This window comes from Umezawaea sp. NPDC059074 (assembly GCF_042738955.1).
Lineage (GTDB): Bacteria > Actinomycetota > Actinomycetes > Mycobacteriales > Pseudonocardiaceae > Umezawaea.
The window spans coordinates 1-57671 of record NZ_JBHYHC010000026.1; the positions used below are offsets into that span (position 1 = coordinate 1).

The window sequence follows — 57671 nt, forward strand, 5'->3', positions numbered from 1 at the left end:
GGGGGGGCGTGCGCCGCGACGTCGGCGGGTTTGGTCCGGGCCCCGGGCGCGCCCGGCTCGTCGGCCCGCGACCGCAGCGACAGCCCGCCGAGCAGGCACCACTCCCCCGGCAGGCGCATGCCCGCCAGGTAGCTCGACCACAGCAGGCCCAGCACCGTCCCACGCCCCAGCGCGGCCGTGGCGTGCGGGAACCGGTGCTCCAGGGCGGGCAGGCCGCCGGGCCCGTACTCGCCGGAGACGCCGACGCCGGGGGCGAGGTCGGCGGTGGTCCTCGACTCGGCGGCGGCGAGCGGGGCGACCGCCGTCGGGCACAGGTCGGCCACCGGGCCCGTGCTCCACCACGCCGACAGGCAGACCCGGCTCCCGTCGAGCACCCGGAGCGCCTCGGCCTCGAGTTCCACGCGGTAGTCGACCCCCGGCCGCACCGGACCGCGGAACTCGACGTCCAGGACGGCGACGCCCGACCACCGCGGGCGCGCTTCATCCAGCGCGGCGATCAGCGCGAGCACGCCGTGCGCGACGATCCCGCCGAACGGCGTGGCACGGGCGTGCTCGGCCGACCCGTGCAGCGGATTGGCGTCCCCGCTGACCTGCGCGAACAGTTCGACATCGGCTCCCGACAGCAGCACGTGAATTCTCCTTGCCATCCGACGGCGCGACAGTGCACTCCAATGCGTACTCCTGGCCGAACCGCACCGGCAATGGTTGCGGTCGCCACACGTCCTCCCTAGACTTGAATTCATCCACCGCAGCGCGTCTATTCGCGCAATTCGATTCCCGATTCACGTGAATGTGTCCGTGTCCGGTCGACATGAGGGTGCACAGGTGACGGACGAGAGAATTCAGGCAGTTTCCGACGAACGGGCCGAGAGCACGGTGATCGAGGCGTTCCGCCACGTGCTGGGTGTGCCGGAGGTCGACCGCGACGCGCCGTTCGGGGCGCTGGGCGGCGACTCGCTGCGCGCGGTCCGCGTGCTGTCGCGGGTGTGGCGTGAACTGGGCGTGGAACTGCCCGTGCACGCCCTGCGCGACACGACCACCGCCGCCGAGGTCGCCGCTGCGGTGCGCGAGCAAGGCCGGGCGACGTGACCGCCGGGATCGTGGTGGCGGCGACGTTCACCGCCGACGGGATCGTCGCGCGGGCGGCGCTGCTGGCCGCGCCGCTCGGGCGCGAGGTCACGGCCGCGCCGTACGGGCAGGTGGTGGAGCCGTTGCTCGACCCCGCGGGTCCGCTGCTGGGCAACACCGGGGTGAACGCCCTGCTGCTGCGCGTGGAGGACCTCGGCGACGACCTGCTCGCGGAAGTGCTGTCCGCGCTGGGCTCCGCGTCCGGTCGCGGCACCGCGACCTGGCTGGTCGCCACCACTCCCCCTTCCCCGCGCGCCGTGGCCGACCCGGCGACCCGAGACCGGGTCGCCGCCGCGACCGAACGCGTCGCCGCCGCCGTGTCGGCGCTCCCCAGCGTGCACGCGGTGCCGGTGGACGACCTCGCCGAGCACTACGGCGTGCCGGAGGTCCACGACGAGTACGCGGAGCGGGTCGCGCACCTGCCCTACACCGACGAGTTCTCCGACGCGCTGGCCGACCGCGTGGTGCGCTTGGCGGCGGCGACCTGGCGCAAGCCGCGCAAGGTCGTCGTCCTCGACTGCGACAACACGCTGTGGACCGGCGTGTGCGGCGAGGACGGCCCGCTCGGGGTCGAGGTCGACGCGGGGCACCGGCGCGTGCAGGAGTTCCTGCTCGACCAGCGGTCGCGGGGCAAGCTGCTGTGCCTGTGCAGCCGCAACGAGGACGCCGACGTGCGCGCCGTGTTCGAGCAGAACCCCGGAATGGGGTTGTCGCTGCGGGACGTCACCGCGCGCCGCGTGGGCTGGGGCGCGAAGCCAGACCTCCTGCTGGAGCTGTCCGCCGAGCTGGGTCTGGCACCCGACTCGTTCGTGTTCGTGGACGACGACCCGGTGGAGTGTGCGTCGGTGCGCGCCCGACTGCCTGAAGTCGCGGTGGTCGAGGTTGACCGGGACGGCGCGCGGGCGTGGCGGCAACTGCTAGCCGAGCCCGCATTCGACCAGTTGGCCGTGACCGAAGAGGATCGGCTGCGCTCGGACTGGTACGCGGCGGAGGGCGAGCGCCGCGCGCTTCGACAATCCACTGTGGACTACGAGGACTTCCTGGCGCGCTGTGGGATCGAGGTCTCGCTCGAACCGATCGACGACCGCTCGCTGGAACGTGCGGCGCAGTTGACCTTCCGGACGACCCAGTTCACCACGACCGGCGCCGTGCGCACCGCGCCCGAACTGCGAGCGTTCCTCGACGGGGGCGGGCTTGGCCGGGTGGTGCGCGTCCGCGACGCCTTCGGCGACTACGGCGTAGTCGGCTTGGCGCTCGCCGAAGCCAAGGGCGACGTGCTGAACGTGCCGGTGTTCCTGATGAGCTGCCGGATGCTCAACCGCCGCGTGGAAACCGACGTGCTCGCGCGCCTGTGCGACGAAGCGCGGGCGGCGGGCTGTGCCACCGTCCGCCTGCGACACCGGCCCACCCGCCGCAACGCGCCCGCGCGCCGGTTCCTGGAACAGGTTTCGGGGGTACCAATCGGCCCCGAGGACCCGCCCGGCTCGGTCGACGTCGCCCCGGCGGCTTGGCCCTCCATCCCGGTCCGCTCTCCGTGACCGCTCCTGACACCACGACCAACGAGGGGAATCCCGCGTGCCGCACTCCCAGCGCCTGACCAGGTCCGCCAAGTGGAGAAGATGGGGGGCCGTCATAGCGGTGAGCGTCCTGACCGCCGCCGTGCCGCTCGCGCCGAGCGCGGCCATGGCGAATGGGTCGCCGCGGCCCGCCGACTGGCCCAGCGCCGGGCAGAACAACCACAACACCCGACACTCCGCGTCCGAGCGGGAGATCAGCCCGCGCAACGTCAACCTCCTCAGTCCTAAGTGGACATTTACCACCGAGGGCGACGTGTCGGCCACGCCCACCGTCGTCGACGGCACCGTCTACGTGCCAGACTGGGGCGGCAAGCTCTGGGCGGTCGACGCGCGCAGCGGAGAAAAGGTCTGGGGCCGCAACATCGGCGAGTACACAGGGGTGCCGGGGGACGTGTCCCGCACCAGCCCGGCGTACTGGAACGGTGACCTGTTCTTCGGCACCAACCTGCTCACCGCGGACACCCGCAAGGGCGCACAGATCGCGTCGGTGAACGCGCGCACGGGCGACCGCAACTGGGTGGCCGTGGTCGACGACGACCCGACCGCCATCATCACCGGGGCGCCGACGGTCGACGACGGCGTGCTGTACGTGGGCGTGTCGTCCAAGGCGTCGATCATCGCGGAGCCGATGACGTTCCGCGGCTCGGTCGTAGCGCTCGATGCGGCCACCGGCCGCCTGCTGTGGCGGACGCATACCGTGCCCGAGGGCTACACCGGCGGAGCGGTGTGGGGCAGCCAACCGGTGGTCGACCGCAAGCGCGGCCTGGTCTACGTGGGCACGGGGCAGAACTACTCGGTGCCCGCGGGCGTGTGCGAGCAGCCCAAGCAGACCGACTGCTCGCCGCCGTCACCCGACGACCACTTCGACAGCGTCCTGGGCTTGGACCTGCGCACCGGCGCGCTGCGCTGGGCCACGCACACGCTGACCGCCGACACATGGACGATCTTCCAGCCCGACCGCGGCCCGGACTTCGACTTTGGCGCGGGCCCGAACCTGTATACGACCGTGCGCGACGGGCGGCACGTCGACCTGCTGGGCATCGGCCAGAAGAGCGGCGTCTACTGGGCGCTGAACCCAACCACCGGCGAGGTCGTCTGGCGCACGCAAGCCGGGCCAGGCGGCCCGCTCGGCGGCATCCAATGGGGCACGTCGACCGACGGCAGGCAAATCTACGCGGGGATTGGCAACGGCGACCACGTGCCGTGGACCCTGACAGCCGCCGACGGCAGCACCTCCACCACGACCGGCGGCGGGTTCGTCGCGCTCGACGCGGCCACCGGAAAGATCGCGTGGCAGGTGGCCGACCCACAATCGCACACCGGTAACTGGTTAGATGACGCGTTCGTCAGCAGCGCCAACGGCGTGGTGTTCGGCGGGTCGTCCGCACCGACCGGCCCGAACATGTACGCGTTCGACGCCATAACTGGTCGACTGCGGTGGAGCTTCGCAAGCGGCGGCTCGGTATTTAGTGGCGCGGCCGTCGTCAACGGCACTGTGTACTGGGGTTCGGGTTACTACTACGCGAACGTCTGCCCTAACGGCTGCCCCGGCCACAACAACAAACTCTATGCTTTCAGCGTAGGCGGGAGATGATGAGTATATGACAGGCTAGTGCGGTTTGCAGGCGACCAGTCCATAAGTCCAGCGCTCGCGGCGGGCTCAGCGGCGGCGGTCAACTCGCTACTCGCGGCCTTGTCCAGGCAACCAATCATCCAAGACTCCAAGCTGACGCCTGCATGATTCGCCGCGCGCATCCACCGGTCGACCTGCCTGCGATCGACCTTCAACGGCTGCACCACCGGGCCAACGTCCACAGGTTTACCGCTCTGACGCGTGCACTGCACCTGTGTGCGCAACTCGTTGCGCGACCACCCTGCTCTCTCGGCAGCGGCAAGCAGGCGGTCTTGCTCGCACGGGGCTAACGACGCTACTTCAGCGTGGTGCTGGAAGCTCAGATTCTCCCGACGCCGCTCAATCGGAAACCGGCGTGCTACCCAGGCGTAGTTACGCACAGTCTGGTATTCAAGCCCAACAGCTTTGGCGGCTTCCCGATACTGGTCGGCGTACCTGACTTGCCCGCAAGCTAGCCAATCACCGGTAAACCATGCAGACGAATTGGCGATCCTAGCCACCTTCTGCCCCGCCCGAATCCACGCTGAGTACGATAAGTTGTCCGGAAAGTGCAATCCGACATTAGTGGCGATTACCTTCCCAGTGAAGGTAATCGCATGTTCTTGAGAACCCCTAACACCAACCGCACTGCGTGCAACAGTGCTTCGTCTAGCACGCGTCATCAGCTTGCGACCCCCTCATGAGTAAGTGTCATCACCTTGCTGCCACATCACCCATCCTAAGTTCAGCCCATAAATCAGCTACCACCAGTCGGATGAGGCGGACAACAGATGCCTGCCAAAATCATGACACCGCGCAACATCGTAATCAAAACGAGACAAGCGCGCATGTTTAAACCGCACTATTGCGGACATTGCCGAAGGAACTCAATCAGGAAACGATGCCGGCAAATTCCACGAAATCCGCAGCCGCCGAGCCAGCCCTATCCTCTCAAACGACTTACACCGTAAACCTTTTAATAGCCACTCGAATGGTTAAGTAGGATTCCTCTATCCGCCGGGAACATGATCGACGCCTCGGTCACTGCGGCGCTCTGGCATGCCCCGCTTGCCGCCTTATCGCGATCGAAATCCATCCAGCGCCTAACCCCCTACGCCACACTGCCGACCAAGAAGGCTAAACCGACCTATGAGAGGCCGTACTCGAGCCACGCCACAACGCACGATTGCGGCCAACTCGACTCGAGATCAGTCGAATATCCTGTCATCAGTGTAAGTGCTCCTATGAGAATTAGTGGAGTCGTCGGTAGCAGATCAGGGCGCAGGCCAGGCTCAGGAAGGTCTCGTGGATGTCGGCTCGTCGTTCTCAGCGGATTCGGAGGCGGCGGAACTGGTGCAGCCAGGAGTTGCTGCGTTCCACGGCCCAGCGGATGGCGCCCAGGCTGGATCCGTGGCCTGTGCCTTGTCAGGCCGGATCAAGATGATCCCGAGTCACCGCAACGCTGCGCGGTAGCGCGACTGTCGTGGGCGAGGTCGCCGAATACCGTCTCGGGGCGTTGGCGGGGGCGACCACGCTTGTCTCGAATCGGTGGGATCGCGTGCACCAGCGACAGGAGTCGGGTGACATCAGCGGTGTTGCAGCCGGTCAGGATAACGGCCGACGGTATGCCGCCGCCATCGGTGATCAGGTGGTGTTTCAAGCCCGCGGGTGTGCGGTCGACCGGGGCTCGGCCCGGTGCACGGCCCCCTTTTAACGCCCGCGCGTTCGCTCGGATCGGTGGAACGGGGGACTAGCCGCTAAGCGAGCACCGCCAACTCCACTCGGCGGAGAACCCACCGCGCCAGCCACCGAACTCGTCGCCCACCAACACCAGGTCGTCAGCGTAGAGCTCGTTCTCTCTGATCCAGTCAACATCGTCCAAGAGCAGCGACTCCAGGGTGATCCGGCTCGGCCATCGAGAGCGCATGGAACGGGCTGCCCGAGGATCAACACTCGCGATCATTGCGGCTAACCCGAACCACGGTCGAGACAGGGAATTAGAACAGCGAGACCTTGGCCGACATGCTCGGGGCCCGCCAGCACCAGCTGGATGATGCTCGTGACTGCCTTTCGCCCACGCCCAAAGGCGAAATCACCAAAGAGCAAGCTTTACAGTATTCTAGATATCCAATCGAAAGTCTTCAATCTTCTGCTGCATTAACAACTCAGACTTATCACCTTCCGACCGATTGGTTAACATTTGAACAAGATCAGAGTCGTCCAGGACGAGGATCATCTTGTCGTGCATCATCCACTGCTCGCGCCGCACATACAGAGCCGACTTATCTCCTCCTGTGCGAGTTACGATTATTCCGAACAGACCCGTGCCGTGACGGGACAAGTAATTTGCCATTTGAAGAACTTGATTCTTGCTCACATTACCAGCGAAGTTCTTCGCGTCAATGACGATATGATCCGCCCGGTACGCCTGGCGCAGATGGTACCAAAAACCTTCCGTACTGTAATTCGGCATGATTATGTCACGCCGGTTGATCTTGGCTGCATTCGAGACCTCCCATCTGCCCCTGGTGAGCGGAGGACTGAAGAGATGGTCCAGGATGTCGAGACAGACTCGCTGGTAAGGATTCCAGTGGCTGCGACCGGCCGGAATCTGCTGTAGCCTGGTCACGAGTTCCTGCTCAGCGCTTTGCAGGATGTCAAGCTTCCTCCCGTCGCTCTCAACCTGGCCTTCACGGCTGAGGTCGACGTGCCCCAAGATCTCCTGCACGCGTGCACCCAGACCGACACGCTCGGCTGACTCAGCTATCCAGTACCGGTCGTATCCCCTCACCCCTTGATCGGCGAGATAGCTCAAGCTCGGACGCGATAACACACCTGGGGTGGCAAGCGCCAGTTGTGGACGGCGCCGAAAGTGCTTCATATACTCCTCGCCGTACCGACGAAGCTGTTCGACAGCTTCCTGAAGCCGAGTATGAGTTTGCGGCGGGTTGTTCTTGACCTCAATCAGCAGGTCAGGGGTGCCGCGACGCTCATCACCACGAACCAACAGGTCGACGCTTCGGCGCGTGCTGGTGCGAAACTCAGCGATCACCACCGAGCCACTCGCCTCGAATACTTCGACCAGGAAGTTGATGAGCTCGGACTCGGTGACCAGTGGACTGTAGCGCGACCCCATGGTGGCTTGACTCCCTGACCGCTGTAGAACCTTGATGTGTGGAGCCGAACGCTACCAACGAAACTTTGTCGACATCGGGTCCTTGAACACAATCGTGTTCGAGGTACGGACACTGTGCAACCGGTGTGCACGGAAGCTGCCGATTTCGCATCGACGGCAGTCCGGCAGCGTCGTCCCTGATCCGTAAGCTGTGCCGGTGGAGACCAAGCAAGTACGCGCAGGCAAGGGCACGATCCTCAGCCCCGTGGTCGAGCGCGCGAGCGCGGTCGACATCCTGGCAGAGCTGATCTGGAACGCGCTCGATGCAGAAGCGACGAACGTCGAAACGACCGTCCTCGTCGACGGCATCGACACCCCTGTCGAGATCATCATCAGCGACAACGGGCATGGAATGCCCCACGCTGACGTGCACGACCTCTTCTTGACGCACAGCGAGTCGTGGAAGCAGGCGAAGAGGTTCTCTCCGAACATCAACCGGCCGCTGCACGGGCAACTCGGTCGCGGGCGCTTCCTCGCCTACGCCGTCGCCGACCGCGTCGAGTGGAGATCAGTATCCGAGGACAGCGGCTCGTTCAGCGAGACTGTCATCCAGGGATACCGCCGAGCACCACATGAATTCTCGTTCGACGGCCCGTTCCCGAGCGACGGACCCACCGGGACCACCGTCCGCTTGCACGCGCGGCAAACATCGCGTGTCGTGAGCATCGCCGAGGGCGACATCCATCTTCCGCTCACTGCGAGACTGGCCTCTTCTCTGTTCGCCTTGCCCGAGGTGACGGTGCTTCATCTCGGGCGACGAATCGATCCACAGGCACATGTCAACCAGACGGTCGAGCTCGAGCTCGATGTGGATCTGGCAGCTCAGTCGGGCATGGGGACAGCTCGGCTCCAGGTGGTCGAGTGGGCCACGGACATGAAGTCCAAGACGATGTACCTTTGCGATGACCGTGGCGCTGTGGTCACCGAGTACAAGCCAGCCCGTTTGCCGCCCGCACCAATACACTGGACCGCCTATCTCCGATGGGAGGGGTTTCGCGATCCCGAGTTGATGCGGCCCGCGGATCTTCTAGTACCCGAGATGCGGCATGGCGAATTGCTCGGGGCGGCACAACACGCGTTGGCTGGCTACCTCAACGGCAGACTGGACGAGCAAAAGGGCCGCATCCTCGCCGAGTGGAAGGCCGAGGGTGTCTACCCGTACCTCGGCGAGGCTCGCAGCGCCGCAGAAGAGGTAGAGCGGGAGATTTTCGACGTCGTCGCAGTGGTTGCCAGCCCTGCCATTGGGCGGGACCACAAGCAGAAGAAGCTGTCGCTCCGGCTCCTCCAGGAAATGACGCGCGCCAAACCCACGCGTACCAACCGCGCATTGAACGCGATCCTTGACCTGTCAGACGAAGAGCAGGAGGTGCTGATCGATCTCTTGGAGCGCACCGAGCTCTCTTCGATCGTCCGTGCAGCGCAGACGATCGCCGACCGGTCCGACTTCCTGCACGGCCTTCGAGGGCTCCTGTACTCCGACGAAACCAAGTCCGCTTTCCGCGAGGTCGATCAACTTCACCCTATGCTCGTCAGCGAGCCCTGGGTTTTCGGTGATGAGTGGAGCTTGGCACTGTCCGAGTCAGGGCTCACACGAGTCGTGCAGACGATCGTCGGCGACGACGACGTCGCATTCGCGTCCAGTCCCGTACTCCTGCCGTCAGGTCGTCGTGGCCGAGTGGACATGGTCTTCTCCCGCCACCTGCCCGAAAGCGAACGCACTCGCCACCTGGTGGTCGAGCTCAAGCGCCCTATGACGCTTACGATGACCGAGTTCGGCCAGATCAACAACTACGCCGCCGCCATCACTGAGCACCCCGAGGTGCAGGGAACACCTCACGACTGGGACTTCTGGCTCGTAGGCACCGCGATCGACAAAGCAGTGCGCAACCTGCACAGCGACCCCTCAAGGCCAGGCCTCACCACCAACAACCCTCACTACAGGATCTGGGTCACTACCTGGGGACAACTGCTCGACCAAGCCGAGCGCCGCGTGCAAGCCATCCGCGCGGCCCTCGAGCTGGTATCGACCGAGGAAACGAGTCGCGCCTACCTGCAGCGCCGACACTCACAGTTCATCCCACCCGAGGCTGGCAGCTGACCACGCTCACGTCTGCGTGAAGGAGCTGGTAGCCCCGGCCAAACGAGCCTCACCGCCTGACCGGAGGTCTGGCGAAGCAGGCCGTGCGCTTCGTCGGTGCTCAACGAGTCAGCACGCCCACCTTCCGGGCACGTATCCAGAAAATGTCGTACCTCCGGGGTACAACTACCTGGACGGAAGGGGCGATGGGGATGCACGAGAACGACGAGGTACCGGTACCCAACCCGAACGGTTGCCGCTGGTGCGGTGTGGACCGGGACGAGCATCTCCAACGCTGGGCTCCGACCGTGCGATGGCACCAGTGGGCCGAGCCCACCGCGGCGCAACGCAAAGAACGGATGCTCGCGCGAAGGGCTCGGCGCGACCGATCGGCCGAAGACCTGTTAGCCGGCTAGTGACCGCAACTCGGCGAAGACGTCCCGGAGTTCCTCCGGCACGTCCTCCCGCCGGTCGAGTCGGATGACGAGCTCCCACAGCATCTCCGGCTTGCCCGACGGATGCTGCTCGCAGTGCTCCTTGAGCATGTACTCGAGCCCGGCGCTGAACTTCTTCTGCCCGCGATGAGCGGCGAAGTGTTCGGGCGTCCAACCACCGTCTCGGGGCCATGCCTCGTTCGCGGTCCTCGCCCAGGTTTCGTCGTCGAACATCTCCTCGAGTTCGTCGGCATTCGACTTTTCGCCCAACATCTTGGACACCTTGTCCTTGTCCTGGCCGAAGTGCCGGGTCAGGTTGCTCTTCTTGAAGATCTTGTTCTTGCGCTCGCTGTCCGCGTCGATCACCAGCATCACGCTGCGCCCGTGCTTGTGCAGGTACCTGGCAAGGTTCAGCGCACCGTCGTTGCCCCCGCACCCCCACAACGCGATACCGGCGGCCTGCAATGACATGCCCTCGGAGAGGGTGAACAGGATCGGAAACGCCAACTGCTCGGTTTCACCCTCGACAGCGAGGAAGCACCGTTCGTGGAGCAGCACGGAGTTGCGCAACCCGACCGCGGCGGCGATCGCGCCGAGGTGGCGGTCGAACTCCGAGTGCTCGGCATTGCCCAGGCGCTGCACGACCGTTCGGCGCGCCTCGTCCAGCTTGAGCAGCACGACATCGCGGATGTCCACGCCGTCGATGAGGTTCATGGAGTGCGTGGCGACGACGACACTGATGTGCTCCGCCGCGCCCTGCCTCCGGATGATCCCCATGACCTCGCGCTGGAAGTGGTAGTCCAGGTGCGTGTCCGGTTCGTCGTAGGCCACGATGACCTGCACCGGGGGTCCTACCTCCGGGTCGACCTCGTCGCCAGCCGGTTCGACCAGCAGTGAACTGGTCCCCTCCCACACCGCCATCGACACACGCCGAGCACTGCCCCGCCCGGAATGGTCGAGCCGGACCTGTTCGCCGGACGCCCGCTCCAGCCGCAACGAGGTCGACCTCAAGGTCGGCGTGAAGCTCACATCGGCCTCGACGGTGACCGTGGCGATGTCGCCGCAGACCTCGACGATGTGGTCGGCCAGCGGCTTGGCCTGAATGCTCAGCCAGTCCTGCGCGTTGCCCTCCAACTCGCGAACGCGCCCTTGGACGGCCTCTTCAGCCACGTAGTCCTTGAACCGAACCGCCAGCACGGACCGGATCGCCGCATCGGGGTTCAAGGAATGCCCCTCGAACTCCGCGATGCGCGGGAGCCGGTCGACCAACGTCGGAGGCATCCCGCTCCAGCCTTCGCCGCTGGAGTGCTCCCGGCCGTATTCGACCAACTTGGCCAGCAGAACCGGCTTCGTCGGCTTCGGAATCCGGATTCCGAACTGGGTGGCCAGATCCTTGAGCTCGGGCACCAGCTTTCCGCTGAGATCCCGGAGCTCTTCGTCATCGGGCACCGGTCCCCAGACCTCGTAGCGTGGCAAGAGGTCCGCCTCGGCGCAGCGCCGAATCCGCACTTCTGCGGGAAGTCCGAACTTCTCCTGCTCCCAAGCATCAACGCGGAAGTCGCCGATGACCTCGGTGATCGCGCAACGGCCACCGGACTCACTGGCGAGGTAAGACCTGTCGTCCTCGGTCAAGGTATGCGAGCCGAGAAGGAATCCCAGCGCACTCAAGGCTGCGGTCTTACCACCGTCGTTGGGACCGGCGAGGATCGTCGGACTGCTGATCGGGATGTCCGCGATGTCGGCGAGCGAACGAAACCCGCGCACGGAGTACTTCTCAAGGTGCACTAGCCAACCATTCAGGGCAGATTGTCGTGCAGGTCGTTCCCCGACCCATCGCCCGAGCCCCGCGACCTCCGGGCGATGGTGCATCAGACCATACGAGCCGAGAGCGGCCGGTTGAAACCCGACACGCCGGACTGTCATCGCCGCACGCGGCAGCGTGGCCATCGACGAGTCTTCCCTGTTCCGATTCATGACGAGGCATCCACTGACACGGATTGTTTTCAGCAAACACTGAAACAACAGATCTTACAGAAACTGTTTGTATGAGTTGCCCGGTCCGTTTAAACGTGGCGGACGCCCAATCGGCTGACCTGTGGTTCGCCAACTAGGAACAGAAGGCCCAGTCCTGGGTTATCCAGGCCAAGGTTGGAGGGATCGACGGTCACTTCGACGCTTGCAGCGGATCCAGACAGATTGCAGGACTGCTTGGGCTGGCAAGCCCCTGCTTAGCGCAGACGACGTTCGGGGCGTCGCCTAGTACGGCGTGCCGTAGTCAGTCGAGGACTTCCGGGCCGGAGACCTGCGGTGTCCTGCCAACGTCGGGGGGCTGCCAGGATGCAGTCGCGCTGGGTCGGTACCTCCGGTCTCGGCCAGTGGCGTGCGGCCCGCGCGGGCTTCCGTTCGCCAAGCACGTGTTCTGCTGAGCGTCCGCCTGCGGGTGGACAGCCGCAAGGAGCGGGGATGACCGACTTACCGACGACGGGGTGTTCCTCGGCGTTGGCGCTCGACGAGGCGCGGGGTGTTCGGGACGCGGAAGTGCTGGACGCGATGGGCACAGCTGCCCACGTGGGTCCGGTGCCCGCGCGGCAGTCTGCGGCGGCGGAGGCTGGGCGGTGGGGGCATTGCTGGCCTAGCTGGTCGGCGGGTCATAGTCGAGGCCGGACCGGATGAGGCCGATGGCGGGGTGGGCAATGACACCGGGGCAATCGACGACGTCGCGGACCAGATCCTCAACGTGTTGGCTGTTGGACCGCGCCGGGAGCCAGCCATGACGACAAGGAGCGGCGAGATGAGTGAGCGGTACGCGGGACCAACGGTCTCGGTGTACGACGGAGCCAGCGGGTGGGGTGTACTCAGCGTGCAGGGCTCCGGAGTGCGGTTCCGGACCGAGCTGTGCGGGCCCGAAACCCTCGGGCCGGACGTGGAGCCGTGCCCGTGGCGGGCGGACGCGCCGGTAGGGACGTTCCCGCCGGAGGCGTTCCAGCACTCCGCACGCACCGCGCATGACCTTTCGGAAGGACGCTTCGGCTGCCACAACTCCGCCGACCCGACCAAACCGTTGACCTGCGCGGGTTTCCTGCTGCGCGGCGCGCAGCACAACCTGGAAGTGCGGGTCAACGGCCCCGACGAGGCACTGATCAGCGACGGCGGACACGAGCTGTATGCCTCGTACAGGGCTATGGCCGTGGCCAACGGCGTGGACCCGGACGACCCGGCCCTGGCTGGCTGCCGCGACTGGCGCGACCCTCGCTGGCTCGACACCGCCGAGCAGACCACCGACCAAGAATAGGGCCATGCCCAACATCGGTGTCCGCGCCGTGAGCAGCGTCGTCTGAGCGCGTGACCGGCTCCCGCTCCCCTAGCGCGTGGCCGATGACACCGAGACACCGCAGTCAGCCGCCGGTCGAGTCGGGGACCGCTTTGCTCGGTTAGGCGGGCACGGCACTCGGGGCCGGACTGGATACCACTCGGCGGTTGCCCGGCGCCCTTGCCACAGGCACCACTCGGAAGCGAGGAACCGCAATGGCGTGTTGGCCATCAGAGTGAGGCGGTCGACGCTGCGGTCGAGTTGAGCGAAGGTGTCGTCGAAGAACTCGCTTCCGCATCACTGCGTCCGGTGTGGCCAAAGCGGCGTGTAGACCGACGACTAGCTGTTCGCCTGGTGACCAACACGTGAACGTGCCCGTTCAGCAGCGGCGAAACTCGTACCAAGCGACCAAAGCCGCAGCCACGACGCGTCCCCACCAGGTGCGGCGTGGTCGCTCGCTGATCGGGTTGGCCAAGGCCGCTCGGACAGTCGTCGCGTCACGTCGAACGGCGTGTTCGGGCGCGATCAGCGCGAGCACCGCCATGGCCCGCAACGCCACGGCAGCGTTGAGAGCACCGATGTCGTGGCTGAAGCCGTGTGCCACGAGATTGCGGACGTTGGAGCCGTCACTAAGCAAGAAGGTACGCAGGAATCGTTCCCAATCACGGTCGAAGCCGTTGTCCAGCAACAACTGCAGCAGGCTTCCCAGGCCGGGGAACTGGCCGGCGGCATCACCGACTGCGGCACGGTAGACGGGCTCGTTGATCTCCAGTAGCAGCGCTCGTGCCGCCGATTCCACTTTGAGCACCGCCAAGTGCACAGCGGCGTCGTACTCGGCGACCCAGAACAACTGCAATGCCGTGGCGAGAACGTTCATCAGCGTAGGGTCGCCTCCCAAGATTCGTAGGAAGGTCTCAAGCTCCTCCCGAGGTGGGATGCCAAATCGGGCGGCGATCACGTTGAGAGCGTTGGCCAAGAACACCCCGTACGTGCCCAGGCAATGAAGCTCGGTGCGGACCAGATCTCGAGCGAAGACGGCATCGTCACCGGACAAGGTGCGAGCTGGCATGTCGCCGTCGCGGAACAACACCGTCGTGGTGAGGTAGCGGATCAACGAATGTTGCTGAACCTGCTGGGTCGTCGCGAGGTTTCCCTCATACTCTCCGGTCGGGGAATCGGAGTGCAACCAAATCCTCAACGCCTCTCGCCAGCCGGTAGCCTTGTTGAACCCAGGCAGATAAGCATCGAACAGTGAGCCTGGAATATCGATCTTGTGCAAGGTCGACTCCCAGTTCAACGCCGGCGCCGCTTGGAGCCCGGCAACCGCGACCTTCTCGAGGTCCGCCACGCCGAGCTGCCGCGCGACCGAGGCAGCCTCGTGGAACAACGTCCGAACGATCATGGGCTCGGCGGCGGCACGCGCTTCGGCCAGCATCGCTTCGATCAACCACCGGTTGGCGGCCTCGACTCGTACTGCGTCACCTGCAGCTCGTTTCCTCACGATCGCGGCGAAGTCTTTTATGACGTGAACCTGAGGGTATGCACGCAGCGCTCGGTCGAGAACAACGTCCACCCGCGGATCGATCACCCCACCCGACTTGCGGCGAGGAAGCTCGATCAGGGCACACAGCAAAGGCGAGACCACGTAGGGATGGTCATCGCATTCGACCAAGTCAGCGGCCATGCCGAGCATGACCTCGGCTACCTCTTGTTCCAGCGCCGTGGCGCCGACTGAACGTGCCAAGGTCCAAGCCCTCACCAGGCCGGTGGCCTGCGCCTCAAGTCGTTGGCTGCCTCCAACCGCGTCGAGGTACGCACGAGCGGCGCGTTCGGCTGCAAGTCGGCTGTTCGACATCAGGCGCAGGATGAACACGATGTCGTAGAAGCGCGCACGTGCCACCGGATGTGTGACTTCAGCCGCCAGCGCCAGCCAAGCGGCGCGGATGTCACCCGAGGTGTCCTTCAACGCGACCGGAAGCATCGAAGGACCGTCGATCGGCCTCAAGTTCGCCCCGGCGACCGGGATATCGTCGTGGAACAAGGTGTAAAGAAATGCAGTGACCACTACATTGGCTGCGCAGGGATTCACCGCCGGATCCGATTGTTCCGACAATTGCCGAGCCCATAAACTCGCCTCGTGGGGGTCGGCGACACCATCGCATGCAGCGTCGGCCAACCGCGCCAGAGCCGGTACAAGCGCAGCATCGTGGCGGTACGGCTCCGACGTTCTCCCAGGTGCGGGTAGTGGAGCGGATGCGGATGGCTCCGCGTCGGCGGATTCGGCGGGGTTCACGCTGGTTCTCCCTCGTGGCGACGAGGGAATCAGTCAACCAGTTGTCGTCCACAGCTCGAACTGATTTTTCCCTCGGATCGTACCGTCATTCTCGTTCACAATCAGCGTCGTTCGCGCTGGGCACGCCGGACGACATGGTCGGAATCGAACTGCTCGACGCCTCAGGCGAGGCCGCCCGTTGCCAGCAGCTCTGTGACGACCTGCCGATGCGTCCCGCTGAGGCCTTGGCGCCTTCGTAGGCCATCGAGCGGGGTGCGGCTGTTGGGCTTGACCAGGAGCTGGCGACGCACCCACACGTCGTGAGGCCTGAGCAAGTAGTTCGTGGTCAGGATCGTCACGTTGTGGGCGAGTAGCAGGTCGATGATTCGCAGCTGCTTGTCGGAGTTGCGGGAGAGCCTGCTCAACGCCGACACGAAGAGCACCGAGGGCTCTTGGTCCCGCACCGCCACCGACAACTGGTTGATCAGTTCCTGGTCGAAGCGGGGATTGATTCCGCTGAACACCATCCCTCCGGAAGCGGTGCGCGCGACCTGCGACGGCACGATCTCCTCGTTTCGCGGCAGCGTAGGGAGGCCGTCGCTCGTGGTCGTGCGGTAGGCCTGCCGCCCGCTGTCGGACTCGACCACCTCCGCCAGCACTTCCAGGCACGCCCACGCTCTCGGGTACCGGACGTCCAAGCCCTCGAACGGATCGTCGCCGACGAGATCGATCGGGTGTCGGCGAGCTGCCCCAAGCAGATGGGACAGCGGAGCGGCCGCGGCGGTGGTGAACGCACGCAGCCCTCCGGTGTCGACCTTGCCCTCGACGTGCGCGTCTTCCAACTTGCTGTTGCGCACGACCACCGCCGTGGCTCCCAGCAAACTCAGGGACACGGGGTACGGCTCGTGGTCGAACACCTCCTCCAGGAACGGCGCCACGAGCACTTCACGCGTCTTGTCCGGCAGCCTGCTGAACGCGGTCGCCCGCGCCAGCACGTCCTCGCCGATGGCGACCGCCTCGGCATCTGCGCACTGGCACACCTCCACCAGGAGGCTCGGAAGAAGATCGCGACACCAGCGAGTCATATGGTCCGCATCAGGCCCCGATGCTTTGGTGATCGCACTGTCGTCCGGCATCTCACCCATCCACTCCGCTCGCGTCAGCCCCAGGGTGACATGGCCACCCTGACTCGAACGAGTGAACTTGTAATCGCACGACCCACATACGGGTCTGCGGCGTTCGCACCCGGACGGCTTCGAATGCAGCGGCCCTGGATCCGGTTGGTGCTACGGCTCCCCCGCAGCCAGGAGCATCATGGATCATGCGGCCAGTGCGGCGGGATGGTGTTCAGGCTCGCGGGCCAGCGGATGTGGTTCGGCGGTCAACGCGGCCAGCGCTGCCGCGACTTCCTCCAAGTCGGCTCGGACGTAGGTCGTCGTGCTGCCCGCGTCGTTCTTCCCGCTGTGCCCCGCGTACGCCCGCGCGACCGCGTAGCCGAAGTTGCGCTCGACCCACGTCAACGTGGTGTGTCGAATCCAGTGGGTGCTGATCTGCTGTGTGGCGACCCAAGGAAGGTGTTTTCCGATGCGCTGCCACAGGTAGTCGTAGCGCCGCGAGGTGATCGGTCGTCCGTTCCGGTAGCGCAGAAGTCGTTCACCCGGAGCGGCACCCCGTTGTACCGCGTGCGCGACGAGGTGGCGCATCAGCGTCGGGGACACGGGCTGCCATCGCACCGTCTCCCCTTTCTCTCGAAGGCGGATGAGGCACTGCTGGACGTCGAGGTCGTTCACCCTCAACGCGAGGCCTCCACCGCGGCGGCAAGCGGTTTCGGTGTGCAAGCGGAGCAGCAGCAAGTCCAGCTCGGGATCGTTGCCCGCCATCCCCGCCACGGTGTTGATCTCGGCCAAGCGCGCGAACGACAAGGCTCGGCGAGTGCTGGCGAGCCGACGCGGCTTGGCGACTCGGATAGCCGGGTTGTCCTCCTCGGACATCAGCTTGTCCGCGACGGCATGCCGGTACATGCACCGCAGAGCCGCGATCAGGTGTTCGGCGGCGGTCCGTCCGCCGCGCGAGTTCTTCCGCACCACGACCTGGGACTTGATCTGCTCGGAGAGCCGCTTGATCTCCAGCGGTGTGGGTTCGGTCAGCAGCCGGTCGCCCCAGACGTCGACCACCCGACGCCAGTAGGTGTCGTAGACGCGACGGGTGCCAGGAGGAACAGCCTCCGACACGCCTTCGAGGTATTCGCGAATGGTCGGGACAGGACGGTCCTTGCCCGGCTTCTCGAGGAGTTGTTCCGCGCTGATGCCAAGGCGCGCAAGCAGGAGACGGGCAGCGTCGAGGTCGGATTCCTTCATCGCTGCACCTCGTCGCGCAAGGATTGGTGATACGCCAGGAGTGCCGCGTCGACCGTGGAACTCGGGTAGATGAGCAGCATGTCCTGCTCTGGCAAGGCTGCGACCAGGAGTCGGGCACCTGTCTTGATCCGGCACGAGTGCCGGACGGGAGCAGGCAACCTGAGGTGGCCTTGGCGAGTGACCGTGTCAGGCCCGTTGTTCCGGGTGACGAGAACCATGGCGCCTCGTGCTGCCGCAATGGAGATCGCCGCCTCGGGCAACCATCCCAAGGCTCGAAGAGGCGACTGGTCGGCAAGCCGGCCCTTGTTGTCGATGGTCGTCACGACATAGTGGACCGAGCTCTCCTCGACCTGACCAAGCAAGGTCGCCACAGGCATTCCGCCCTGTCGCGGAGGGAGTGCCTCGGCCGTCGTCTTGGCGACCGAGGCAAGGTGTGCAGCACTTGACGACGACAGGATGGACGGAATGGCTGCGCCCGCCGGACCCCCGATTTGGTTAGGCATCTGGGTCCTCTTGCTGGCAGCAGGCACGAGGGCCGAGAACATGTGCTTGTCGCTGTTCATCACAGTGGTTGCTCCCCTCGACGCGAGGACGGCGCAGGCAAGGGGCTCACGCCGCACGCTCCCCAGTCCTGGCGTCCACGTCAGGGTCTCCGCCGTTAACGGGCTCACCGGAGCGGCACGACCATGGCGAGCAGCCGTCTGGATCGCCGTCTTCACCCACTTCCGGGCCGGGCGCCGCCCCGATCGTGATCGACTGCAGGTGTCGCTTCGGCCTAGCCGGTGCGTCCAGGTCGACCTGGTCAAGCGGTACGCAGGCCCAGTGCAGGAAGTACTGCTCCCGAAGCTCCTGTCCCTGGTCGGTGGCACGCGGGTACCCGTGGCGAATCGCGCGATCGAACTCGACGGCCTCTGCCCATCCCTCGGGGTCGTGGTCGCGCACCCAGCGCCAGCCCGCGTTCCCGTGGAACGGGCACCCGACGCAGGCGCTCTTGACCGTCTCCCCGAAACCCCACTCGGTGAGGAACTCCACGCATCGCGCCCGGTCGAAGCCGAGCTCGATCAGCGGGAACACGTTGCGCAGGAACCGCACGCCGGAGTCCTTGGCGCGGGTGAACTCGTCGGTGCTGATGCCGATGGCCTGCTCGGCGTAGATCCCGCGCGGAACGCGGAGCGGATGTGGATACCCCAGCAGCTTGCGTGCCGCTTTCTTGAGTGGGGTGATCTTGTATTCGCTGGTGCACTGGCGACGGGCCAAGCCTCGGGACCCGTCCGGGTTGAGGGTGTGCAGCGGCATGGACACGAAGCGGTGCCTGGGGTCGAGCGCGTCGGTGCGGATGTTCCCAGCCGACACCGTGCGCACTGGCATGCCCGCCTTCTCGGCGTACCTCCGCAGCCGTTCGAGGTTGACGTAGACTGCCCGCGGTTCCCACCCGGTGTCAGCGAACAGAGCCACGTCGAATCGAGGGATCACGCCTTCGCAGGCCATCAACAGCACCGTTGTGCTCTGCACCCCGGCTCCCAGGGACAGCAGCCGCAGCGCGGGCTGGGAATCTGACACCGGCAGGTTTCGCGCTGTCATGCTGCTCGCCTCCCGACGAGCGAATCCGCCTCGCACCGGGGTCGACGTTGCAGTCGCGGCATCTTGGCGGCTGCAACGTCGCACGCAGTGTTCTGGGCGCGTCGAAACACGAACACCTCGTGGTGGGCTGCGAGGGCCACAGGGGCAGTCGTGTTTCTGGTGCGGGCCGCGGTCCTGCGTTCGCTGAACGAGGCTCGCGTGACCAACCGATTGGCGCGCAGACCGGCGCTCAGCGCGACACAGCAGTCGACCAGGACCAGGCCGACTGACGTTGCGGCGTCGGTGAGGCGTGTTGCGAGTTCGACGAGCGACCCATCGGGGTACCGCTGCGGGCGAGTGACGACCACGACGTGTCCGCCCGTGCGCAGCATCGGCGCGCAGTAGTTCAAGGTCGTCGCAAGGTCGTGGATCGCCGACTCGGGGCTTCGAGTTGGGCTGCCCGCGGGGCCTTCCACGACGCGCAGCGCGGTCAGGAGCAGGTCGACACGAGCGACGAGGCCCGCGGTCTGGATGGCGGTCGACATCGTTGGGCGAAGATCGAGCACCGAACCGTCGCACAGAGCGCCCTCGCGCTTGGCGGCCGTGACATTGGCGCGGGCGGTCGTCCACCAAGGTGGGTTCGCGGTCAAGCCGAGGGCATGTCGGCCGGCACGGAGAGCTTCGACCAACACCGTGCCCGTTCCGCAGTCGGGGTCCACGACAAGGTCGCCGCAACCGGTGTAGGTGGCGATCGCGTGTGCGGCGACGGCTGGTGGGACCAGCTCGATGTCGGTCTCGGTGCCGGGTACGCAGCCGCTGTTCTGGAGCTGGCGACGAAGGTTCCTTTGTCCGGTGACCCAGACCGACTGGTGGCTAGTCATCGGATGCCTCCCCGTTCACCGGGCGGGAAGGGTTGAGGCTCTTGTGGACGAACACGAGTAGGTCGTCGTGCGCTTGGTTGTGCGAACCTGTCGTCACCGGTGTGCTTTTTTTCGGTTGGGACGTGTCGTCCTCGTGGAAGATGGGCTCCCTCGACGCACCATTGTGGACAGCTGTGTTCACCACGGTGATCCGGTCGAGGTAGGTCAGTCCGGTGAGCTGCGCGGCCCTAACGAGCGATCCCACCCGTTCCGTGAACCGGCCGTGCGAATGGTCACCGTGGGTTATGACCGTCAGGACGCCGTCCGGCTCGAGTAGCCCTGCCCAGTCGGAAGGTCGAAACCAGTCCGCGGTCCGCGGCTCGACGGCGGCGATGATCAGGTCGTAAGAACTCGGGCCGCCGCCGGGTCCGCATTCACCATCCGGACCCGGTGCGACGTCGCTGTCGAGGATCGGCCCGGCAGCTCGGAGTCCCGGTGCGGATTCGGACTCGCCCGAGTGGCAGTCCCTGCTGTGGTCGAGCGAGTTCGCTCGCGTCCCTACGAGCTGGCAGCGGACTCCGCGGCCGAGCCTGCTGACGGCCCAACTGGCTTCCTTCAGTCCGTCGTAGCGGCTGCGCCAGCGCCCCGTCCGAGTGCTGGACTGCAACCCCTTGGTCTCCGCCGAATCTGTGCGCGGAGCAACGAGCAGGAGCACTCGTTGGCCGGGCTCGGTGTAGGTGGTGACGATCTTCGCGACAGCGACCAATAGCCAGGTGGCGACAGCACCGGGGCTGAGGCGGGGAGCGTCCTGGCCACACAACCAGACGGTGCTCGGCACAGGGCGACGGAGGTGGGGCCGCAAGGCATCGAGACGCGACGCCTCCAGTACGCGCCGTGCACGCAACTGGACAACCAATCCCATCGAATCGCGACATCGTGGCGAATCAGACAACAGGCGGGAACCAGAGGTCATGTCCAGCCTCCTCAACAAGCAGTAGTTACCTGCGATCACCCCTTAACTCCACTTTTTCTCTTGCTTTTGGACATGTGAGACGACATCAGCCAAGAAGCTATGTTCTGCACGCCCCTGCCGTCATCACGCAACCCGAAGAGCCACACAATCGTGCTGCGCCGACTTGGCCGAGCCCCGATGATCCACTCATCAGGACCTCGATACTTCAAGATCTTTTCAGCATTCAAAGTTGATCGACCACGCATCGCCCATGGTCACGACGTAGTCGGCGCCCCGAAGGCTCGCGGTCCCGCGAAATACCAGTTCAACTGCTACTACGGTCACATTCGGGCAGCCTCTCACCAGCTCGCCATTCGATCTTTAACGTGCGCGCCATCGAGCCAGTCGGCAGGGATCCAACATCGATCCGCACGACTATTAGTCGTTTTCTAGCACCGCTCTAGCATTTTCATAGCATTCGACATGGCCTTCTGACGTCGTTGCCTATCGCATTGACATCAGGAGTAATGCCATGTCAGCTAAATTCACTCCTCACCTCCCAGGCGGAGTGGCTGCGAAGAACTCGTTGGACGCCGCACGGGAGGCGTTCACCTGGCTGGTGACGGGCCCCAACCCGGTCTCGGTGAACGGCAGGCAGTTTCCGGACCTGCCAAACCGGCCCATCCCGCTCGACGAACTTCGCGACCGACTTCTCACCAGCGGCTGTTCACGGACCACACGCGACGCGGTGTGGGCCCACCTGGTGCAGCGAGCCAGGGCCGAAGGAGCGACGTGGACGGTCGCAGCGGTCGGTGTTGCTTTGCCGGCGTTGATCTCGGCGGCGGCCACGCTGTCGGATCGGTTCGCGGGCGATCCGGCCGACGTCCACTCCGAGGTTCTCCGCGGCTTCCTCACGGCGTTGCCGATCATCGATCTGCGTCCGCCGAGGATCGTGCTGCGGTTGCGATGGGCCGCGTACCGAACCGGCTACAACGCACTCACCGAAGCGTTGGCGAGTCCGACTCCGGTTGCGGCCAGCGTCCGGTCGGCGTGGCCGTACCCGCCTTCGGGTCACCCCGATCTGGTTCTGGCGCGCGCTGTCGCAAGTGGAGTCCTCACCCGGACCGAGGCGGACCTGATCGGCGCGACTCGCCTTGAAGGCGTGGCCGTCGCCGACTGGGCCGCGCACCACGAGACCGGGGAGTGGGCGGTCTACAAGACACGCAAGCGGGCAGAACTTCGACTGCTGGCCCACTTGCGCGAGGAAGTCGCGAACGAGGACCCGACCGACCCACTGGTCGATCGGATTGCGGCCTCGCTGTCGTTGGCGCGTGGGGTTGACCGAGTCACCCAGTCGGGAAATTCGTCACCTTTCGTGCCCGCCGATGAGGCCGATCCGAAGTGGAAAGTCCGAGGGCGCGTGTCCAAATCGGACGCGAAATCCGGAGTTCAGGGCTGCGGGGACAACCCGCCTTCCGCTCGAACTTCGGAGGAGTTCCCATGCGCGTGAGCGATCACCTTCCCGCTGACTTCGGACCTCGCAGTGCACCACCCGCAAGCGTGCCCTCTGCCTCGGCCACGCCAGGCAAGCTCGCGCAATGCGTTGACTCGACTGGCGTCAGCGCTCCGATGACTGTCGCGTCCCGCGTGCCGACCGCGAAGACGCGCCAACGCGCTGCTGCCGTCGTCAGCGTGGCCGTTCTCGGTCTCGTGCTGACCAGTTCGACGGCTCACGCCGACACGGTGGTTCTCGCGTTGGCCGCATCGGTGGACGAAGTCCTGAACAACATCCGCAACTGGATCATGGGCATCGCGGCCGGAGTGGCGACGGTGTTCATGTCCGTCGGCGGAGCCCGCCGCATGATGGGCGGCGGTGACCCGGCCGAGATCGAGAAGTCGAAGATCGCCTTCAAGTCCGCCGGGATGGGCTACGGCCTGGCCGCCCTCGCGCCGCTCGCGGTGGAGATCCTCAAAGGGATCGTGGGGGCCTGACCGATGGCCGCCGACTTCCCGCCCACGGCGGAAGCGGTCACCGGCCGACCGAGCTCCCGGCACGGATGGTGGCGAGGCGGCGGGCTGGCACTGGGCCTGATCGTGGCGTTGGCCTGCTTCCTCGTGGCCAGTGCTGCGGCGCAGCCCACTCGGCCCATGGATCCGTGTTCGGGGCCTGAGCCTCGCCCGACCCCGTGCGCCCCGGCTCCGCAGCCGACGTCGTCACCCTCCACACCGCGGCCGACGACCGCGCCGAACACGTGCACGAGCATCCCGCCCGGCCAAGTCCAGCCGCCCGGATGCATCCCCCAACCCACCACGGCTCCCCTCCCGGCGCCGACCGGCGGTCAGCAGCCAGGACAACCCACGACCCGCCCGGACGACGACTGCGGCTTCACCGACATCGGCGCCTGCATCTCGGAGTCCATCGACGACTTCTTCCGCAGGGTCGTCACCGAAGCGCTCAACCCGTTGCTCGATCTGCTGACCAACACGCTGCTCACGACTCCGACGTTGGATTCGCTGCCGCGTGTCGGGGAGCTGTGGAACGAGTCGTGGCAGATCCTGCTCGCCTGCTACGGGATCTTGATCATGCTCGCCGGTCTGCTGGTGATGGCTTACGAGTCGGTCCAGTCGCGGCATTCCATGAAGGAGATCGCGCCACGGCTCGCGGTCGGTTTCCTCATGGGTGCCCTGTCGCTGTTCCTCGCGGGCAAAGCCATCGAGATCGCCAACGCGTTGGCCCGCGCCGTGATGGGCGACGGGGTGGAAGCCACCTCGGCGGGCACGACCCTGAAGAACATGATCATGTCGTCGCTGAACGGCGGGATCTTCACCGCTTTGATCGGCGTCGTCCTGGCCTGCGTGCTCGTTGCCCTTCTCGTCACGTACGCCGTCCGCGTGGCTGTCACGGTGATCCTGGTCGCCGGTGCGCCGATCATGCTGATGTTCCACGCTCTCCCGCAGACCGAAGGCGTCGCCAGCACGTGGTGGAAAGCGTTCGGGAGTTGTCTGGGGATCCAGGTCGCCCAGAGCCTCGCGCTGATCACGCCAGCTCGCGTGTTGTTGGCGCCCGGAGGATTCACGATCTTCGGGCCCACCAACGACGGCATGGCCAACCTGCTGATCGCCCTGGCGCTGGTCTACGTCCTCTTCAAGATCCCTTTCTGGATCCTGGGACGCCTGAGCGGTGGCGGCAAGTCGTTCGCGGGCAGCATCGTCCGCGCTTACGTGATGGGTAAAACCATGGGCCTACTCGGCAACTCCGGAGGCTCCGGCCGCCGCACCAACAACGCACACCGCGGAAGTTCCGGCCGCGGCTCCGCCTCCACTGCCCAAGCCGCAGCCAAGCCCGTCGCCGCGAAGAGGAGTTCGGGCAGCAACCAATCCCCACAAGCGATCGGACGACGCCTACAAGCTCAACAGGCCCGTGCACAGGCAGCGCGACGCGGCCGTTCGGTCAACCACGCGCCGAAGTTCCTGCAGCCCTCACCGCAGGCGCCCACGCACTACATCGCCACCGGCAAGGCCACCACCGCACCCGCCATGCCCCAGTTCCAATCGACAGCACCGGCCGACACCACGGCGTCCGGTCCGCTGCCGATCACAGTTCCCCTTGGCCCACCTGTGTTCACGGCTCCCGGCGGTCCCCAGCGGACGTCACCTCCCCCGCCGCGGATACGCCCTGCTGCGGTTCCCCCGCACCTGCAGTTCCAATCCGCGACGCCGGTGGCATCGGTGCGACCGGTTCACGCCAGCGGTCCCCCTCCGGAGCGCCCGCTGTTCCAGCAGCCCGTCACGGACAACGCGGCCAGGCGTGTCCGGGCACGGACCCACACACCCGCACCGGTGCTCTTCCACGCACCACCTCCTGCCTCGCCCCCCGCGCCGACTCCCTCGGCCCAGCGAGCCAAACCGGCTCGCCCACTACGACCTGGAGGTGAACGACCATGAGCCAGCCGGTGAGGATCCCCTCCGACGTCGACCGCGAAGACCGGGTCATCGGCCAGCTGACCGCCCGACAACTGCTGATCCTCACCGTGACCGGGATCGTGCTCTACGGGACGTACTCGGCCACGAAGCAGTGGGTGCCCTTGCTGCTGTTCCTGGCCATCGCCATCCCGATCGGGATCACCGCAGCGTTCCTCGCGCTGGGCCAGCGGGACGGCATCACCATGGACAAACTCGCGCTCGCGGCACTGCGACAGCGGCTCGGCTCACGGCATCAAGTGGCAGCACCCGAGGGGATTCGGCCCGTTCCGGACTGGGTCACGAGCCGGGTCGCATCCTCCGGAGGATCGGACTCCCCGCTCGCGATTTCGCCAGCCGCACTACGGCTGCCCGCGGAGGCGGTCACCGACACCGGGGTCATCGATCTCGAGGTGGACGGGATGGCGGTGGTGGCCGTGTGCTCGACGGTCAACTTCGCGCTGCGGACCCCGGCCGAGCAGGAGTCCTTGGTCGCGTCCTTCGGGAGGTACCTGCATTCGCTCACCGCACCCGTCCAGGTGTTGGTGCGGGCGGAGCGGCTCGACCTGTCCGGGCAGATCGCCGAGCTGCGCGAGCACGCCGGCGGGCTGCCGGACCCGGCGCTGGAGGCGGCGGCTCGTGAGCACGCCGACTACCTGGAGCAGCTCGGCCGTGCGACCGATCTGCTGCGGCGACAGGTTCTGCTGGTGCTGCGCGAGCCCGTTCGTGCCGCGGGCGTGACCGACGGACTCGGTGGCGCGCCCTTGCTCGCGAGGCTCACCGCTAGGCGCAAGGCAGCCAAACAGCACGGCGCGGTCGACGAGGCCGCCCGCCGGGCTGCCGAAGCCAGGCTGGCCCGACGGCTCGGAGAGGCCATCGACCTGTTGTCGCCCGCAGGGATCGTGGTCACGCCGCTGGACTCCAGCCAGGCCACCAGCGTCTTGGCGTCGGCGTGCAACCCCGACTCGCTCATCCCACCCAACGCAGGGCTTGCCGGTGCGGATGACGTCATCACCACCGCCCCCGACGACGAGTGGGACGACAGCACGGTCGGCTCGGCTGACGAGGCCGACGACTGGGATGACGACGTCGACCAGAGGAGCGGCTCATGAGGAACCGGAAGCGCGCCGCGACACCGCCGTCGACAGGTCGAGCGGGCGCGTTCACCCCTGACGCCATCTCGGTGCTCCCCCGCGCTTTGGAGGTCGGCGGGGAGTGGCTGTCCAGCTTCGCCATCGTCGGCTACCCGCGCGAGGTGCACCCCGGCTGGCTGCAGCCGCTGTTGACCTACCCCGGCCGGGTGGACGTCAGCCTCCACATCGAACCGATCGACCCGGTCACCGCCGCGGACCGGCTCAAGAAGCAGCTGTCGAAGCTGGAGAGCGGCAGGCGCAGCACCTACGAGAAGGGGCGTCTGCTCGACCCGCAGGTCGAGGCGGCGACCGAGGACGCGTACGTCCTGTCCTCGCGGGTGGCCAGGGGTGAGGGCAAGCTCTACCGGCTCGGCCTCTACCTGACCGTGCACGCCCCCACCGAGGAAGCGCTCGTCGACGAGGTGGCGGCGATCCGGTCGCTGGCGGCGTCGCTGCTGCTGGACTGCAAGCCGACGACCTACCGCAGCCTGCAGGGCTGGATCACGACGCTGCCGATGGGCGTGGACCTCGTCGGCATGCGCCGGACGTTCGACACCTCGGCGTTGAGCTCGGCGTTCCCGTTCACCTCGCCGGACCTCCCACCGCCGGATCCGACCTCGGTCAGCGCTCCGAGCGGCGTGCTCTACGGCTTCAACGTCGGCAGCCAGGGCCTCGTCCACCACGACCGGTTCGCACTCGACAACCACAACTCCGTGATCCTCGGTCGGAGCGGCGCCGGAAAGTCCTACCTGGTGAAGCTCGAACTCCTGCGCTCGCTGTACCGCGGCATCGAGATCCACGTCATCGACCCGGAAGACGAGTACGCCCGGCTCGCCGCAGCGGTCGGCGGCATCTACGTCCACCTCGGCGGCGACCAGGTTCGCCTCAACCCCTTCGACCTCCCCATCCACACCCGAGCCGACGGCCGCCGCACCGCTCCGCGAGACGCCCTGATCCGCCGCAGCCTGTTCCTGCACACCGTCATCGCCGTGCTGCTCGGCAGCGAGCCGGAACCAGCGGAACGCGCCGCTCTGGACTTGGCGATCACGACGACCTACCAGCGGGCGGGAATCACTTCCGACCCACGAACCTGGAGCCGCCCGGCGCCACTGCTCATGGACCTCGTCGAGGTCCTGGCCAACAGCAGGGACAGGGCGGCGACCGACCTGGCCGCCCGGCTCCAGCCCTACGTGACCGGTGCGTTCTCCGAGCTGTTCTCTGGGCCGACCTCGACCCGCCCCGAGGGCCACTTGGTCGTGTTCTCACTGCGCGACCTCGCCGACGAGCTCAAGCCGATCGGCACGCTGCTGACACTGGACGCGGTGTGGAGGCAGGTCAGCAACCCGGCCGTCCGCAGGCCTCGGCTCGTGGTCGTCGACGAGGCCTGGCTGCTCATGAAGGAACGGGCAGGGGCCGAGTTCCTCTTCCGGATGGCCAAGGCGAGCCGCAAGCAGTGGGCGGGCATCACCGTGGCGACCCAGGACACCGCCGACGTGCTCGGCTCGGACCTGGGCAAGGCCGTGGTGGCGAACGCGGCCACGCAGATCCTGCTCCGCCAAGCCCCGCAGGCCATCGACGAGATCACCCGCACCTTCGACCTGTCGATGGGCGAACGCCAGTTCCTGCTGTCCGCGGACCGAGGTCAGGGCTTGCTGTCCACCGGCACTCAGCGGGTGGCGTTCCAGTCGATTGCCTCGCCGACCGAGCACCACCTGGTGACCTCGAACCCGGCCGAACTCGCCGAGTACGCCGACGACCCGGCCGACGCCGACACCTCGTTCGTCGACCTCGACGCCGCCTGATTGCCGCACCCGCAGATTCACACCGAGGGGACTCATGCCCACACCACAGGCCATCCCTGACGCTGCTCAACGACCCACACGACTGCTCACGCAGAACCGCGAGATGCGGCAGATCGGTGCCTGGAACTGGACGCTGCCCGCGTGGGCGGGCCGGTTGCCCGACGGCCGCACCTACAACACCTGTCCGAGCGCCGGGATCTGCGCTCAGGTCTGCTACGCGCGGCACGGGACCTACACGTGGCCGGTCGTGCGCGCCAAGCACCAGTCGAACCTGATGTTCGTCCTGGACGACCTGGCGGGCTGGGAAGCCGCCATGCTCACCGAGCTGGGCGCGGCCAAGTTTCGTGGCGCCTGGATACGGATCCACGACAGCGGCGACTTCTTCTCCGATGCCTACCTGCTGGCCTGGCTCCGGGTGTGCGCTGCCAGTCCGGACACGAACTTCTACCTGTACACCAAGGAAGTCGACCGGTTCCGACGGCTCGTCGAGCCGGACCCGCCGCCGAACCTGCTGTGGGTCTACTCCTACGGCGGAACGCAGGATGGCGTGTTGGACCCGGCTGTCGACCGCGTCGCCGACGTATTCCCCGACGAGGCCGCCGTCAACAACGCGGGATGGGCTTCGCAGGAGGCCAGCGATCTGCTCGCCGTACTCGGTCCGAAGTTGGTCGGCGTTCCAGCCAACCGCCTCCCGGTCTGCCTGAAGCGGCTGGCTGGGCGGCGCTTCTCCGAGTGGCAAGCCGAGGTCGACAACGAGCGAACCACCCGCAGGCAGAACCGGCACCTGCGGGTCGTCGCCAACACAACCTCGGCCTCGGACGCGCCATGGGCAGCTTGACCGCAGAACGCCTCTGGACGGCTCACGCGCCGCTGTCGACCACCGTCTCCGGTTCGCCTTTGAACGACTACCTCCGCAACCCTTCAGCCGCGATCGAGACCGTGCTGAGTCACCTTCGCGAACTCACGCTCGTCTGGGGTCCGATCGCCGGCCCTGCCCTGGCCGCTCTTGTTGCGGTCGCTGTTGTCGCGCGGCGACGCTGGCGTCGTCGATTCCACGAGCAGTTGGTCGCCGACGCACGTCTGGTCACCGTGTTGGCTCCGCCGACGGTCGACGCTGCCGGAGCGATCACGCTGTGGTCGAACCTCGTCGGGTTGTTGCGGCCAGGCTGGTTGCGCCGGTTCACCGGGCAACCGCACCTGGCATTCGAACTGGCCTTCTCCGACCACGGCGTCCAGATCCACCTGTGGGTGCCTGGGCTCGTACCGCCCGGCATGGTCGAGCGGGCGATCGAAGCCGCCTGGCCGGGTGCGCACACCAGCACCGCCCCGGCGAATCCCCCGATCCCCTTGGCTGGCCGGGAGGGCACGCGCGTCGAGGCGGTAGGCGGCGAGCTTCGACTCGCTCGTCCCGAGGCCCTGCCGATCCGCACCGACCATCCCGTCGATCCGATCCGAGCGCTGCTCGGTGCACCGGTCGGACTCGGACCTCATGAGCGCGCCAGCGTGCAGATCCTCGCTCGCCCGGTCGCCGGTCACCGAGTTGTCAAGGCCCGTCGAGCAGCTCAACACGCGCACTCCGGTCGCTCGGCGAAGTTCTCCGGGCGACTGCTCGACATCATCACCCCCGGCAAGACCGCACGCCCGACGGCATCAACGCGAGCGCCGAAGTCGATGGACCGCCAGACGAGCCTGGCGTACGCCGCCCAGGACCGGGCGATCGTCGAGAAGCAACGCTCCAACCAGTTCGAGACCCGAATCCGCTACGTGGTCGCCACAACCGTTCCCGACGACACGACCGCGGCGGACGCGCAGGCCCTTCAGGAAGTCCTCCGCGGCCGAGCGCACGCGATCGCTTCCGCGTTCGCCGCCTTCTCCGAGCACAACTACTACCGCCGAACTCGCCTGCGCAATCCGGTGACCGCGCTGGCCGAGCGACGACTGGACAGGGGTGACCTGCTCTCGATTCCCGAATTGGCCGCGATCGCGCACATCCCGATCGACGACTCCACCCCAGGTCTTCAACGAGCAGGCGCGAAGGCCGTGCCTCCCCCGCCGGGCATCGCGGGCATCGGCGACGAGATCAAGCTGCTGGGCCGCAGCGACTCCGGCCATTCCCGTCCGGTGGGCCTGCACGTCGTCGACGCTCGACACCACCTGCACATCCTCGGCGCGACGGGCTCGGGCAAGTCCGAACTGATGGCCCGGATGATCCTCGACGACGCTCAAGCGGGCCGCGGCGTTGTCGTCGTCGATCCGAAAGGCGACCTGGTCAGCGACATCCTCATGCGCCTGCCGGAGGAACTGGGCGAGAAGGTAGTGCTGTTCGACGCCGACTCCCGAGCCCGCCCGCCCGTGCTCAACCCGCTGGAAGGTGAGGACAAGGCCCGCGCGGTCGACAACCTCGTGTCGATCTTCTCCCGCATCTACGCCTCCTCTTGGGGGCCACGCACCGACGACATCCTGCGGGCGGGTCTGCTCACCCTTACCGCGATGCCGGGTACCCCGACCTTGGTCGACCTGCCGAAGCTGCTCACCGTCCCGGCGTTCCGGCAACGAGCGTGCGACCAGATCAGCGACGACGTCCTGAAAGGCTTCTGGTCCTGGTACGACAACCTGTCCGAAGCCAGCCGAGCACAGGTCATCGCCCCGCTGATGAACAAGGTCAGGGGCTTCCTGCTCCGCCCGTTCGTCCGCGCGGCGATCGCGGGCGGGCCGTCCACCATCGACATGGACAACATCCTCGACACCGGCGGAATCTGCCTGGTCCGCATCGCCCGTGACGCCCTCGGCATGGAAACCGCCCGTCTGGTCGGCTCCATCGTCGTCGCCCGCACCTGGCAAGCCGCCACACGCCGAGCCCGGATCGCGCAACGCGACCGACGCGACTGCAGCCTCTACGTCGACGAGTGCCACAACTTCCTGAACCTCGCCTACTCCCTGGAAGACATGCTCGCCGAGGCCAGGGGCTACCGACTGGCGATGACGCTGGCTCACCAGTACCTCGGCCAACTACCGAAGGAGCTCGAAGAGGGCATCAGCACCAACGCCCGCAGCAAGATCTTCTTCAACGCCAGCCCCGAGGATGCCAAGAAACTCGCCCGGCACACCTTGCCCCGCCTGAACGACCATGACCTGTCGAACCTCGGCGTCTACCACGTCGCCGCCCGCCTGGTGCTCGGTGGCGAGGAAGCCCCGCCGTTCACCGCCATCACCGACAAGCTCCCGCCAGCTGTCCCCGGCCGTGCAAAGGCGATCCGCGCCGCCGCGAAGGTGAACACCCGACCCCTCGTGTCCGAGCAGCAACCAGCTGCCCATCAAGTCAGGAACCCATCCGCGGATCCACGCCGCACTGCCTGAATCCGTTGCGCACCCAACAGGGGGTCGATTAGTGATCACCAATCCCACTTCGCAACGTGCACTGCGCGGACACATGCCACAACGCCCGACACCGCGTTCAGCTAGCACCGGCGAGCACCACGCCCAACTGGCCGGACGGCTCACCCCACGAGACCGCTGGGTCGCACGCATGCTGCACGAACACCGCGTCCTCACTACCCAGCAGATCGTCGAGCTCGCCTTTCCCTCGACGCGCGCTGCCAACCACCGGCTGCTGGAGCTCTACCGCTGGCGCGTCATCGACCGGTTCCAGCCCTTCGTGACCAGCGGAACCGCCCCCATGCACTACGTGCTCGACGTCGCCGGAGCGATCGCACTGGCGTACGAGGACGGCCTGGTCCCCAAGGAGATCGGCTACCGACACGAGGACTCCATCGGCATCGCGCACTCACTACGGCTGGCGCACACCGTTGGCGTCAACGGATTCTTCACCGCCCTCGTGAACCTGAGCCGACAGCCAGACGCACGAGGATGTCTCACCGCATGGTGGTCCGAACTGCGCTGCGGACGGCTCTTCGGCGACATGGTCCGCCCGGACGCCTACGGCAGATGGCGCGAAGACGCGCAGCAGATCGAGTTCTTCCTGGAGTTCGACTTCGGCACCGAGCAGCTGAACCGGCTCGGCCGCAAGCTCCACGACTACGAGAAGCTCGCTGCCGCCACGGGAATCACCACCCCGGTGCTCCTGTGGTTGCCCACAGCCCGTCGTGAAGGGACCGCCAGGCGCGCACTTGCCGAAGCCCTGAACCTCCTAGGTCAGCAAGCCTTGGTTCCGCTGGCAACCAGCACAGCAGACTTTCCAATCGTCGCCTCCGCGAACAGCCCGGCATCGGCCAGATGGCTACCGCTCACCGTCGACAGGAATCAGCCGACCTCCCGCAAGCGGCTCATCGACCTCGCCCGAGTCTGGGACCTCGACACCCCACAGGAAGACGCCGAGGCATCACCGCCAGACCGGCGGCAAACCAAGTCCGACCTAGCACCTCCCACGCCCCTGCCACCGCTCCCCTCGAGGTGATTCGGTGAAGATCGTCATAGCCGCAGCGGCCACTCTGCTCGCCATTCCCGTGATGATCGGCTTCGTCGGCCAAGCAACCCTCGGCACGCTTTCCACCAGGTCGTCCGACACGACGATCAACTGCGCCAAGCCCATCTCCGACATACCGCCCACCTACTGCGCGCTCTACGTCGCGGCCGCCCCTGTGTGCCCCGGCCTTGACTGGTCGGTGCTCGCCGCCATCGGCAAGATCGAGTCCGACCACGGCAGGCTCGCGCTGCCTGGTGTTCACGACGGCGAGAACTACGCCGGTGCCGGCGGCCCGATGCAGTTCCTCGCCCCGACCTTCGCCAGTGTCGTAGCAAGCCACCAACTACCACCAGGCGGTGCTTCACCGCCATCGCGGTACAACCCGCACGACGCCGTGCATGCGGCGGCGTTCTACCTGTGCGACAGCGGAGTGCAACGAGGTGATCTCCGAGCTGCGATCTTCGCCTACAACCACGCCGAGTGGTACGTCAACCAGGTGCTCGAGCAAGCCACGAAGTACGCGCAGGAAGCATCGAGCGGCAGCAACTGCACCACCATCGCGGCACCAAACCCCATCGCACGAGCCGCCATTGCGTACGCGTGCAAGCAGCTCGGCCTCCCGTACGTGTGGGGCGGCAACGGTCCCGACGGCGGACACACCGGCTTCGACTGCTCAGGACTCACCAAAGCGGCGTACGCGGCAGCCGGAATCACGTTGCCACGCACTGCCCAAACCCAGTTCGACGCCCATCCCCGCCTACCGAGCGGCACATCCCTCCAACCGGGCGATCTCGTCTTCTACGGCTCCCCTGGCAACATCCACCACGTCGGCCTCTTCATCGGCAACGAACTGATGATCAACGCGCCCACATTCAACCAACCCGTACAGATCGCAAAATACCGTTACTCAGGTGACGACTACGCAGGAGCGGCGCGTCCCGCAAAATCCTAATCGCTACACCTCACGAACGAAATCACCATCTTCACATGAACTTATCGAGCTGGATCACGAAACGGGCCATCCACGTGGCGAAAATGGATCTTATAAAGCCCTTCAGAAAGTCGACATGAAATCCGCCACTTGACAAATTGAGTAATTCTATTCGAGATACAGATTAATTCAAAGTTGGACAGACCTAATCTCACCGCTAGACTGAGTCAGCGACCAGTCTGATCGAGGAAGATGATAATCTTACTCCACAGCGCCTCAAAGAGCTCCTCCGCAGTCAACAGCAGGATAGCTCCACTATTGCTTAGATCCTGAAAATTCAACTTTGTCACCCCGGCTCCGGGATCCCATTCAGGCCGCACAAAGCCGTTACTGCCACCCGTCACCCTCGGCCACTGAAAAGCCATCGTCAGAGAACCTGCCCAACCGGCGTCGCCTCGAGTCAACTTTAGCTCACACCAAGGGCTATGAGCCTTATCGACCAGCACTGAGACTTGACTCGACGACGTTCGGACGTACCCTCGGAAACCGTAGTTTTCCAGCACATTAATCTCGTCCGCGAAGCGTCTTCCGATATACTGCAGAGTTTCATCCAACGTTTCCTCGGCATTGAGCTGCGCGGGTGGCAACGTTGGCATTCGGAGTGAGGTCAGTCTCGGCGTAGAACTCGTACCAGAGCTTGAAATCGACGATTTTGGCGTCGCTTGGCGACTTTCGATTCCAATACGCTGCAAGATAGCCTGAGCAAGACGTTCAGGCGAATAGGCAGCGGATTCAAGGTAGATCGTGGCCGGGCTCATATATTCGGCTGGAATCTTGAAGTCGTCCATGAGCACTGGGAGAATATAGTCCTCTTGCTCAATCGCGCGAAGCAGAGAAGTGCGCAACTCATCCATTGGATACGACCCAGCGAAGTAGTCGCGCGAAAAGAACGGAACCACGTATCTGGTGCTCACGCTGCCGTAGATCTTGCGCAACTCAACAATTACATTAAGCCCCCACAGATTAACCTGCTCATCCAGATCGTAAAATACTTTCAATCCTAGTTTCTTGCATTCGCGTACTACACTCTCGACATACGCACGCTGCGCACCAGAAAACGAAACCGCGAGATCATAGCTTTTAGCCTGATTAGTCATTCAAATATTCCCGGTCGCCGTGTGGTCAGAACGAGTACGCAGAGTACGTGAGATAGCACTTCCAGGGCTACCGCTGTGGTTACCCACACGATGAAGGAATGGCCTAAATAGCAAAGGATTGTCCGAGCAGTCCAGGTTCCGATGAGCGACGTCATATCGACTGGCTGTCGTCGTCCACGTTTTGATCATCGATGAGCTTGTACACGTTGCTGCGCTGCATGCCGACCTCGCGAGCGATCTTCGCGCGCGCGATCCCCGCCGCATCCGCTTCGAGCACATGCGCATGACGTTCCCTGCGGGCTACGCGTGCGTCTTCCTGAAGGCTCTCGATCCGCGCATCCGCTTCCGAACGAGCCACCCGCGCCGCTTCCAACTCAGCCCGGATGCTTTCGAGCTTCGCGCGGCTGGCACGCAAGCGAAGAACCGCTTCCGATTCGTCCGCCATCAGCGCCCCTCCACTTGCCCCTACACAGCCTCACATCGTCCCACCATGATGCACCATAGACATGTCTATGGTGCATCATGGTGCCCGAAGTCCGAGGCAGCACCGCTACCGCCCGACATCACCACTTGCTGTGTTCGCGCTTCCACCTGGCCTCGACTGCCGCATCCATTTCGGCTCGCATGTCTTCAACGGTCCGACCGTTCTTCGCAGCCAACGCCACGAGGATGATCTCCGCGTCGCGCCGGTAGTCGAAGATCGATTCCTCATGCCTCATGGCGTTCTTGGCCGCGAGACACCTGGCGTAGGACAGGGACTCCGCGTACTCGCGGCGTGCCGTGAGCTCGGTTTTGATGAGTCCGTGCTGGGCGGTGCACAGTGGAGAGCCGTCTGGCATCTTGATCGCCTTGGCTGCCCTCGCTTCGACTCGAGCAGCCCTCTGCGATTCCCTCTCGAGCTGCTCGGGAGTCTTGATCCGGCTGGGCCGGTTGCTGGTCTCCACTGGCGCGTTGGGGTAGCACGCGGTGCACGCGGACTCGCCTGCCGCGTCCACGATCTCAGCTTCCTCGTGACCGGAGTATTGGGTCAGCCAGGCAAATTTGGTGGTGCTGAAGCAGGTGTGGCAGTCGGGTGTCCAGTGCACATGTCCACCCGCGTTCGGGACAAGCCACGCTCGGGTCCAACCGTCGCGCCGGTCGAACTCGGCTTCCAAGCGGCCCGAGGCAGCCTCGAGGGCTACAACGACACGCCCTGCCTCGTAGATGGTGGCATCCGGTATGCACGCTTCTGGTTGATCACCCGACAGGGGGAACCTATGGCGTACCAACCTGTCCAGTTCCCGCCGGGCCTTCATCAGTTCGCGGTCGAGCCGGTTCAACTCCGCGTCGATCTCCGACGGGCTAGCGGTGGTGGGGTCGTTGATGGGCATGGCAGGCACCTCAGTTTCAGTGGGAAGGTGTAACCGACTGGGTGATCAGGCGAGCTAGGCGGCAGGCAGGTAGCCCGTGCCAGGGCACTCGGCCAGGTCGGGAAAGTGGTTGGCCCGGAATTCGTCCCAGGCGAGTTCGGCGTTGATGCGCGCCCTGGTCCGCCCGCGTTCGAGCGTGGTCAGCCCACGTCGCTGCTCGGACTTCTGGTTAAGCCGTTGGCGGACCAGCCAGGTCACCGCCTGAACCTGGTGAGCCGCTACGTTTTCGCCGTTCGCTTCGGAGATGGCGCGCGCTGCCGCGACGTAGAAGCTCACGACGTGGTCGTACAGACGACGGGTGATCGAGCCGTCCTTGCGTCGACTGCCGCCCAAGGGAGCCCCGCCGTACTCGGCGTCGGTCAACGCCCGACCACAAGCCACGGATAGCGCGTGACGGTCGATGACAACGCGCGGCGCGGCCGCGTCATGGTCACCACCGTGTTCGATGAGGTGGGCGAAGTCGCGAACCTTTGGCCCGGTCAGGATGTTGTCGTAGGGTTCGCCCGCGAGCAGCCTGTCAGCGGCGATCTTCTGCGACGTGGATGCGAAGATCCCGGACCCCGGACCGCCGATCCCCTTGCCGGCCTTCAGCACACGGGAGGCGTTGAGGATGTTCCCCGCCCAACCCTGTTGAGGCGAGTAGACGGCCAGCATGCCAGCGCCCAGCTGCGCGTCACCGTTGGCGATCGTGCGGGCGACGCGGCGAGCGTCCGCGTACCAGCGCATCCCTCGCTCGACTTCACCGGAATTAGCGAGATCCCAATGGTCGACGATATTTTCGACGCTGAGCGAGTTGTCCTGAAACCACTGATGATCACCGGGTGCACGCATCAAAATCAGCCTCATATCTGATTGATGACACCGGCAAGGCACGCGAAATGACATGACGAGAGCAGCCGTCAACCGTTCCCCTTGCACAGGAATTCGACGACTTACTACTTCACCAATCCGTACCGCGCGGATTCGCCACAAGATCGCATGACACAAGCCGTTGCCCGCTGCGCGGGACTTGACGTCACCGTCGGACCACAGCTAGCGGCGGTCGGCTCGCAGGGGCGTCGTGCCCTGGTCCTCACCATCACCGAAGCCCGTCCTAGTGACATGTCTATTAGACATGCCAACAGGACACTTTGCAAGTGCTGACTTTCACTGTTGATCACCTTGCCGCAAACATCGGTAGGCCCCTGAACAGCGACGATGAAGCTTGGAGAGCCTGTATCCAGGCAAGGAGCATGATCACCGCAGCCGCTTCTCGCTCCCCGTTGACCTTGAGGCAGAACGGGAAGCGAATAAGGACGAGCAGAACGTCTTCGCACCGGAAGTGGAAGTGTCAGGGTGAGGCCGCGCTAGCGGTTCGAGAGGTGACCCAGCCATCAAGCCGACTGTTCATGTGCCTGCCGGCCACCGAGTCGGGTGTTGCACCGGAAGGCTTCATAGAAACGCTGAGCTGCGAGAATTAATTACAAGAGGGGTTCCTCTCTAGCAGGAACCCCAAAAGGACCACGAATCGGCAGTGGCCCTGGATCATGTGTGGGCACTTGCGGGTTCGCCTGCTGGGTCCCAGTCGTCGCCGTAGCCACATCAGGTCGCGCTTGCGTCTCCTTGGGAAGCAGATCCCTGGTGTCGCAAAGCGTCTGCGAGTGAGAGGGTCTCATCGCTGGGCCGTTGGTCGATCTCATCCAGCACGCCGGCCAGCAGACGGATCGTCCTCTGGATGGCGGAGTAGCGACCCAAGCGGCCTTGGAGACGAATTATGTCGCAGTAGACGCCTTCGTTGTAGCGGTCCAGGTTTCGTGCACGCTCCAGCAGGTCCAGCGCGACTTCTGGGTTCGTGTCGCGGTAGGTGGAACCCAGGATCCCTTGTGCATCCAGGACATCTCGGCGGATGGACTCACGATAGGGCTCGACCCACGCTGCCGTGACGTCCTCGGCGAAGTCGGCCCGGTAGAGGTCCATGGCCTCGCGGAGGCTCGCCAAGGCGCTCTGGTCGTTGCGCTGGGACGCCTGCAAGGCGTGCCGGAGTCCGTCGTAATCGGTGCTCACCAAGGCATTGTTGAGGCGGTAGCGGCCATCTTCGTTGAGCACGAGGTCGGAGCCGATTTCCATGGTGGCGTTGAGGAGCGCACGCCGGAGCAAAGACAACGCGTTGTGCAGCGAGTTGAACGGGCGCGGTGGTTTCGCGTCTGGCCAAACGGCGTCGTTGAGGGCATCGCGACGAGCGCCGTCAGGATGGACAGCGAGAAATGCGAGCACCTCGCGCTGTTTCGGTGTCAGCACGCTCCCCAGGGTCCGCGGCGCGCCTTCGACGTCGAGGAGCAGCAGTTCGACAGGCCCCAGAACGCGCAAGGTGAGTGGAGGACAGGAAGTCTGAGACAGCGCGGGTGCGGCGACTGATTGCCGCACCTCGCCATCAGCAGTCACCGCGGGAGGTGGAGTAGGCGCCACGTCCGAAGGCTTCTGGTCGTGCACCAATCCTTCAGCTTGGCTGAGGAGGTCGAGCAGTTCGTTGGCTCCGGCAGCGGGCAGGGTGAACAAGCGCGTTCCGGCGAGCTTGCTGCCGGTGCCGTGAATGGTCGTGCCGTCCGATCGGACACGGACGGTTTCGCCTGCGCGCCAGGGTCCGAGGATGACGCCAGCAAGGCCTAGGGCCGATCCGTTGTCGAGCACGGCTTGGAGGCGACGTTCGCTGTGCTGAGCTGGGCTGGCCAGGAGAACCACGCCCGTCGAGGGCCGCGCCTCGGCGTTGCCGGCCATCCGTGCTCTGGTCAGCAGCTCACCCTCGACCTCGTCCAAGGCCCCATCGAGAGAATCGGCGATGGTCACCGCTGAAGGCAGGCAACTGGTGGCGATATCGGGAAGAAGTGCTTGCAGGTCGTCGACCGGCAGGATGACGCGGACAGCGTCGCCATTCAACCGCTGCGCAAGAAGGTGGAGCACCAGCGCGCGGGCGGCATCGTTGGCACCCGGACCGACGAGTCCCAGTCCGCGGGTCGTGGCGAGGTCCAGGGCGACCTCCACGCCATCGTGAACGCCGATCTGGGGCGCGATGACGGGCGAGGTGGACGAGGACGGCTCAGGCGCTTTCAGCGGCCGCAAGGCCCCGATGTCCTGTCGATACTCGAACCGTAGGGACCGGACGACCGGACCCATCGGCCGTTCAAGATCGGTGCGATGCCCGCTGCTCACCCGGTAGCGGCGACGGCGCCAGATCCGAGCGGACATCGCGGCGCTGGCGGCTACCCCGACGAGAGCGAGACTCACGAACCCGCCGGTGTCCAGGGAGATACCGGCCCCTTCGTCTGCCTCAACAGGCTCTGGCTCGCTGCTGGTCGGGTGTGCTGGTGAAGTTGTTGTCGTCGGAGGCGAGACCGGCTCATCGGGCTGTTGGGGAACAGAAGACGCGGGGACGTGTGCCGTGATCATCCAGCCTGGCCTGATCACACCCGGCTCCTCCAGCGCTCGGCCGTCAGCCTGCTGGACGCCACGGTTGAGCTCGTAGAGTTCCGGCCACCGACCACCGTCGCCGAGAACGCGGTCGGCGATCCTCCACAGGCTGTCGTAGACCCCCGCCTCAGGTGCCCTGACTTCCTCGGTGACCTCGACCATTCCCGGCGGCGCTGTCGTCGTGCTGGCCGTGCCCACTTGCTCACCGTGTGAGCGAACCACGCTCGGATGAAGCGGCGCGGTCGCAGCAGATGGTGTCGTCTCAACGGCAGGACCCAGGTCGGCCGACAACGGAGATGCTGCGGCCCTGCCGACGAGCAAGGTCATGACCACCGTGCTGATGAGGGCCGCGCCCAAGCCCGTCACCGGCTTCGGCGAGCGGATCGCGGGCCGGACGACGTCGCGCGCCGCCTGCGCGAGCCAGAGAATCAGGTCGATGACGAAGTAGAGCCACACGATCCAGCACAGGCACGCCAGCACGTGGAGCACCGACTGCGTGCTCAGGGCACCGAGCAGCGCCGATTCGACCTCGCCGGCGCTCGGGAGGTGATCAGGCAGCGGCCACCCCACGAAGCGGACAAGCGCCCAGGGAAGTGCCAACACCACCGCCAACAGGAGCGTGAGGGCGAGAAGACCGCGGAGTACCTGACCGAGACGGGTCATCGTCCCCACCTCACGGCCGGGGTCCGGAAATACCGCGCTGTGCTTCGGCCTGCCCTGTTCCTGTGACGGTGATCGACCCGATACCGACCAGACCGAGCAGCTTCGTGTCGTAGGTGACCGTGACGGTGACCTGCACGGCGTCGTCCGCGACCGAAACCGTTCCGCCGTGTCCCGCGGCCGCCAGGTAGGCCCTCGCCGCGCTGTCCGCCCGAGTGGGAACCAGCTGAACGGCTCCCCCGGCCCGGTAGGCGGCCAGGTCGATCTCCTGTGCTCCCGTTCGAGCTGCCTCTTGTGCTTCTCCGAAGGCGCTGGTCTTGGCGGCGAGTGCCAAGCCACCGTCGATGACCAAGGCGGCGAACAGCAGGCACGCCGTGACGAGGATGACGACGAACGCGGTGACGCGGCCGCCCTCCCCTGTTGGGAGACGGCGCCGGAGTGACGTCGGGTGGATGTTCATGGCGTCGGATCCGGCCTCGCGCCGCCGCGCCACACATCCACCGGCGAGGCGAAGCTCGACTCGAAGGTGCGAGTGCCTGGGACTCCCAGCAGCGCGAGGTCGCTCAGCCCGACGACGCAGGTGACCGTGACGGTGACGGTCGAGCCGGGGCTCAACCCCCGTGTGTCGGTTCGCACGGCGAGGGATTCGCATGCGATGCCCGCTGAAGCCAACGTCGCCTGAGCGGTGCTGCGGGCCGCCGCTTCAGCCTGGGCTGGTGTGCGGGTCAGCGTCGCGGCTCTGGCAGCTTGGTGGGCTACGTCGTTGATGCGCAGCTTCGTGTTCGCCACTCGGCCGCACAGGACCACGAACAGGAGCAGCACGATCAGGAGCGGGGTGAGCAGGACGAGTTCCGTCGCCGTCGATCCTCGTTCGTCGAGGCGAACTGAGCGCGGGGTCATGGTGTGGCTGCGGAACTGATCGGTGGCGTGAACTTCTCCACCGGCCCATCGGCTCGGGCACTGACGGGGAAGCTGAGGAACGGAAGGATGTTGGTCGCTGTTCCGCCGACGGTGACCGAAGCTTGGTCACCCCCACGTCGAACGGAGACAGAGCCGTCCCGCAGAGGCCCGTTTCCCAGCATCGCCAGGACTCGTTGTCCCTCGGCCGTGCCCGCCGATGAGCTACCTCCGTGCACTCGAGTCGCTGACAGAGCTTGCGACGCGGCGGATTGGGCGATGTGCATGGCGTGCAGGTACAGCGCGAACTGTGCGATGAGCAGCACGAGCAGCAGCAGGAGCGGCGTGGCGAGGACCAGTTCGACCGTGCCGGAACCGGTCTGGTCGCGGCGAACTCTGGCCAACGCCGCCCTCACGCGGATCGTGGATCGCTGTCGAACCATCTCGTTCACCACCTACAGGTTGATGCCGTTCGCCTTCTCGGTCACCTTGACGACGATGATCGCGATCACGGCGATCGCAAGCCCAGCCAGCAACGCGGTCACCACCACGGCCTCGGTGGAGTAGCCGCCTTCGTCACGGCTCAGGCGTCGCAGCTCTGCGCGGATTCGAGCGATGAAGACCTCTGCTTGAACGAACATCGTCTTGTCCTCCATCTGTTGTGGACGGTCGCAAGGGTTCAGAGGCCGCCGAGAACTTGGGCGAGCGCGGGAAACCCGATGAAGACCAGGAACCCGCCGAACAGCACCACCACGGGAAGGCTCATGCGCTCGGTCGCTGACTGCGCTTCACCTTCGGCGTCGGTGAGTTCCAGCGTGCGCAGTGCAGTTGCCTTGGCGGCGAGACTGGCGCGGAGGCGAGCGCCTTCCGTTCCGGCCAGGCTGAGCGAGGCCGCGAGTTCGGCGAGCTGGGTGATGCCGAGTTCACCGCCGAGCCGTCCCAGGGTCGACCAGGGGGTCGTCCGCGTGACTTGAGCGGTGAGCAGAGCTTGTCGAATCCGGGAGAACGCCCAGCCCTGCCCAACGCCGACAGCGTCCGAAAGGGCTCCGTCGACCCCGGCTCCTCCGGCGAGCAGCACGCGGATCAGGTTGAGGTAGGCGGAGAGCGCGTGCCGGAAGACAGCACGCCTCCTTGCCGCTTGGCGCCGCACCTTCAAGTCCGGCAGAACGAACCCGAGCGCGCCCAGGGCGACGCTGGAGGCGGCCGGAACCTGCCAGGCAAGTCCCGCATCGATCAGCACCAGCATGAACTCGACCGAAACCGGCAAGAGGATCCCTGCCAGGGCGAAGGTCGCCTTCTCCGCCAAGTGCCGAGAGATCGCGGTCCCCGTCACGGCGAGATCGTCAAGCAGCCTGCTGCTGGGGAGACCCAGTGCTTGCAGCGGCTTCACGAAGGGACCGCCGATCGCGAGAGGCCATCCGGTCTCGGGTGCGACGATCCGCGTGGTCTCGGAGACGGTGGTCAACCGGTCGACCATGGCGCTGAGCGGAGGCCGCGGTGGAAAGGCCCACATCGCCACCATCCACAGGCCGACGCCGAGCCCTGCACCGCACAGCGCAACACCGGTCATGACCGTGCTCCTTCGCCAACCGACAACTCGTCGACGTCGGCCAGATCGGGCCTGATTGCGGCCAGTTCGGTGAGGAACCTGTCCGGCGGGTCAAGCCGCGCGATCCTGTGCAGGCAGACGAAGGCGACAGCGAACAACGACCCGACCAGCAGCAGGACGAGCTGGCCCGCCGAGGTGTCATACGGCGCGAGATAGTCACGGTTGAGCAGGACCAAGCCCGCGGCGAAGGCCAACGTCGTGATCACGATGACTCGCACGCTGGTCTTGGTTCGAGCTCGTCCGGCTTCAACCCGCATGCGCATAGCCGCCTGTTCGCGCGCCTCGGCCGCCAACTCCCCGAGCAACTCCGCCAGCTGCCTGGCCTGGTGCTCGGCGGCGAGCACGAGCGCGGCGATCACCAGGTCGGCGGTGGGGTCGCTCAGCCGGTCCGCGAGGACACGGAGCGAGGACGCGAGTCGCTCGCCGCGTTCGAGACGGGCGGCGAGCTCGACGACCTCCTCCCGAATGGCGGCCGGAGCCATTGGAGCCGTGGCCAGGACCGCCTGTTCCAAGCCGGCCGCGGCGACCAAGGTGTCGCGCAGCATCTCGGTCCACGAGGCGATCGCCTCGATTCGTCCCAGCTGACGCTTGTGGTCGACGTTGGCACCGACGGTTCGCGGTAGCCCGACAACGGCCGCGGCGGCCAGGACCGCACTGATCGCCCAGCCGGTGACGACTCCGATCACCAAGCCCGCGATACCGCCGACGGCCAGGAGAACGACCTGCTTGCGCTCAAGTCGAACGCTCCGACGTGATCGTGACGCAGGTCGCCTGGTCCGACGGAGTCCGGCCACGACGAGCAGAATTCCCGTGGCCAACCCAGCACCCAACAGCCCGAGCACGGAGTTGGTGATCAAGGTGCCCACCACCCGTCACGCCGGTCGGCGAGTTCCGGGTCGTAGCCCGCGTCCACGAGCAACTCGGCGGTCCCGGTGCGCAGCGGCGCACCCGGCACCGCGCGCCGGTCAGGGCCTGGCCGCCAGACCTCGTTGCTGACGACCTGGGAGCCCTCGGCATCCACGACTTCGCGGATCGAGGAGACCACCCGTCGCCCGTCCTCGCCGCGGGGCTTGTCGAGGTGCACCACGAAGTGCAGGGCGTTGGCGACCAGGATGTTCGTCGCTTCGACCGGGAGCCGCTCGGGACCCTGCACGGCGTAGGCGGCGAGCTTGGTGAACGCCCCACGGCTGGAGCTGCTGTGCAGCGTGCCCATCGAGCCGTCGTTGCCCATCGACATGACGTTGGTCAACGGGATCACCTCGGGGCCGCGGACCTCGCCGACGATGACGCGTTCCGGGGACATGCGCAGCGACTGCCACACGAGGTCGGACAAGGAGATTCGCCCTTGACCCTCGACGTTCGGCTCGCGGGCTTGGAGCGCGACCACATCCGGGTGCGCTGCGGGGTCCTCGCCCAGGCCGAGCTCGTAGACGTCCTCGATGGTGACCAACCGCTCCCACGGCGGAATCGCGGAAGCGAGGGCACGCAGCATCGTGGTCTTGCCGATCGCGGTTCCGCCGGTGACCAGGATGTTGCGCTTGGCGCGCACCAGCGACGCCAGGAAGTTCTCCAAGGCGAGGTCGACCGTGCCGCGCTCACGGAGTTCGGCGAGGGTGGCTCGCGCGAACCGGTGGCGGCGGATGGAGACGGAAGGTCGTGCCGCGACGGCCATGATCGCGGACACGCGTTCGCCACCGGGCAGCTGGAAGTTGACGATGGGTGATCCGCGGTCGAAGCGGCGTTCTTCCAGACCGCTCCGAGCGGCGAGGTCCCGGATGAGGTCGACGAGCTCTGCGTCCGATCCCACCACTGGAGCGACGCGGGCCCGACGTCCGTCCGCGTACTTGACGAAGACCCTGTCGCCGTTGATGTTCACGTTCTCGATCAAGGGATCCGCCAGCAGCGGCTCCAGGCCGGCGAGACCGAAGACCTCGTCCAGGACGGCCGCGATCACCCGGTGCTCGACGTCAGCCGGGACCACCATCCCGCCCGCCGCGGTGTTGTGGAGCTCGGTCTGGGCGTGTGCCTCCGCAGCGTCCTGCAGGATCGATTCGGCCAGCCGATGACGTTGTTCCGAGGTCATCGGGGCGCTTCCAGCGCTTTCGTCCGCCTTGATGCGGTCGCCGAGCCGCGTGGACAGCTCATCCCGGAGCCGTTGGCGAAGGCGATCGACTGCCGCAGCGTGCCCCGCAGGGCGGTGGGGCAGCTCAGTGAGACCGGAAAGGTTCTGAAGAATTGCCGTGCCGTTGTTCGAGGTCATGACGTCCCGCCGTTCCGGATCGCTGCGGCAAGCGGTTGGCTCGTGAACCGAGCCGGCGGCACGCGTGAGCTTCTGGTCGGATCGGCGTACCGGTGGGCGTGGACGTTCGCCGCGATCTTCGCTGCCGCACGTCCCACCGCTGATCGGCTCGGCCCGTGTCGCCGGTTGCCTCGGCCTCCGAGTACCGCGGCGCCCTTGTCGTCACGGGGGACGCGGCCGAGCACCGGGATGCCGAGAACGCGGGAAACCTCGGCGTCTGAGTACCCATCGCCGACCAAGACGAGGCACGGCCTGCGCGACCACGTTTGAGCGATGTGGAGCTTGAGAGCCACGTGAGCCAGCTCGTCGTCGTGCGGCCGGACGAGCAGGAGCATCGTGTCCGCGCTGCGGATGATCGGCAGTGCGGGCGAGTCGGGATCGACGCGGCCGCAGTCGGCGATGACCGTTGTGCCCGCTCGGCTCGCCGCGCTGCGCAGAGGCGAAGGGGTGTAGGCGGCCAGCACGGAGAGCGCGGCGCGCGACTGCTCCGCGCCTGCGGGACCGAGCACGACCCGCAGGTCGGAGGAGAGCCGTTGCACGTGCTGTCCAAGCAGATCCGGATCTCCACCGTGACCGCGGGCAGCCGCGGCGAGGCTGACCAAACCCGGCGACTCGGCGAGGCGGAATCGTGCGGCGAGGTCTCCGCCGGAGGGGTCGGCCTCGACGACGATGGGGCTTTCCTGCGTGGGCCAACGCGCCCCGAGCGCTGTGGCGAACGTGGTCGTCCCCGGTGAACCCTTGAGCGAGCAGACGGTTACGAGCATCAGCGTCCACCCCCCGAAATGCTCACGACGCTGAGTTGCCCAGCCGGAGCCGACGCCAGCGCTCGGGCGTCAGGCTCGGGGAGTTGGAGCGTCAGGACCGTGGTCTGCTCGGCCTCACGGTCGGCGATCGCGGCCACGACCGCGGTCCACGATGGGGCTTGTCCGCTTGAGGCGCCGGTTGTCTGGGGTGCGGCCGCGAGCACGGCCACCGTGGTGCCGAGGGTCAGGTCTGGCGGGAACTGGCCGGGCTTCAGACCCACCGCAGCCATCGCTTGGCCCCTGGCGGGGATCCGAGTCGCGCCGAGGACCGAGCGCGTCACCAGCGAGCCGGCGGGCATGCTGAACGCCGCTGGTTGGCCGATGATCGTCGACATCGCGGATGCGTGGACCAGCTCCAGCGTGGAGTCGGCGGACAAGCTGACCTGCTTGAGGTCTTGCAGCGTCAAGATCTGACCGACTGCTACCGGGTGCGCGAGCACCAGTACGTCCTCTCGGTCGCCGAGGTGTGCGCCGGCGAGTACTCCGCCGGCGGCGCACGCCGCGATCAACAGGATCCCGAGCAGCAGGAGGGGAACCTTCCGTCGGCTTCTGCCGCTGAAGCGCGAGAAGTTCTTCGCCGCCTGCTCGCGGCCCGCCCAAGCGCCTGGCAGCGCTCGGTCCTTGGCCGTCGAATGAGGTGTGGTGGGAGCCGAAGCGATCATGATCAGCCTCCTTCTGGCACGACGCCATCGCGACGCGTCGGCCAAGCGGTCGACGCACCTTGGGGTTCGATTCGAAAACTCGCCTTCAGCGGCGAGGGGGACCGGTCAGCCGCTCGCGATGGCTTGGACCTCGGCCACACGGAACGACGTCGAGGTCGACATCGCCATGTTCGGGAACGTCCCGGTTTGACCTGCTCCCGACCAGTTCACGGTCCAGCTCACCGTCGCGGTCACGGGGAAGGCGTCCTCGGGCTGGCCGGAAGACGAGGTGCGGAAGGTGTAGCCGCAGTCCGGCGACTCCGCCGCAGGGTCGCCGCCTGTCGGGAAGGCCGAGCCCGCTGTCTCGCAGACGAGCGAACCGCCGTCCCCCATGGACCAGGTGACCGAGGTGGGCGTTGCCACCGCGGTGACCGAAACCCCTGGCACGCCTGCGGTCGCGGTCACCTGCTGCCAACCGCCTTCGAGCCAGAGCCAGGTCGGCAGGTTCACCAACTGCTCGTTCGACGGGCTGGCCGCGATCACGACCTCGGGCAGGCGCAACCTGTTTCGTGCCATCTGCGCTACCTGGGCGGGTGTCAGCGTCGGCGTGGCCTCGGCACCCTTCGCGATCCACACAGGCCCATGGGAGTCCGGGTCCTTGCCGTCGGGCGAGCACAGCACCATGAACCAGCCACCTTCGCCTGCGGGTTGCTGTCCAGCGGGATCCTTGTAGTCGACCGGCACGTTGCGGCAATCCGGCCCGTCGGAAGCGACGTGGTCTCCACCTGGCACGGTGCCCGCGGAGTTGTGTCCCGGCGACTCCACCCCGTTGTGGCCGATCACCCCTGCGCCGAGCTCGCAGCCGGGACGCGGGAGCTGCCCGCAGGCGACGTCTCCCCAGATGTCGTCGGCCCGTGCCGGGGCATCGCCCGCGAGCGCGACGACGACCGTCAACGAGGCCAGAAAACACACCGGCTTCAACATGAGCCCAGCCCTCCCACCGCGAAGCGGGTGACCCGCCATGAGCCGTCGGGCTGCTTCTTGACCTCCGCGGTGATCGTGCGGCGCCCGCCGGGGCTGTCGTTGAGCAGCCGGTCTGTGCCCTTGAGGTACTTCAACGAGTTCGTGCTGTCGCCGCAGTCGGCGACCATGACCACGGAAGGCGATTCCACGGGATCCGTGCTGGAGACACGAGGAGCGTTCAACGGACGCCCTCTCGTCACGACCCCGCCGAGGTTGTCGGTGTACAGGCTCCTGGTGATCACGGACAGGGCGTCGCCGGTCGCGAACGACGAGAGCGCCGGTGACTGCCAGTCCGAGGTCTCCCCCGCCGATGCCATCTCCCGCCACATGCCGAGGTAGGTCTCGATCGCCTGCTCGCCCGCTGCTCGCGCTGGGTCTGGTGCCGGTGTGGACGCCTCTGGGGTGGTGGAGGCGTCCACACCGGTCTTGGGGCCCGCCTCGGCGGGCTGGCTGGTGGGTTCGGCGGTGCACGCGGCAGCGGTCGAGAGGAGAAGGGCGATCGCGACCAGCCGTGTGGAGCCTTGGCGCTTCAGCACGTCCCGACCTCCCCCACGGCGAACTGGGTGACGCGCCAGGTCTTGTCGGCTTGGTGCTCGACCTGGGCCGTGACCGACCGCCTACCGTTGTCGATCTCCTCGGCGAGCTCGCCGTCGATCCGGTACTTCGCGACGCTCGTCCGGTCGCTGCAGTCGAAGATCCCGATCACGGAAGGCCGGAGCGCGGAATCCACGGAGAAGACCTCCGGATCGCTCGCTGGCATCCCCCTCGTGAAGATCCCGTTGGCGCGGTCGGTTCCCACGGCCCTGGTGAGCGTCTCCAGCGCTTCATCTGTCGCGTACTGGGCGATGGCGGACAAGTCGCGGTCCGAAGTCGTGGCGGCCCTGGCGGCTTCCTCCCACATGCCGACGTAGGCGCCGATCGCGTTCCTCTTGGCAGCGACGTTCATGTCGGGCGGGGCGGGCGTGCCGCAGGCGGTCAGCACCATCATGACGAAGCTGATCGCCATGCCCTTGCCGCGCATCAGGTCCTGTTCCAGGGCCCGGTCGTCGGTCTTGATCGGAAAGCACATTTCAACCCCCTGGTTGGTGCGGAGGAGCTAGGAGAGGAGGAGCGCGAAGAGCGCGCCGCCGACGATGGCCGGGCCCATGGCGAACTGGTCGTGCGCGGCGATGCGTCTGCACGCCAGCAAGAGGGTCGCGGCGGCAGCGGCCAGCACGAACGACATCAAGACACCCACGAAGACCTCGTGCCAACCGATCCACCCGAGGTACAAGCCGACGGTGCCGAAGAGCGTGACGTCGCCACCCCCGAGTCCCGGCGAGAAACCGACCGCCAGCGCCAAGGCCAGGAAGCCGACCACGATCGACGCCAGCACCGCCCGCACGAGTGGCGCGAAGTCGGCCTGTCCGGCGGAGGCCAAGCCCAGCAGGACGACACCACCGAGGTAAGCGGCTCCGACGACGCTGCGCGGCAGCAATCGGCATTCCCAGTCGATTAACGTGAGCACGATTCCGATCTGCACGAGCCAGCACAACGCGGGAAGCGCTTCGGAATCGGTGAATCGGATGGCCATCACCACGGATGACGCACTCGCCACGACCGAAATGGTGACGATTCGCCAAACCTGGTGCGATCCCCTGTCCGACAACCAGCACCCGACTCGAGAGTGACTCGTCCGCACGTCATCTATCACATTCACCAAGACCGGCCCAGCCGCTATCCCAAGGATTCCCCATACCGTGTAAACAGGCACAACAACCTCCTCTGACATGGGGTGACACTGGGTCAACACAGGCTTGCCAGTCAGGTGACCATTCACCCGAACAGGGCTTCGTCCACGTGAATCGCCAGACGAGTCCTGATGAACCGGCATATGCTCGACCTCTCGTACCGGCGGAGTGGACAGCAACTGATCTCAACTACGAGTGTCGGGATCGACTGGGGGATTGAACAGGGGGACGGTGTATTCGCTTTGAGCCGAATAACGAATAACGACAAAAACTCGGCAACCTCGGTCGTCGGGTCCGAAGTACGCGCGTTGCGCAACGCCGCAGGCCTCTCGCTCGCCGACCTGGCGAAGCTCTGCCACTTCAGCGTCGGGCACATCTCCAACGTGGAGCACGGCACCAAACCGGCCTCCATGGACTTCGCGCGGGCGTGCGACGAGGCGTTGGAGACCGGCGGGAAGCTGGTCGGTTTGCTCGCCGCCCAACTCCAGCGCGCTCAGCCACAGGGCGTGAAGCCCGCGCAACTTCCACCGCTGCGACGGCTCGTGGGACGGGTCGAGTTGATGCGGACGCTGCAGGCCACCCTGGACCGCGATCGGCTCGACCTCGTCAACTCGACGACCGCTCAACTCATCGCGCTGGACGGCCCGGCCGGAGTCGGCAAGACCACGATCGCGGTCGGCTTGGCCCACCTGGTCAAGAACCGCTTCCCCGACGGGGTCCTGTTCGTCGACCTGCGCGGCTACGCCCCCGGCGATCGCCCGATCGACACGAACGACGTCCTGGAGGACTTCCTGCGCGTGCTCGGAGTCCGGACGTCGGACATCCCGTCGACGCCGGATCGCCGGTCGGCCATGTTGCGCTCGGTCCTTGCCGGGGCTCGACTGCTGCTCGTGCTGGACAACGCGGCCAACATCGAGCAGGTCCGTCCTCTCATCCCCGCCGCGGCCGGGTGTGCCGTCATCGTGACCAGCCGACGGAGGTTGTCCGGTCTGGCGGTCTACGACGGCGCGCACCACATGACGGTCGAGCCGTTCAAGGACAACGAGTCGCTCGCTCTTCTTCGCGATGTCATCGGTGCCGAGCGGGTCAACGCGGAGCCGGAGGCCGCGGAACGGATAGTCGCCTTCTGCAGCGGCCTGCCCATCGCCCTTCGGGTCGCTGCCGAGCGCATCGCCGGACACAGGCACCTGACCTTGACGGCGTTGGCCGACGAGTTGGCGGACGTAGACCGACGTCTGGACGCCCTTTCGCCGCACGACGCGAACGAGGCGGTCCGTGCGGTGTTCTCCTGGTCCGTCCGTGCCCTCAATCCCCAGGCCGCCCGCCTGTTCACGCTGCTGAGCCTTCACCCCGGCAAGCACTTCGGTGTCGAAGCGGCTGCCGCGCTTGCAGGAAGCGACCTCGTGGAGACGGCCCGCCTGCTCGACGTCCTGTGCAGCGGCCACCTCTTGGAAGAGGACTCCTTGCGGCGCTACCACTTCCACGACCTGCTGCGGGCTTACGCGGCGGAGCGAGTAGCGGTGGACGAGCCCTCGACCGAGGTGTCGAAGTCCGTGAGCCGCATGCTGTGCTGGTACCAGCTCGCCGCTCAGACGGCGAGCGCGGTCATGTCGCCTCAACGCCCACAGGAGCCCCTGGACCACTGCGAGGACATCGCCCACCTCCGGCCGGTGTTCGGCTCGGCGGCCGACGCCCGCCGGTGGAGCGAAGTCGAGCTGCGCAACGTGGCGAGCGCGGCCATGCGTGCCGCCGAGTTGGACGTCCAAGAGGTCGCGCTGGGCCTGCCCGTGGTGCTCGCCGACTTCCTGTACTGGCGCAAGCCCTGGACGGCGTGGATGCGTCCGCTGGCGGCCTGCCTCGCGGTGGCGCACAGGGTCGGTGATCTGGCGGCCCAGGCGTGGATTCTGAACAACCTGGGCAACGCCCACCTCGATCAGCGGCGGATCGAGGACGCCTCGACCTGCTACGCGGAGGCCCTCGACCTCCGTCGGCGGACCAACGACGCCCGCGGGCAGCTGTGGAGCCACATCGGGCTCGGCCGCGCGCTCCAAGCCTGCGGACAGGACGAGCCCGCGGCGCTCCACTACGTGCAGGCCCAACGCATCAGCGCCGAGCTGAACGACCGCTGGGCGTGGGCGATCACCACCACGTACATCGGCGACACCCACCGCGCCCGAGGGCAGCACGCGAACGCGCTGCACGAGCTGGAACAAGGTGTCGCGTTGCTGCACGAGCTCGGCGACCAAGTGGCCGAGAGCTGTGCGCTGGACAAGATCGCCGACGTTCACCGCGACCGCGGCGACTGGGCGGCTGCCCTGGAGTATCTGAACCGCGCCTTGGCCTTCAGCTCCAGCACGGACGACCAGTGGGGCAGGGCCAGGACACTGCAGAAGCTGGGTCACGTCCACCTGGAACTCGGCGATCAGCGGTCTGCTCGGTCCACGTGGAAGGAGGCGCTCCAGCACTTCGAAGAACTAGGCGATTGGCGAGCCCTCGACGTCCAAGCGGACCTCGACGCCCTGGATCTCACAGCCGCGGGCACCCCTCGGCGAGCAGGATGACCAACGACATGACCAGGAGAGTCCGTGGCCAAATCCGCACCCGTCCGGCACGCCACCTACTTCGACCCGTCGGACAGGCGGTTCACCGCCGAGGCGAGATCCGGCTTCATCCCGTTGCCTCCTCTGGACGGCCAGGTCGCCATCCACGACGAGGCGTTGGCGGCGGCGAGTGACGACTTCGGCCACCTCGTGCACCACAGGCCCCTCGCGGTCCTCCAGCCCGGCTCGGCCGCGGACCTCGTCGCCTTCTCGAGTTTCAGCTCCGAGCTGGCCATCCCCCTGGTTCCCCGTGGCCAGGGACACTCCACCGCAGGCCAAGCACAGACCGCCGACGGCGTCGTGGTGGACATGAGCCTGCTCCAGGAAGTCCACGACATCGGTGCCGACCACGTCGTGGTCGACGCCGGCGCGCGGTGGAGCCAGGTGCTCGACGCGACACTCCCCCACGGCCTCACCCCGCCAGTGCTCACCGACTACCTCGAACTCTCCGTGGGCGGCACCCTGTCGGTCGGCGGCATCGGCGGAGCCAGCCACCATCACGGCGCGCAAACCGACAACGTGCTGGCGCTCGACGTCATCACCCCCGACGGCGACCCGCGGACCTGTTACCCCGGCTCGGAGCTGTTCTCCTCGGTGCTGGCAGGTCGAGGACGCCACGGCGTGATCGTCCGCGCGAGACTGCGCCTGATCCCGGCACCGCAGCAGACACGCACCTATCGGCTCAGCTACACCGACCTCGCAGACTTCCTGGCCGACCAACGACTGCTCATGGCCGAACGCCGGGTCGACCACCTGGTAGGCCAGGTGAAGCTCGACCAGGACACCGGCTGGAGCTACGTCACCTACGCGACGACCTACGACAAGTCGAATGCCGGATCGCTGCTGACAGGGCTGACAAACCAGCACCCCGACGTCCAGGAGGACCGTGACTACCCGACCTTCCTGCACCAGATGGCCGATGACGTCGCGCTGCTGGAAAGCCTCGGGCTCTGGAGTCACAGCCACCCGTGGCTGAACCTGATCGTGCCGGACCACGCCGTCGAGGACTTCGTGAGCCGCACGCTCGAGACGACCACCGAGCAGGAGCTGGGAGACGCGGCCGTCATCCTCCTGTATCCCCTACCCACCACCACGTTCACGGCACCCAAGCTGAAGATGCCGACCTCGACGACCGCCTTCCTCTTCGCCCTGCTGCGCACCGCACCCCAGCACGAACACGACATCCTCGACCACATGGCCGGCCGCAACCGCGAACTGACCCGCCTGCTCGTCCAGCAAGGCGGCGTCAGCTACCTGGAAGCTCTGCGGTGATGCCGATCCCTATTCTTCTATTTTCGAATAGCAAGGAAAGGTAGCCGACCGAAAACCGAAATGGGAATCTTCGAACACGACCGGACGCACAATGCGACCGAACGTTCACGAAGGAAACCCATGGGAAACACCGGAATCACGGTTCGACGCGCACTCACCGGCCTGACGGCGCTACTCGCCCTCGCGTCCGCCACCGCCGAACCAGCATCGGCCCAGGTCAGCACGGACGGCACGTGCGGGTTCTACTTCACCAACCCCGACCACGAGCGAGCAACCGCGAGGTACTACCACTGCGGGAACTCGTTCATCCTCATCCAAGTCGACTGGAACACCGGCTGGCGCGAGCGGCGATGTGTTCCGCCGTGGTATTCGATGCCGTTCTACGCCGACGGCCCTCACCACGTGGTCAACGCCTACTACATCCCGAACGCCCCGGACCTGATCGAGGACAGTGAGCACCGAATCTGCAGGACAGCCCAACCCCAGGGGTAGCCGATCACCGCACCGGCCGCCCGGCAGGGCGGCCGGTGGGCACCCGGTCACCGACTTGCGTTGTCGTAGACGTCGGCCCAGTGCCGAAGCGCGTCCCGAGAAGCGTCTTCTCCGAGCGCCACCTCGTCCAGCAGGTCGAACTTCTCCTGGACAGCGCTGACCGCCTGTTCCTGCTCGGTGAACACCACCGCGGATTCGGTCTCCAGGCAGGCGAGCGACTTCAACGGCTCGACGAACGTCATGAGCACGCCGGGACGACGCAGGGCAGACCTTGCTCCCGCGGACGAGGGCACGATCCGCAACCGGACGTTCTCCCGGTCACCCTGGAAGTTCAGGTGCATCAACTGGTCGTGCATCACCGTCTCGTTCCCCACGACCAGCCGCAACGCGATCTCGTGGATGAAGACGGTGACCTCGGGGCCCACGGAGCCGTCGAGAACCTGACGGCTTTCGAAGTGCGGCCCCACTGCCGGTTCGATCTGGTCGCCCACCTCGGCAACACCGCCTGCCAGCCCCAGTGCGTAGTTCTCGGTCTGCAGCAACGACGGGATGGCCAGCGGCTCGTAGCAGGCGATCTTCAACGCCAGGTCTTCATGGACACGCCAGCACAACAGTTCCTCGGGCCGTCGACCGACGTGGTCACGAACCAACCAGTCGTCATCTTGCCTTTGGGCCAGCTTCCGGAGCCGCTCCCGGATGCTCTTGTCGGTGCCGTAGGCGCCGAGCAGGGTGCCGACGTCCCACTCGTCCGTGCCGCGCCAACCACGTTCGAGCTTGCTGAGCTTGGCCTTGGACCACCCCAGGCTGTTGGCGACGGTGGTTGTACCCATCTCAGCCCGCAACCGCTCCTGCCGGAGTTCGGCACCGAGTTCCCTTGCGGCTGCACCGATCGGGCGGCGCACGACGGACTCCTCGAGACTCGACATGATCGACAGATCCCTTTCTTCGACACAGCGACGAAAGCGAGGTCGGCGGGAGGGAGAGTCCCGCCGACCTCAGTGCTCCTGACGAGCTGCGCTCAGCGCGATCCGCACGTCGTTCGACGTGGGCGCTCGAACCGGACGCGAGCGGCAAGCACGCAGGAGTGGCATACAAGGACCGAAGTCGTTGGAGGTGCACAACGACGTCGGCAGGAGTCAGGACTCCCCCACCAAGCCACCAACTGCCCGCAGAGCCTCGACATGACGACGTGCCACGTCCGCGAACTGCAGAACACAGGGAATGTGAGTGGGAGCCACGTCAACCACTTGGTCGAGCTCAGTGATCAGGAAGACTTCTCCGCACAGCGCCTCTACCAACGTCAACTCAAGCTGGCCCACAGCAAAGGCATGGACATACCAGTCCCGAGTGGACAAACGAAGTGCTGGCGCATCAGGCATCACGATGATCGCCGGGTACGCGCGCGATGCCTGGACGGCCGAATTGGCTTCTCGTCGTACTTCATCATTGACAACTGAAGCTCCAGCAGCACATGACACGGCACAGCAATGCGACGCCACCACCGCCCGGCCACGCACTGAACACACTGCCCGTTCTCATCGGGCCGGTGCTGGAGAACAAGCGCCCGAAGCCCAGCAACCAGGCGAGGCACTTCCGTCCGCGCCAACGACGCAGCGGCATCCGAGTCGCCGTTGACCGCGACGTCGCACATCTCCACCAAGCGGCTCAGAACGTTCTCCTGGAGCGCACCGAACACCACGTGATTCTGAGTGGTCGTCACGGCCGACTCCCCGACCTTGCGACCTGAGAGGTCTTCCGACGAGCGGATCCACCCTCGATTTCCTGCCGCGGGAACAAGGGAATGCCCTCGAACCGCCGCCAAGCGGCGTCACAGGCAGCACAGGTCGGCCAACACCACTGGACGTTGGACGAGCAGCCACGCGGGACTGTGAGCGGCACACCGCACAGCGTCTTGCCGACGTCGCCGGCGACCAGTTCACACCGGATGGCATGTCGGCTCCCCGTGAGCGGCAACCACCGAAACGGTCGAGACCCCATCACGAGTCCCCTGCCCCGACACGCGAACGACCGGCTTTCCGCCTCCAGAGGCCGATCCCGTACGACGCGATCGACGCCAGCGCTCCCCCGGCGAGAACCACGACTATCCATGCCGACCCGTTCACGGCACACCTCCTGACGATGGCGACGACGGGGCGGTTCGAGGCACGACCGCACCTCGAACCGCCCGACCCGTTGCCGCGCTTGAACCTGTGGGGGCGAGGCCACGAGCCATCGGACAACATCCCACCCGACAGGCGAAATACTACGGGACGAAATTTCGTCCCGAAATCGTTCGTTAGGATGAACCCCCTGAGCACAGCCTGAAACCGTCCATCACACTTGGTCACCACGTACGGCTTGGAGGATGGATGAGCGACGACGACCAGCGGCCACCGTTCCTGCGGAAGGTCCTGGGCAACAAGCTCCGAGCGCTGCGGAAAGCAGCGGACGTTTCGCCCGCGACGGTCGCCACCGAGGTGGGCATCTCCGTGGCGACGCTCAGCAAGATCGAAACCGGCAAGCAAGCAGTCAAGCCTGCCTACGTGAAGCTGATGTGCCCGCTCTACGGAGTCGACGCCGATGAGCAGCGCAAGCTCGTTCGCATGGCCGAGGACTCCGGCAAACCGGGACAGCTCAGCCGCTACAGCACGATCCTCCGCGGCGACTTCGTCGACTACCACGAGATGGAACGCCAGGCCGAGACGATCCTCGCCCACGAACCCAGCTTGATCTTCGGTCCGTTCCAGGTCCCGGCCTATGTGCGTGCACTCCGACTCGCCGCGAAACCGGACTGCAGCGAGGACGACCTGGCGCGGTCCGTCGAACTGCGCCAGCACAGGCTGGATGACTTGACCGGATCGCGCTCCCCAGCGGTAAGCGTCGTGCTCGACGAAGCCGCTCTCGTTCGAGAAGTCGGCGGACCGGACGTCATGCGCGAGCAGTTCGCCCAGCTCATCGAACTGGCCAAGCTGCCGAACGTCGACCTCCGCATCGTCCCGCTGAGCGCCGGCGCTTACGCGGCCCAAGGTGCCGAGTTCGTCCTGCTTCGCGTACCACCGGAGCCGATGCAGGAACTCGTGTTCCTCGAAAACGACATGATCGCCTCGTACCTCGACCGCCCGCACGAGATCGCTCGGTACAAGGCCATGTTCGAGCAGGCACAGCTCGTCGCTCGCGACCCCGCAGAGTCCTCACCCCTGCTGGATAGGCTGAGGACGAACCTGTGAAGGCGAGCGGAAGGGGTGTGGGATGAGAGCCGACCCGCGCCAGGCGAGTTGGAAGAAGAGCAGCTACTCGAACGGGCAGAACGGAGCATGCGCTGAAGTCGCTTTCGCCGGGCCCGGCGCCTGGGTGAGGGATTCCAAGAACCCCACGGGTCACGCCATCGGTGTCGACGTCGTCAAGTTCACCGAGTTCGTCAGTGCGATCAAGGCAGGCCGCTTCGACCTGTGAGATCTCGACGGCCTATGCGGCGCGGTTGTCGATGGCGATGAACCGGTAGCAACGATCTCGCCATCGCACGACCTTGACCGCTCGGAGCAAGGTCTTACGCTGCCGCGATCACGTCGCCTCGCGGGTTGCGGCAGTGGGACGGGACGGCGCGAGCACTGCATCGATGCGGTGGAGTACGTCGCGCCCGTCGGCAGCGACGTGGATCAGTCCGCCACGGCCAGCCGCTCGCACGGCCCGCTGGATCTGGTGGGGCAACCGGTGCGTCTCAGCTTCAACGACGGCTGACCGGAGTGCGTCCTCGGCTCCGTCCCGTTCACCAGCGGCCAAGAGGACTTCTGCGGTGGTCACGCGTTCGATGACGTACCACTGCGGTGCGACCAAAGCCTTCGGCAGGCCCGAAGCCATGAGCCGGGCAGCCTCAGAAGCGCGGCCCGTGGACACCAGTCCACGCAGGTGGATCTCCCGGAAGGTGAACGAGTTGACCAGCATGCTCGGCACCGCGATGCCCTCCAGCAGGGTCCGGTAGCCGCTGATCGCGCTGTCGAAAAGACCGACGTCGCCCAGCTCACCCGCCGCTCGGGAGAGCAACCCGAGAGCGGCTCCACGCCCGTCGGCGTCA

53 protein-coding genes and 1 pseudogene (1 of these 54 running past the window's edge) are annotated in these 57671 nt (G+C 66.1%); 19 read left to right on the forward strand and 35 right to left on the reverse strand.

What is annotated here, in order from left to right:
* Positions 1-629, reverse strand: a 629-nt coding sequence (locus ACFWW9_RS14500) for a MaoC/PaaZ C-terminal domain-containing protein (RefSeq protein ID WP_390376452.1), incomplete at its 3' end; no start/stop codon positions are given.
* Between the two features lie 196 nt (positions 630-825).
* Here ACFWW9_RS14500 and ACFWW9_RS14505 point away from each other — a divergent pair.
* From ACFWW9_RS14505 to ACFWW9_RS14515, 3 genes are all read left to right on the forward strand, one after another.
* Positions 826-1089: an acyl carrier protein gene (locus ACFWW9_RS14505; RefSeq protein ID WP_390376455.1), complete on the forward strand. Its 264-nt coding sequence runs from the start codon at positions 826-828 to the stop codon at positions 1087-1089.
* A complete protein-coding gene (locus tag ACFWW9_RS14510; protein WP_390376457.1) occupies positions 1086-2666 on the forward strand; it encodes an HAD-IIIC family phosphatase in 1581 nt (526 codons plus the stop codon). The genes ACFWW9_RS14505 and ACFWW9_RS14510 overlap by 4 nt, the downstream gene beginning before the upstream one ends.
* Before the next feature lie 100 nt (positions 2667-2766).
* Positions 2767-4299 (forward strand): PQQ-binding-like beta-propeller repeat protein, encoded by a 1533-nt coding sequence (locus ACFWW9_RS14515; RefSeq protein WP_390376460.1) that lies wholly within the window; start codon positions 2767-2769, stop codon positions 4297-4299.
* On the opposite strand, the gene ACFWW9_RS14520 is transcribed toward ACFWW9_RS14515, so the two are convergent.
* From ACFWW9_RS14520 to ACFWW9_RS14535, 4 genes and pseudogenes are all read right to left on the reverse strand, one after another.
* Entirely contained in the window at positions 4272-5000 is a 729-nt protein-coding gene (locus tag ACFWW9_RS14520; RefSeq protein WP_390376463.1) for an LmbU family transcriptional regulator, read from the reverse strand. The two genes, ACFWW9_RS14515 and ACFWW9_RS14520, sit on opposite strands and share 28 nt — an antisense overlap.
* Before the next feature lie 568 nt (positions 5001-5568).
* A pseudogene (locus ACFWW9_RS14525) lies at positions 5569-5739 on the reverse strand (transposase); the annotation flags it as partial.
* Between the two features lie 13 nt (positions 5740-5752).
* A complete protein-coding gene (locus ACFWW9_RS14530; RefSeq protein WP_390376690.1) occupies positions 5753-6052 on the reverse strand; it encodes a transposase in 300 nt (99 codons plus the stop codon).
* Positions 6053-6436: 384 nt separating this feature from the next.
* Positions 6437-7453, reverse strand: a complete 1017-nt coding sequence (locus ACFWW9_RS14535; RefSeq protein WP_390376466.1) for a hypothetical protein — start codon at positions 7451-7453, stop codon at positions 6437-6439.
* A 196-nt stretch (positions 7454-7649) separates the two neighbouring features.
* On the opposite strand from ACFWW9_RS14535, the gene ACFWW9_RS14540 reads away from it, so the two are divergent.
* The gene (locus ACFWW9_RS14540) at positions 7650-9590 is read left to right on the forward strand and encodes an ATP-binding protein (RefSeq protein ID WP_390376469.1); all 1941 of its coding nucleotides are present in this window, start codon (positions 7650-7652) and stop codon (positions 9588-9590) included.
* A gap of 383 nt (positions 9591-9973) precedes the next feature.
* On the opposite strand, the gene ACFWW9_RS14545 is transcribed toward ACFWW9_RS14540, so the two are convergent.
* Positions 9974-11788: an ATP-dependent endonuclease gene (locus ACFWW9_RS14545; protein ID WP_390376472.1), complete on the reverse strand. Its 1815-nt coding sequence runs from the start codon at positions 11786-11788 to the stop codon at positions 9974-9976.
* A gap of 1006 nt (positions 11789-12794) precedes the next feature.
* On the opposite strand from ACFWW9_RS14545, the gene ACFWW9_RS14550 reads away from it, so the two are divergent.
* On the forward strand, positions 12795-13295 hold the full coding sequence (locus ACFWW9_RS14550; RefSeq protein ID WP_390376475.1) for a DUF6283 family protein: 501 nt from the start codon (positions 12795-12797) through the stop codon (positions 13293-13295).
* A 397-nt stretch (positions 13296-13692) separates the two neighbouring features.
* Here ACFWW9_RS14550 and ACFWW9_RS14555 read toward each other — a convergent pair whose 3' ends face one another.
* The 7 genes from ACFWW9_RS14555 to ACFWW9_RS14585 all read right to left on the reverse strand — a co-directional run bounded on the left by ACFWW9_RS14555 (position 13693) and on the right by ACFWW9_RS14585 (position 21374).
* Complete coding sequence (locus ACFWW9_RS14555; protein ID WP_390376478.1) at positions 13693-15606, reverse strand: hypothetical protein; 1914 nt, start codon at positions 15604-15606, stop codon at positions 13693-13695.
* 161 nt (positions 15607-15767) lie between these two features.
* Positions 15768-16721: a hypothetical protein gene (locus ACFWW9_RS14560; RefSeq protein ID WP_390376481.1), complete on the reverse strand. Its 954-nt coding sequence runs from the start codon at positions 16719-16721 to the stop codon at positions 15768-15770.
* A 183-nt stretch (positions 16722-16904) separates the two neighbouring features.
* Positions 16905-17942, reverse strand: coding sequence for a tyrosine-type recombinase/integrase (locus tag ACFWW9_RS14565; protein WP_390376484.1), 1038 nt, complete (start codon positions 17940-17942; stop codon positions 16905-16907).
* Complete coding sequence (locus ACFWW9_RS14570; RefSeq protein WP_390376487.1) at positions 17939-18505, reverse strand: hypothetical protein; 567 nt, start codon at positions 18503-18505, stop codon at positions 17939-17941. The genes ACFWW9_RS14565 and ACFWW9_RS14570 overlap by 4 nt, the downstream gene beginning before the upstream one ends.
* 46 nt (positions 18506-18551) lie before the next feature.
* Entirely contained in the window at positions 18552-19523 is a 972-nt protein-coding gene (locus ACFWW9_RS14575; protein WP_390376490.1) for a hypothetical protein, read from the reverse strand.
* On the reverse strand, positions 19520-20383 hold the full coding sequence (locus tag ACFWW9_RS14580; protein WP_390376493.1) for a DNA methylase: 864 nt from the start codon (positions 20381-20383) through the stop codon (positions 19520-19522). The genes ACFWW9_RS14575 and ACFWW9_RS14580 overlap by 4 nt, the downstream gene beginning before the upstream one ends.
* Entirely contained in the window at positions 20376-21374 is a 999-nt protein-coding gene (locus ACFWW9_RS14585) for a hypothetical protein (RefSeq protein WP_390376496.1), read from the reverse strand. The genes ACFWW9_RS14580 and ACFWW9_RS14585 overlap by 8 nt, the downstream gene beginning before the upstream one ends.
* Positions 21375-21900: 526 nt before the next feature.
* Here ACFWW9_RS14585 and ACFWW9_RS14590 point away from each other — a divergent pair.
* The 9 genes from ACFWW9_RS14590 (at position 21901) to ACFWW9_RS14630 (ending at position 33584) form a co-directional block, all read left to right on the forward strand.
* Positions 21901-22824 (forward strand): hypothetical protein, encoded by a 924-nt coding sequence (locus ACFWW9_RS14590; RefSeq protein WP_390376499.1) that lies wholly within the window; start codon positions 21901-21903, stop codon positions 22822-22824.
* A 137-nt stretch (positions 22825-22961) separates the two neighbouring features.
* Positions 22962-23306 carry a hypothetical protein gene (locus ACFWW9_RS14595; RefSeq protein WP_390376501.1) on the forward strand — a complete coding sequence of 115 codons (345 nt, stop codon included), beginning with the start codon at positions 22962-22964 and terminating at the stop codon, positions 23304-23306.
* A 3-nt stretch (positions 23307-23309) separates the two neighbouring features.
* On the forward strand, positions 23310-25259 hold the full coding sequence (locus ACFWW9_RS14600) for a hypothetical protein (RefSeq protein WP_390376504.1): 1950 nt from the start codon (positions 23310-23312) through the stop codon (positions 25257-25259).
* A complete protein-coding gene (locus ACFWW9_RS14605; RefSeq protein ID WP_390376508.1) occupies positions 25256-26386 on the forward strand; it encodes a PrgI family protein in 1131 nt (376 codons plus the stop codon). The genes ACFWW9_RS14600 and ACFWW9_RS14605 overlap by 4 nt, the downstream gene beginning before the upstream one ends.
* Positions 26383-28209 (forward strand): VirB4 family type IV secretion system protein, encoded by a 1827-nt coding sequence (locus ACFWW9_RS14610; protein WP_390376511.1) that lies wholly within the window; start codon positions 26383-26385, stop codon positions 28207-28209. Before ACFWW9_RS14605 ends, ACFWW9_RS14610 begins: the two co-directional genes overlap by 4 nt.
* Before the next feature lie 34 nt (positions 28210-28243).
* The gene (locus ACFWW9_RS14615; RefSeq protein ID WP_390376514.1) at positions 28244-29047 is read left to right on the forward strand and encodes a hypothetical protein; all 804 of its coding nucleotides are present in this window, start codon (positions 28244-28246) and stop codon (positions 29045-29047) included.
* Positions 29035-31566 (forward strand): type IV secretory system conjugative DNA transfer family protein, encoded by a 2532-nt coding sequence (locus ACFWW9_RS14620; RefSeq protein WP_390376517.1) that lies wholly within the window; start codon positions 29035-29037, stop codon positions 31564-31566. Before ACFWW9_RS14615 ends, ACFWW9_RS14620 begins: the two co-directional genes overlap by 13 nt.
* 169 nt (positions 31567-31735) lie before the next feature.
* Positions 31736-32623 (forward strand): replication-relaxation family protein, encoded by an 888-nt coding sequence (locus ACFWW9_RS14625; protein WP_390376520.1) that lies wholly within the window; start codon positions 31736-31738, stop codon positions 32621-32623.
* A gap of 52 nt (positions 32624-32675) precedes the next feature.
* Positions 32676-33584, forward strand: coding sequence for an NlpC/P60 family protein (locus tag ACFWW9_RS14630; protein ID WP_390376693.1), 909 nt, complete (start codon positions 32676-32678; stop codon positions 33582-33584).
* Positions 33585-33790: 206 nt separating this feature from the next.
* Here the strand turns inward: ACFWW9_RS14630 and ACFWW9_RS14635 are convergent, their stop codons facing one another.
* The 18 genes from ACFWW9_RS14635 to ACFWW9_RS14720 form a co-directional block, all read right to left on the reverse strand.
* The gene (locus ACFWW9_RS14635; protein ID WP_390376523.1) at positions 33791-34720 is read right to left on the reverse strand and encodes a TIR domain-containing protein; all 930 of its coding nucleotides are present in this window, start codon (positions 34718-34720) and stop codon (positions 33791-33793) included.
* A gap of 151 nt (positions 34721-34871) precedes the next feature.
* A complete protein-coding gene (locus ACFWW9_RS14640) occupies positions 34872-35165 on the reverse strand; it encodes a hypothetical protein (RefSeq protein ID WP_390376525.1) in 294 nt (97 codons plus the stop codon).
* A 118-nt stretch (positions 35166-35283) separates the two neighbouring features.
* Positions 35284-36090 carry a hypothetical protein gene (locus ACFWW9_RS14645; RefSeq protein WP_390376528.1) on the reverse strand — a complete coding sequence of 269 codons (807 nt, stop codon included), beginning with the start codon at positions 36088-36090 and terminating at the stop codon, positions 35284-35286.
* A 54-nt stretch (positions 36091-36144) separates the two neighbouring features.
* Complete coding sequence (locus ACFWW9_RS14650; protein WP_390376531.1) at positions 36145-36975, reverse strand: hypothetical protein; 831 nt, start codon at positions 36973-36975, stop codon at positions 36145-36147.
* 735 nt (positions 36976-37710) lie between these two features.
* Positions 37711-40236 carry a BTAD domain-containing putative transcriptional regulator gene (locus ACFWW9_RS14655; RefSeq protein ID WP_390376535.1) on the reverse strand — a complete coding sequence of 842 codons (2526 nt, stop codon included), beginning with the start codon at positions 40234-40236 and terminating at the stop codon, positions 37711-37713.
* A gap of 10 nt (positions 40237-40246) precedes the next feature.
* Positions 40247-40693: a pilus assembly protein TadG-related protein gene (locus ACFWW9_RS14660; protein ID WP_390376538.1), complete on the reverse strand. Its 447-nt coding sequence runs from the start codon at positions 40691-40693 to the stop codon at positions 40247-40249.
* Complete coding sequence (locus tag ACFWW9_RS14665; protein ID WP_390376541.1) at positions 40690-41133, reverse strand: TadE/TadG family type IV pilus assembly protein; 444 nt, start codon at positions 41131-41133, stop codon at positions 40690-40692. Before ACFWW9_RS14665 ends, ACFWW9_RS14660 begins: the two co-directional genes overlap by 4 nt.
* A complete protein-coding gene (locus tag ACFWW9_RS14670; RefSeq protein ID WP_390376697.1) occupies positions 41130-41573 on the reverse strand; it encodes a TadE/TadG family type IV pilus assembly protein in 444 nt (147 codons plus the stop codon). Before ACFWW9_RS14670 ends, ACFWW9_RS14665 begins: the two co-directional genes overlap by 4 nt.
* 12 nt (positions 41574-41585) lie before the next feature.
* Positions 41586-41786 carry a hypothetical protein gene (locus ACFWW9_RS14675; RefSeq protein WP_390376544.1) on the reverse strand — a complete coding sequence of 67 codons (201 nt, stop codon included), beginning with the start codon at positions 41784-41786 and terminating at the stop codon, positions 41586-41588.
* 23 nt (positions 41787-41809) lie between these two features.
* On the reverse strand, positions 41810-42700 hold the full coding sequence (locus ACFWW9_RS14680; RefSeq protein ID WP_390376546.1) for a type II secretion system F family protein: 891 nt from the start codon (positions 42698-42700) through the stop codon (positions 41810-41812).
* Positions 42697-43425 (reverse strand): type II secretion system F family protein, encoded by a 729-nt coding sequence (locus ACFWW9_RS14685; protein ID WP_390376549.1) that lies wholly within the window; start codon positions 43423-43425, stop codon positions 42697-42699. The genes ACFWW9_RS14680 and ACFWW9_RS14685 overlap by 4 nt, the downstream gene beginning before the upstream one ends.
* Positions 43426-43592: 167 nt before the next feature.
* Positions 43593-44822, reverse strand: coding sequence for a CpaF family protein (locus ACFWW9_RS14690; RefSeq protein ID WP_390376552.1), 1230 nt, complete (start codon positions 44820-44822; stop codon positions 43593-43595).
* A 173-nt stretch (positions 44823-44995) separates the two neighbouring features.
* Positions 44996-45802, reverse strand: coding sequence for a chromosome partitioning protein (locus tag ACFWW9_RS14695; RefSeq protein ID WP_390376555.1), 807 nt, complete (start codon positions 45800-45802; stop codon positions 44996-44998).
* Positions 45802-46503: an SAF domain-containing protein gene (locus ACFWW9_RS14700; RefSeq protein ID WP_390376558.1), complete on the reverse strand. Its 702-nt coding sequence runs from the start codon at positions 46501-46503 to the stop codon at positions 45802-45804. Before ACFWW9_RS14700 ends, ACFWW9_RS14695 begins: the two co-directional genes overlap by 1 nt.
* A gap of 105 nt (positions 46504-46608) precedes the next feature.
* A complete protein-coding gene (locus ACFWW9_RS14705; RefSeq protein WP_390376561.1) occupies positions 46609-47466 on the reverse strand; it encodes a hypothetical protein in 858 nt (285 codons plus the stop codon).
* On the reverse strand, positions 47460-48041 hold the full coding sequence (locus tag ACFWW9_RS14710) for a hypothetical protein (RefSeq protein WP_390376564.1): 582 nt from the start codon (positions 48039-48041) through the stop codon (positions 47460-47462). The genes ACFWW9_RS14705 and ACFWW9_RS14710 overlap by 7 nt, the downstream gene beginning before the upstream one ends.
* Positions 48035-48574: a hypothetical protein gene (locus tag ACFWW9_RS14715; RefSeq protein WP_390376566.1), complete on the reverse strand. Its 540-nt coding sequence runs from the start codon at positions 48572-48574 to the stop codon at positions 48035-48037. The genes ACFWW9_RS14710 and ACFWW9_RS14715 overlap by 7 nt, the downstream gene beginning before the upstream one ends.
* A gap of 27 nt (positions 48575-48601) precedes the next feature.
* Positions 48602-49102 (reverse strand): prepilin peptidase, encoded by a 501-nt coding sequence (locus tag ACFWW9_RS14720; RefSeq protein WP_390376569.1) that lies wholly within the window; start codon positions 49100-49102, stop codon positions 48602-48604.
* Between the two features lie 276 nt (positions 49103-49378).
* Here ACFWW9_RS14720 and ACFWW9_RS14725 point away from each other — a divergent pair, with 276 nt between their 5' ends.
* The 3 genes from ACFWW9_RS14725 to ACFWW9_RS14735 all read left to right on the forward strand — a co-directional run bounded on the left by ACFWW9_RS14725 (position 49379) and on the right by ACFWW9_RS14735 (position 53599).
* Complete coding sequence (locus ACFWW9_RS14725) at positions 49379-51796, forward strand: tetratricopeptide repeat protein (RefSeq protein WP_390376700.1); 2418 nt, start codon at positions 49379-49381, stop codon at positions 51794-51796.
* A gap of 24 nt (positions 51797-51820) precedes the next feature.
* A complete protein-coding gene (locus tag ACFWW9_RS14730) occupies positions 51821-53107 on the forward strand; it encodes an FAD-binding protein (RefSeq protein WP_390376572.1) in 1287 nt (428 codons plus the stop codon).
* Between the two features lie 120 nt (positions 53108-53227).
* Positions 53228-53599, forward strand: coding sequence for a DUF6355 family natural product biosynthesis protein (locus ACFWW9_RS14735; protein ID WP_390376575.1), 372 nt, complete (start codon positions 53228-53230; stop codon positions 53597-53599).
* A gap of 47 nt (positions 53600-53646) precedes the next feature.
* Here ACFWW9_RS14735 and ACFWW9_RS14740 read toward each other — a convergent pair whose 3' ends face one another.
* The 3 genes from ACFWW9_RS14740 to ACFWW9_RS14750 all read right to left on the reverse strand — a co-directional run bounded on the left by ACFWW9_RS14740 (position 53647) and on the right by ACFWW9_RS14750 (position 55708).
* Complete coding sequence (locus tag ACFWW9_RS14740) at positions 53647-54501, reverse strand: helix-turn-helix domain-containing protein (protein ID WP_390376578.1); 855 nt, start codon at positions 54499-54501, stop codon at positions 53647-53649.
* 476 nt (positions 54502-54977) lie between these two features.
* On the reverse strand, positions 54978-55319 hold the full coding sequence (locus tag ACFWW9_RS14745; RefSeq protein ID WP_390376581.1) for a hypothetical protein: 342 nt from the start codon (positions 55317-55319) through the stop codon (positions 54978-54980).
* The gene (locus ACFWW9_RS14750; protein ID WP_390376703.1) at positions 55316-55708 is read right to left on the reverse strand and encodes a zinc finger protein; all 393 of its coding nucleotides are present in this window, start codon (positions 55706-55708) and stop codon (positions 55316-55318) included. Before ACFWW9_RS14750 ends, ACFWW9_RS14745 begins: the two co-directional genes overlap by 4 nt.
* Before the next feature lie 260 nt (positions 55709-55968).
* Between ACFWW9_RS14750 and ACFWW9_RS14755 the strand changes: the two genes are divergently transcribed.
* Positions 55969-56826, forward strand: a complete 858-nt coding sequence (locus tag ACFWW9_RS14755) for a helix-turn-helix domain-containing protein (RefSeq protein WP_390376584.1) — start codon at positions 55969-55971, stop codon at positions 56824-56826.
* A gap of 22 nt (positions 56827-56848) precedes the next feature.
* Positions 56849-57052: a DUF397 domain-containing protein gene (locus tag ACFWW9_RS14760; RefSeq protein ID WP_390376588.1), complete on the forward strand. Its 204-nt coding sequence runs from the start codon at positions 56849-56851 to the stop codon at positions 57050-57052.
* 108 nt (positions 57053-57160) lie between these two features.
* Here the strand turns inward: ACFWW9_RS14760 and ACFWW9_RS14765 are convergent, their stop codons facing one another.
* Positions 57161-57671: the 3' portion of a helix-turn-helix domain-containing protein gene (locus tag ACFWW9_RS14765; RefSeq protein ID WP_390376591.1), read on the reverse strand. It continues 641 nt past the right edge of the window; 511 of the gene's 1152 nt are visible here — the last part of the coding sequence; its start codon lies beyond the right edge, outside the window; the stop codon is at positions 57161-57163.

Coding starts and splice junctions, on each gene's coding strand:
- ACFWW9_RS14520 (WP_390376463.1), bottom strand. CDS start 5,000: ATGACGCGTGCTAGACGAAGCACTGTTGCACGCAGTGCGGTTGGTGTT.
- ACFWW9_RS14535 (WP_390376466.1), bottom strand. CDS start 7,453: ATGGGGTCGCGCTACAGTCCACTGGTCACCGAGTCCGAGCTCATCAAC.
- ACFWW9_RS14550 (WP_390376475.1), top strand. CDS start 12,795: ATGAGTGAGCGGTACGCGGGACCAACGGTCTCGGTGTACGACGGAGCC.
- ACFWW9_RS14560 (WP_390376481.1), bottom strand. CDS start 16,721: ATGCCGGACGACAGTGCGATCACCAAAGCATCGGGGCCTGATGCGGAC.
- ACFWW9_RS14565 (WP_390376484.1), bottom strand. CDS start 17,942: ATGAAGGAATCCGACCTCGACGCTGCCCGTCTCCTGCTTGCGCGCCTT.
- ACFWW9_RS14570 (WP_390376487.1), bottom strand. CDS start 18,505: ATGAACAGCGACAAGCACATGTTCTCGGCCCTCGTGCCTGCTGCCAGC.
- ACFWW9_RS14575 (WP_390376490.1), bottom strand. CDS start 19,523: ATGACAGCGCGAAACCTGCCGGTGTCAGATTCCCAGCCCGCGCTGCGG.
- ACFWW9_RS14580 (WP_390376493.1), bottom strand. CDS start 20,383: ATGACTAGCCACCAGTCGGTCTGGGTCACCGGACAAAGGAACCTTCGT.
- ACFWW9_RS14600 (WP_390376504.1), top strand. CDS start 23,310: ATGGCCGCCGACTTCCCGCCCACGGCGGAAGCGGTCACCGGCCGACCG.
- ACFWW9_RS14605 (WP_390376508.1), top strand. CDS start 25,256: ATGAGCCAGCCGGTGAGGATCCCCTCCGACGTCGACCGCGAAGACCGG.
- ACFWW9_RS14610 (WP_390376511.1), top strand. CDS start 26,383: ATGAGGAACCGGAAGCGCGCCGCGACACCGCCGTCGACAGGTCGAGCG.
- ACFWW9_RS14615 (WP_390376514.1), top strand. CDS start 28,244: ATGCCCACACCACAGGCCATCCCTGACGCTGCTCAACGACCCACACGA.
- ACFWW9_RS14620 (WP_390376517.1), top strand. CDS start 29,035: ATGGGCAGCTTGACCGCAGAACGCCTCTGGACGGCTCACGCGCCGCTG.
- ACFWW9_RS14625 (WP_390376520.1), top strand. CDS start 31,736: ATGCTGCACGAACACCGCGTCCTCACTACCCAGCAGATCGTCGAGCTC.
- ACFWW9_RS14630 (WP_390376693.1), top strand. CDS start 32,676: ATGATCGGCTTCGTCGGCCAAGCAACCCTCGGCACGCTTTCCACCAGG.
- ACFWW9_RS14635 (WP_390376523.1), bottom strand. CDS start 34,720: ATGACTAATCAGGCTAAAAGCTATGATCTCGCGGTTTCGTTTTCTGGT.
- ACFWW9_RS14640 (WP_390376525.1), bottom strand. CDS start 35,165: ATGGCGGACGAATCGGAAGCGGTTCTTCGCTTGCGTGCCAGCCGCGCG.
- ACFWW9_RS14645 (WP_390376528.1), bottom strand. CDS start 36,090: ATGCCCATCAACGACCCCACCACCGCTAGCCCGTCGGAGATCGACGCG.
- ACFWW9_RS14650 (WP_390376531.1), bottom strand. CDS start 36,975: ATGAGGCTGATTTTGATGCGTGCACCCGGTGATCATCAGTGGTTTCAG.
- ACFWW9_RS14655 (WP_390376535.1), bottom strand. CDS start 40,236: ATGACCCGTCTCGGTCAGGTACTCCGCGGTCTTCTCGCCCTCACGCTC.
- ACFWW9_RS14660 (WP_390376538.1), bottom strand. CDS start 40,693: ATGAACATCCACCCGACGTCACTCCGGCGCCGTCTCCCAACAGGGGAG.
- ACFWW9_RS14665 (WP_390376541.1), bottom strand. CDS start 41,133: ATGACCCCGCGCTCAGTTCGCCTCGACGAACGAGGATCGACGGCGACG.
- ACFWW9_RS14670 (WP_390376697.1), bottom strand. CDS start 41,573: ATGGTTCGACAGCGATCCACGATCCGCGTGAGGGCGGCGTTGGCCAGA.
- ACFWW9_RS14675 (WP_390376544.1), bottom strand. CDS start 41,786: ATGGAGGACAAGACGATGTTCGTTCAAGCAGAGGTCTTCATCGCTCGA.
- ACFWW9_RS14680 (WP_390376546.1), bottom strand. CDS start 42,700: ATGACCGGTGTTGCGCTGTGCGGTGCAGGGCTCGGCGTCGGCCTGTGG.
- ACFWW9_RS14690 (WP_390376552.1), bottom strand. CDS start 44,822: ATGACCTCGGAACAACGTCATCGGCTGGCCGAATCGATCCTGCAGGAC.
- ACFWW9_RS14695 (WP_390376555.1), bottom strand. CDS start 45,802: ATGCTCGTAACCGTCTGCTCGCTCAAGGGTTCACCGGGGACGACCACG.
- ACFWW9_RS14700 (WP_390376558.1), bottom strand. CDS start 46,503: ATGATCGCTTCGGCTCCCACCACACCTCATTCGACGGCCAAGGACCGA.
- ACFWW9_RS14705 (WP_390376561.1), bottom strand. CDS start 47,466: ATGTTGAAGCCGGTGTGTTTTCTGGCCTCGTTGACGGTCGTCGTCGCG.
- ACFWW9_RS14715 (WP_390376566.1), bottom strand. CDS start 48,574: ATGTGCTTTCCGATCAAGACCGACGACCGGGCCCTGGAACAGGACCTG.
- ACFWW9_RS14725 (WP_390376700.1), top strand. CDS start 49,379: ATGCTCGACCTCTCGTACCGGCGGAGTGGACAGCAACTGATCTCAACT.
- ACFWW9_RS14735 (WP_390376575.1), top strand. CDS start 53,228: ATGGGAAACACCGGAATCACGGTTCGACGCGCACTCACCGGCCTGACG.
- ACFWW9_RS14750 (WP_390376703.1), bottom strand. CDS start 55,708: ATGGATAGTCGTGGTTCTCGCCGGGGGAGCGCTGGCGTCGATCGCGTC.
- ACFWW9_RS14755 (WP_390376584.1), top strand. CDS start 55,969: ATGAGCGACGACGACCAGCGGCCACCGTTCCTGCGGAAGGTCCTGGGC.
- ACFWW9_RS14760 (WP_390376588.1), top strand. CDS start 56,849: ATGAGAGCCGACCCGCGCCAGGCGAGTTGGAAGAAGAGCAGCTACTCG.